Below are 57351 nucleotides of genomic sequence, written 5' to 3'. Positions count from 1 at the left end.
TGCCTGACCACCGGCGAGGCGGTCCGCGAGATCGCCGGTGAGCAGATCTCGCACCGGGCCCGCCTTCGCGGTGCCTGGTCGGGCGATGCCGCCGAGAGCTTCCACGCCTCGATGGCGTCGGTGGAGGAGGCGATCGAGGAGCTGGCCCGCGGGTTGGACGGCACCAAGGAGGTGCTGGTCGACGCGGCCAACGCGGCCGTCGACGCGTTCAACCTGCTGGTCGAGCTGATCCTCGAGTTCCTGCTCTGGTTCCTCACCGAGGTGATCATCGCGGCGGTCGCGGCGGCGCTCAGCGCCGGCATCTCCCTCGCGGCGACGGTCGTCCGGGTGCTGGCCAAGCTGGCCACCACCGTCGGCCGCATGGTCAAGATCGTCGCTCGGTTCGCCGAGATCCTGACGAAGCTGGCCACCAAGATGCAGAAGGTCGCCGAACTGCTGATGAAGTACCGCCGCGCGGTGCTGGAGATCCGCAAGGCGAAGAAGGCGTACCGGGCGTGGAACAAGTCGGGGTGGACGGCCGAGGCCAGGGCGTTCCAGATCGAGAAGTTCAAGACGCTCTTTCCGGGCAAGTTCGTGATCAACCACGTGTCCCCGGTCAACGTCCCCGGCCTCGGCGGGGCACTCCTGGACACCGGCGTCGGGATGCACGACATCTCCGACGGCACAAAGGACCGCAACTACCTGGTGGACGGCACGTACCGCGAGGATCTGGGTCCGTACACCAAGGGCGTGCAGAATGTCTTCGACTCCATCCTGACCTGAGAGGGACCGCCATGACCTTTCCCGGTCTGGACCGCATCGAGGCGCTGGCCCGCAACCTGGACGGCTGGCAACGCGAACTGGCCAGCAAGATGACCGAGCTCGAACAGAGCAGCGCCGAGGGTGTCAGCGACTCCGGCCTGGTCCGGGTCACCGCCGCGGCGGACGGCACGATCGTCTCGTCCGAGATCAACGCGCGGGCGATGCGCCTCGACTCGTTCACCCTGGCCGAGGAGTTCACCGCCGCCGCCAGCCGTGCCCAGGAGGCGGCCGCCGCCCGGGTACGCGAGCTGGTGGGCGAGGTGATCGGTGACGCTCCGGACGCCGCCCGGCCCGCCAGCGACCGCCAGGACCGGTACTGAGCCGATGGCGGACATCAGCTACCAGGAACGACTGACCCAGCTCGTCGACCCGGGGGAGCAGGTGCTCGCCGTCGCGAAGACGGAGGTCGCCCATGGCGTCCTGCCGGCTGATCCGCCGGCAGCGGAGCAGCCGGAAGCCTCCGTCGCCGGTGGTGGCGGCCGTGTCTCCGGGGCACTGCTCAACCTGATCTCGCCGCTGATCTCCTTCCCGGCGGGGGACCGGCTCGTCGACCGGATCACCCACGGGGTGGCCGGCCGGGGCACCCCGGGCTCGTCCGCCTCCACCCTCCAGCACGCCCGGCGGCCCGTACCCCCGGCGACCACGCTCACCGACACGGTCCTCGCCGTCACCGACCGGCGGCTGCTGGTCTGCGCGTCCGGGCCGGTGAAGCTCTGGTCGAGCGCGGCCGATGACCAGCGGGCGGTGGCCGAGACCCGGATCGTCTGGTCGGCGCCCCGGGCGGCGGTGTCCGACGCCCGCGTGGGCTGGCACCGGCTCAACCCGAAGCGCCTCCGGATTGAGTTCACCGACGGCTCCTGGCTGGCCTTCACGGTGCCGCTCGCCGAGTCCGGCCAGCCACTGCGCGAGATCGCCTCAGCTCTGACCGGCCGCTGACCCGGTCAGGAGCGGCGCGGGCAGCGGCTCGTGGTGCAGCACCGCGAGCCGCGACACCGCACGGGTGAGCACCACGTACAACCGGTGCAGCCCGCGCGGCTCGGCCGCGACGATCGCGGCCGGCTCGACCACCACCACGTGGTCGTACTCCAGGCCCTTGACCAGCGTCGCGGGCACCACCGTGACCCGTGCCAGGGTGGCGACGTCGTCGGCGGTCGCGGTCGGGACGCCGACGGCCGCCAGCGCCGCGCGCAGCCCGTCGACCGCGTCGTCCGCCGCGATCACGCCGACCGAGCCGTCGTGCGCGAGCGCCGCCCGCACCTCGGCCACCGTCGCCGCCGTCAGGTCGGTCACGGTACGCACGTCCAGGCCGCCGTCGTGGCGCAGCGACTCGGCCGGCGGTACGTCCACCGCGAGCGCCGGCAGCAGCTGGTTGGCGAACGCGACCACCGCGGCGGGCACCCGGAAGCCGATCGTCAGCGGGACCACCACGGCGTCCGGTTTGCCCAGGTGGAGCAGGGACTCCCGCCAGTCGGTCGCCGCCCACGGCGCGGTGCCCTGGGCGAGGTCCCCGAGGAGGGTGACGGAGCCGTGCTCGCTGCGCCGGGCGATGGCCCGGCACTGCATCGGGGAGAGGTCCTGCGCCTCGTCGACCACCACGTGCCCGAAACCGGAAGGCCGTTCCAGCAGCCCGGCCGCCTCGTCGACCAGCACCGCGTCGGCGGCGGTCCAGCGGGTCGCCTTCGCGGTACGGGCCGGCTTCGCCCACACCAGCAGCGCCTGCTCGGCGTCGCTGAGCAGCCCGTCGGCCGCGGCGGCCAGCCGGGCCGGGTCGGCGAGCAGGCCGTACACCAGCCCTTCGGGGGTGAGCGCCGGCCAGACCGCGTCCAGGAAATCGACCACCGGTCGGCACCGGCCCATCCGGCGCAACCACGCGTCGCCGGGCGACTCCGCCCGACGCGCCTCGGCCTGCCTCTGCAGCAGGCTCACCACCCGAGCCCGGACCCGCTCCCTGCCGGTGCCGTAGGGCAGCCCCTCCCGGCGGGTCTCCTCGACGATCCGGTACAGCGGGTCCACCCCGATCCGCCACCGGAACGACCCGTCCGACACGGTGATCGGCTCCGTCGGCGTACCGATCTGTGCCCGTACCGCGCGTTGCAGCACGCTGGCCATCCGTACGTCGTGCTTGAGCGCGGCCACCGCGGACGGCTCGACCGCCCGCACCGGCACCCGGGAGATCAGCTCCTCCACCGTCGCCTGCTCGACCTCGACCTCACCCAGCGCCGGCAGCACCGCCGCGATGTACGACAGGAACGCCCGGTTCGGCCCGACGATCAGCACACCGGCCCGCCGCAACCGCTCCCGGTGCAGGTACAGCAGGTACGCGGCCCGATGCAGACCGACGGCCGTCTTCCCGGTGCCCGGCGCGCCCTGCACGCAGATCGAGTCGGCCAGGTCCGCCCGGACCAGCTCGTCCTGCTCCGGCTGGATGGTGGCGACGATGTCCCGCATCGGCCCCACGCGCGGCCGCTCGATCTCGGCGGTGAGGATCCGGCTCGTCGTACCCAGCTCCTCGCCCCGGTCCAACCGCTCGTCCTCGAAGCTGGTCAGCACCCCGTTGCTGAACCCGAACCGGCGCCGGACCGCCACCCCCTGCGGATCCCGCGCACTGGCCCGGTAGAACGACCGCGAGACCGGCGCACGCCAGTCCAGCACCAACGGCTCGCCCCGCTCATCGGTGACATGCCGACGACCCACGTGATAGCGCCGCCCGGCGTGATCGCTGCCGCTGCTCGCGCCCACCGCGGTGGTGCCGGCGTCGGTCGCGCCCATGCCGTCGGTCGTGTCCGACCCGGAACTTGTGTCGGCGTTCGAGGCCGGGGTGCCCTCGGTGGTCGTGTTGTCCCCGCCGAAGTCCAGGCGGCCGAAGAAGAGCGGTGTGGTGGGGTCGTCGGCCAGTTCAGCCACCCGACGGGCAAGGGTGCGGCCGAGCGTCTCCGCGGCGTACGCGTCACCGGCCACCTGATCGCCGGTCGCGAAGAGGGCTTCGGCCCGCTCCCGCATCCGTCGCAGTGCCTCCCGCGAGGTGGCCAGGTGTGCGCGCTCGGCGGTCAGATCGGTGTCGAGGTCGGTTTCGAGGTCGAGTGCGTGCATGCTGACGTCCCATCGTTCACATCTGCTGCGCGCTCGCGTGTCCGGGGGCGGATGGCCGGCCGCCCGGCGCGGGGACGTCCGTTCCGGTGCAGCTCACCTCGGCCGTCAAGCGGCCTGCAACCCTACGCTTCCAAGCCCGGCCCTTCCAGGGAATTACCGACGCGACCACCCGATAGAGACGGCGTGGCGGCGAGACGGTGCCGCGTTGAGGCGTGACGGAACGCCGAGAGGTGTGCGCATGGTGCTGCGGTGGCGTGCTTTGGGTGGGCGGGACCGCTGCTTCTCGGTGTCAGCAGCGCCGGTGGTAGAGGTTGCGGCGGGGCGTACGGAGTGGGTCGAGCCAGCGGGGTGGGAGGAAGTCGGGTTGGCCGTCGGCCGCGATGCGGACCGTCCAGTCGCCCTGGTGGAGGAGTCGGTGGTGGTGCCCGCAGAGCAGGACGGCGTTGCCCAGCGCCGTCGCGCCGCCGTCGGCCCAGTGTTGGACGTGGTGACCGTCGCACCATCGGGACGGCCGGTCGCAGCCGGGGAAGGCGCAGCCTCCGTCGCGGAGCACCAGCGCGCGGCGCAGCGGCCCGGTGAAGAGCCGGCGTTGGCGCCCGACGTCCAGGACCTGGCTGTTGCCGCCGAGCACGGCGGGAAGCACGGCGGCGTCGCAGGCGAGCCGGCGGACCGCGCCCGGCGTGAGCTGCGCCCCGGTCTCCAGGGTGCCCGCGCGCATGCCGTTGACCAGCGCGTCCAGCGACACGGTCACCACGAGCTGCGGCCGGTCACCGCCGCTGTCCGGCAGATAGCCGGTCCGCAGCGCCAGCCGACAGATCTCGCCGAGCGCATCCGCTCGACGCTGGCCGGGACTGCGGTCGTCGTGCTCACCGGTCGGCGCGGAGAGCGGCCCGATCGCCTCGCGCAGCAGGCTCGCGGTCTCGATGTCGAGGCTGCCGCTGAGGCGGACCTGCCCGTCCTGCTGCTCGGAGAGGGTGACGTGCCGCCGTGCCTCGGCCCGCTCGGCGGTCCGTTCGAGGGCCGCCAGCTCGGCCTGGTCGGCCAGGTCCGGCGCGACGTGCGTGAGGACGCGCTCCGCGAGCCGGCGCAGGATCGTCGGGTCGAACCGGTCGGCCCAGGAGATGAGCAGCTCGGTGGCCTTGTCGGCCACCGCCGGCCCCGAGTCGGCGGGAAGAGCGGCGATGGTCTCCGCCACCACCCGGCCCTGCTCGACGGTGACGGCGCCGGTGAGCATGGCATCGCGCACCGGCACTGGCGCAGCATCGAAGGTGGCGGCCAGTGCGACCAGTTGGCGGGCGGACCGACCGGGAAGTCGAAGTCGTTCCCGCAGCCAGACCGCGGTGGAGGAGGCGCCACGGGCGACCGCCAGGCCGCGGGCGTCCAGCTCGCGCACCAGCCCGAGCTGGATCGTGGCCAGCCGCTGCGCCACCGTGTGCGTCACGTCGAGTGCCGCCAGCAGCTCGTCGTCGGAGAGCGCCCACGGGGCGGCTTCGACGCAGTCGTCGACGGCACCGCCCGCCTGCGCCAACGCCTCCAACATGAGACCACATTAGAACAGGTGTACGACATTTTCGCCGACTCTGACAGCTGACCGGACGCCTGCCCAGGGGCGAGCGCGGCGGATCGCGGGGGCGATGGCGGGTCGCGCGGATGGCCGGGATCATGGGGTCATGACCGAGGCCCGTCCCGAATCCCGTCGGATGACGATCAGTGACCCGCAGGTGATGCGGGCGCTGGCCCATCCGGCCCGGATCGCGATCATGGAATACCTGAGCAGTCGGGAGGGTGGCGGGACCGCCACCGAGTGCGCGGAGATCGCCGGGCTGTCGCCGAGCGCGACCAGCTACCACCTGCGGGCGCTGGCGAAGTTCGGCCTGATCGAGCAGGCGCCGAGTCGGGGGGACGCGCGCGAGCGGGTGTGGCGCACGTTCAGCTCCAACTGGATGGTCGACGCGGGCCGCGAGGCCGGTCCCGACGCGCGTGCGGCCGAGCAGGCGCTGGTGGAGGCGCACGCGGTTCGGGACATGGAACGGACCAGGGACTGGTTGCGGCGCGCCGGCGAGGAGCCGGCCGAGTGGTACGACGTGGCGCTGTTCAGCGACACGCTGCTGCTGCTGACCGCAGAGGAGATGGCCGGGGTGAACGAGGCGGTGTCGGCGGTGTTGGAGCCCTACCGCCAGCGCAACCGCCGGGCCGATCCGCCGCCGGGGTCGCGAGCCGTCTCGGTGCAGTACCACGTGGTGCCGCTGCCGTAGGGGCTTGTGTCGACCAGTTGTGAAGCATTATTTTCGAAGTATGTCCTTCACAACTGTCGAGTCGCGCTGGCCGGATGTCTGGCTCGCCGCCACCGCGCGGGGCACCACGATATGCGGCGACTTCCTCGCGGCCACCGCGCTCGCGCTGGCCCTGCAGGGTGCCGGCGCCGGTGGGCTCGCCGTGTCGGGGCTGCTGTTGGCCGCCACCCTCCCTCTCGTGTTGCTCGCCCCACTGGCGGGCCGGCTCGCCGACCGGGTGGACAGCCGTACCCTCCTGGTCACCGTCGGGTTGGCGCAGGCAGCGATCTGCGCGCTGCTCGCCCTCGCCGACCATCCGGTCCTGGTGGTCGGGCTCGTCACGCTGCTCGCGTGCGGGCTCGCGGTGACCCAGCCCTGCCTGGCGGCGCTGCTGCCGGCGATGGTCCGCCCCGAGGACCTGCCCCGGGCGAGCGCGATCAGCCAGACGGCTGTCTCCCTCGGCGCGCTCGGCGGGCCGGTGCTGGCCGGGCTGCTGGTGGGGCAGTTCGGCACGCGCGTACCGCTGCTGCTCGACGCCGCGACCTACCTGGCGCTGGTGGTCGCGGGCCTGCTGCTGCGGACCCGTCGCGGTGGTCGGCGGAGTGCCGCCACGACGGCCACCCCGGCCAACCCCGGCGGTACGGCGAAGGGCTGGCGGCTGCGGCGGGACCCGCTGATGCTCGTCATGGTGGTGAGTACCGCGGTGGTGATCGCGGCGATCGGCGGAATCAACGTGATCGAGGTCTTCTTCATCCGGGAGACCCTGAACGGCTCGCCGACGACCTACGGGCTGGTCAGTGCTGCCTGGATGGCCGGGATGCTGCCCGGTGGCTGGCTGGCCGCCCGGCTCGCCAGGCGGCTCACCGACGATGCCGCGCTGGTCCGTGGCGTGCTGGTCACGTTGGCCGGTTGCAGCCTGATGGTGCTGCTCGCCGCGACGGTGCCGACGGCGGCCCTGCTGGTGCCGCTCTGGCTGGTGGGCGGCGCGGCCAACGGCGGCGAGAACGTCTTCGCCAACCTGCTCATCGCTCGTCGGGTGCCGGAGGCGGTGCGCGCCCGGGCGTACGCCAGCTACGGCGCTGCGGTGCAGGGCGGCTCGATGACCGGCTTCCTGCTCGGCGGCGCGCTGCTCGCCGCCGCTCCGCCCCGGCCCCTGATCGCCGGCGCCGGCGTGGCGGGGCTCCTGGTGGTGCTGGTCTTCGTGCCGGTCGTCGCCCGGGCCGTACGGCGGCCGGCCGGCGCGGATGCGGGCTTGGCCACTCCGGGCCGGCCCGCCGAGCCGCGGCCGGAGGCCAGGGATACGGTCGGGTCATGGCTGAGCGCATCGCACGTCCCCGGGTCGGGCACATCCAGTTCCTGAACTGCCTGCCGATCTACTGGGGTCTGATGCGCTCCGGAGCGCTGCTCGACGTCGACCTGCACAAGGATTCGCCGGACCGGTTGAGCGCCTCGCTGGTCGCCGGTGACCTGGACATCGGCCCGATCACCCTCGTGGAGTACCTGAAGCACGCCGACGAGCTGCTTCTCCTGCCGGACCTGGCGGTGGGCAGCGACGGGCCGGTGCTGTCGGTCAACATCGTCTCCACGAAGCCCCTCGGCGAGCTGGACGGCGCCCGGGTGGCGCTCGGCTCGACCTCGCGGACCGGCGTGATGCTGGCCCAGTTGCTGCTCGCCGAGCAGTACGACGTCCACCCCGACTACTTCCGCTGCCCGCCGGACCTGACCCAGATGCTGCTGGAGGCCGAGGCCGGGGTGCTGATCGGGGACGTGGCGCTGCGGGCGTTGTACGAGGCGCCCCAGCGGGGCCTCACGGTCACCGACCTCGGGCAGGCGTGGCGCGAGTGGACCGGGCTGCCGATGGTCTTCGCGGTGTGGGCGGTCCGCCGTGACTTCGCCGCCGCGCATCCGGGGCTGGTCAAGGAGGTGCACGAGGCGTTCCTGCGCTCGCGTGACCTCTGCCTGGCGGAGCTGGACCAGGTCGCCGAGGCGGCGGCCCGGTGGGAGACGTTCGACGCCAAGACGCTGGCCACGTACTTCCGGACCCTGGACTTCTCGCTCGGCGACCGGCAGGTCGCCGGGCTCCGGGAGTTCGCCCGGCGGGCCGCCGCGCTCGGCGAGGTCCCGGAGCTGACGGACGGCGGCCCGGAGTTCTTCGCCGGCTGAGCCGCCGGCCCGGCGCGGTCTACTCCCTGAGCCGGTAGCCGAGGCGGGAGGGCGAGGTCAGGTTCCGGGGCGGAGCAGTGCCTCGGTGATCTTCTCGCAGTTCTTCATGCCGTAGTCGTAGCCCATGTCGATCGGGTACTTGACCATCACGCCCATCGTCCAGGTGTCGCCGATGGCCAGGCAGTTGATGTGCATCTCCTGCTCCCTGGTCCGGTCGATCCACCCGTTCTTGATGGCGATCTGCTTCTGCTCCGCGGCCGGGAAGGCCTTGCGGATGCCGAAGTCACCGGCGCCGCGGACCAGCTTCATCTCGTTGAGCAGCCACTTGGTCCACTTCGGCCCTGCGGCGGTGCCGGTGGCGATGCAGTTGCCCAGCCGGGCGGTGTCCCGGGGGGAGAGCGCCGTCCGGCTCCAGCCCTTGTCGGGGGCGACGCTGCTGTCGGTCAGCTTGCACATCGAGAGCAGACGCCGGATCGAGGCGTCCCGGCCGACCGAGTTGTAGAACTGCTCGGCCCGGGTGTTGTCGCTGTCGCGGATGATGCGCGTGGCGTCGGCGAGCTTCGCGTCGCTCGGCGTCTCGCCGGCGTCGGCGGCGCGACGCAGATAGTCGGCGACGATCCACGATTTGATCATCGAAGCGGTGGTGCTGGTCTCGTTCATGTTCTTGGAGCCGATGATCTTCCCGGTGCGACGGTCGAGCACGCTCCAGGAGTACCAGCCCTCGATGTCCAGGTTGAGGTCCCTGGCCTGGAACGGCAGCGGCTCCAGCGACGGGGTGGGGCTCGGGCTCGGTGCCGGCTGGCGGGCGCTGCGGTCGGTGGGGGTGCCGGTGGACCGGTCACTGGTCGTGCCCGAGTCGCCCCAGCGGGCGGCGGCGGACGACTCGAACGGCGACCCCGGGATCAGCCGCAGGGACACCAGCACCAGCCCGATCAGGATGACCGCGATCGCGATCAGCCGCAGCGGGGATGCCTCACCGCCGCCCCGCCGGTCCGCCCGACGGTTGCCGGCCATCAGAGCTTCCCGGCCGGCTGCTGCGGCACCTTGAGCGCGGCGCCGGGCTGCGGGGTGACGAGTTGGGTGGCCACGCTGGCGCAGACCTGGGCGCCGTAGTCCAGGCTGGACTTGATCGAGTACCGCAGCATCACCGCGAGGCTCCACTTGCCGTTGACGGCGAGGCAGTTGACGTGCCAGTTGCCGTCGTAGTTGAGCGGCGTCCAGCCGTTCTTCATGCTGACCGGGCCCTGGGCGGTGATCGACTTCGGCAGGCCGTTGATGATCCCCCAGCGCCCGCCGCCGTAGGTGGCCTTCTGGTCCTTGGCCGCCGTGGTGCCCCTGACCTTGCTCATCTGATCCAGCACCCATTTGGTCCACTTCGGGCCGGCGGCCTTGCCGTCGGCGATGCAGTCGCCGAGCCGGGCCGCGTCGCGCGGGGACATCCGGGTGAAGCTCCAATAGCCGGTGTACGGCTCGACGTTGCCGCGCTTGGTGTCGGTCAGCCCGCAGATCTTGATCGCCCGCTGGATCACCGCGTCGGGCGTGCTGCTCTTCGAGGGCTTGTACGAGCCGCCCGCGGCGGCGTGCACCTTGTTGGCCGCGCCGTCGTTGCTGTCGATGATGGCGAGCCGGGCCGCCTCCTTCAGCGCGGCCGACGGCTCCTTGTCCTTGAGCTGCCGGAGGTAGTCGGAGACGATCCAGGCCTTGATCATCGACTCGGTGGAGCTGGTCGCGGTCATGTTCGGCGACCCGGAGATCGTGCCCGTCTCCCGGTCCAGCAGGGCCCAGGAGAAGAACTCGCCCTTGAAATTCACCGACACCGGGCCAGCCGCCAGCGTGGGCGGTGGCGGAGGGGTGGGCGAGGGCGCGGCGACACTTCCGGCGCCGCCACCGCCGCCTCCGCTGCTGTCGTCGCCGGCGAGCCGGGCGTACGCGGCGGGAACCAGCAGGACGCCACCGAGCAGAACCGCCACGACGGCGAACACCATGATCACGCGGGATCGCATGAGTTGGGTGAGCTCCAGATGTCAGGGCCGGGGGGACCGGCTTGTTGTCCGGGGCGACCGGTGCGATCGCCGAGGCCGGGGGAGGTGGCCTCTGTGGAGACGGCGATTCTGGGCAGCCGATCGTGTGACCGGCAGAAGTCTACGTCTGGACGGGCCGACCACCAGAGCCCGACACCTGTCGAGGTGCAATAAAGGCGGGATATCGAGACGGTATGCGGCTTCTAGGAGGATTCATCTTTGTGCAGTGAGCCAAGTCATAGTCAGCTCGGTCGCTCTGCGTGAGGGCAACCGCCCAAACCGTGACGGAAGGTGACTCGGGTTTCCTGTTACACCCCCTAGTGCATCGGGGCGCAAGCTGTAACACTTGTCCTCATGTATGGCAACGACTTCTCCGCCCCGGACGACGCAACCGGCGGCGGCCTTCTCGGCGAGGTCGAGGCGGCCGAGGCCGAGCTGCGTGCCGCCGCCGCGCGTCAGCGCCGCGGCGCCCCCGCACCCGACGAGGACCTGGCGACGTACTTCGACGAGGTGGTCGGCGCGGAGCAGAAGATCGAGCCGCGCGACTGGATGCCGGAGGCGTACCGCAAGACGCTGATCCGGCAGATCGCCCAGCACGCCCACTCCGAGATCATCGGCATGCAGCCGGAGGGAAACTGGATCAGCCGGGCGCCGTCGCTCAAGCGCAAGGCGATCCTGCTGGCCAAGGTGCAGGACGAGGCGGGCCACGGCCTCTATCTCTACGCCGCCGCCGAGACCCTCGGCGTCAGCCGCGACGAGCTGGTCCGGCTGTTGCTCGAAGGGCGGCAGAAGTACAGCTCGATCTTCAACTACCCCACGTTGACCTGGGCTGACATGGGTGCCATCGGCTGGCTGGTCGACGGCGCGGCGATCGTCAACCAGGTGCCCCTATGTCGCTGCTCCTACGGCCCGTACGCCCGGGCCATGATCCGGGTCTGCAAGGAGGAGTCGTTCCACCAGCGCCAGGGCTACGAGATCCTGCACACCCTCGCGCACGGCACCCCCGCGCAGCAGGCCATGGCCCAGGACGCGGTGGACCGCTGGTGGTACCCGTCGCTGGCCATGTTCGGCCCGCCGGACGGCAACTCCACGCACTCCGCCCAGTCGATGGCCTGGAAGATCAAGCGCTTCTCGAACGACGATCTGCGGCAGCGCTTCGTGGACATGTGCGTCCAGCAGGCGGAGATCCTCGGGTTGCGCATCCCGGATGACGACCTGCGCTGGAACGAGGAGCGGCAGGCGTACGACTACACCCAGCCGGACTACGACGAGCTGATGCGGGTGATCTCCGGCGACGGGCCGTGCAATCGGGAGCGGATGGCACACCGGCGGGCCGCGTACAACGACGGCGCGTGGGTGCGCGAGGCCGCTGCGGCGTACGCCGCCAAGCGGGCGGAACAGAAGGAGAAGGTAGCGGCGTGAGCGAGTCGACCAGCAGGGAGCAGACGCCACTGTGGGAGGTCTTCGTGCGTGCCCGGCGCGGGCTCTCGCACACCCACGTCGGCAGCCTGCACGCCCCCGACGCCGAGCTGGCCCTGCGCAACGCCCGCGACCTCTACACGCGGCGGCAGGAGGGCGTGTCGATCTGGGTGGTGCCGGCCGGTGCGATCACCGCCTCCAGCCCGGACGAGAAGGACGCCTTCTTCGACCCGGCCGCCGACAAGGTCTACCGCCATCCCACCTTCTACGAGGTGCCGGACGGGGTGGCCCACCTGTGAACGGTCCCCTCGACTTCACCCTCGCCCTCGGCGACGACGCGCTGATCGCCGCGCAACGGCTGGCCGAGTGGACCAGTCGCGCCCCGGAGATGGAAGAGGACATCGCGCTGACCAACATCGCCCTCGACCAGCTCGGCGCGGCCCGTCTTCTGCTGTCGTACGCGGGCGAGATGGAGGGCGCCGGCCGGGACGAGGACGCGTTGGCGTACCTGCGTGACGACCGCGAGTTCCGCAACGTCCTGCTGGTCGAGCTGCCCAACGGCGACTTCGCGGTGACCATGGCGAAGCTGTTCTTCCTGGCGGCGTACCAACTGCCGCTGTACACCGCGCTGGCCGGATGCGCCGACGAGCGGCTGGCCGCGATCGGTGCCAAGGCGCGCAAGGAGTCGGCGTACCACCTGGACCACGGTTCACTGTGGGTGAAGCGGCTCGGCGACGGCACCGAGGAGTCGCACCGCCGGATGCAGGCGGCCGTCGACCAGGTCTGGCCGTACACGCAGGAGCTGTTCGCGGCGGATCCGGCGGCGCCGGTCGACCCGGCCACCCTGCGGTCGGCCTTCGACGAGACCGTCGGCCCGGTGCTGACCGAGGCGACGCTCACCCGACCGGAGAGCGCCTGGGCGCCGGCCGGCGGCCGGGCCGGGGTGCACACCGAGCACCTGTCCTACCTGCTGGCCGAGATGCAGGTCCTGCATCGCGCCCACCCGGGAGCCAGGTGGTGAGCGTGAGGAGTGCAGCGCAGCGGAGCCCCGCAGTCGCGAGCGGAGGCGGCACGGTGAGCGCGAGGAGTGCAGCGCAGCGGAGCCCCGCAGTCGCGAACGACCGAGGAACCGTGAGCGCGCGGGACGCCGTCGCGGCCGTCGTGGACCCGGAGATCCGGGTGATCACCATCGACGAGCTGGGCATCCTCCGCGCGGTCGAGGAGGACCCGGTCAGCGGTCGGGTCACCGTCACCATCACGCCGACGTACACCGGCTGCCCGGCGATGGACGTGATCCGCGCCGACATCCGCCGCGCGCTGGCCGTCGCCGGTCACCCGGACGCCGAGGTCCGCACGGTCTTCAGCCCGGCGTGGAGCACCGACTGGATCAGCGACGGCGGGCGGGCCAAGCTCGCCGCCGCCGGGATCGCTCCGCCGGCCCCGGTGCCCACCGCCGGCGTGGTGCCGCTGACCCTCGCGGTGCGCTGCCCGCTCTGCGGCTCCCCGGAAACCGAGCAGGTCAGCCGCTTCGGCTCCACGGCGTGCAAGGCGCTGTGGCGTTGCCGCTCCTGCGCCGAACCCTTCGACCACCTGAAGGCGCTGTGACAGTCACGATCACCCGTCCGGTCCGCCGCCGGCCGGTCTTCCACCCGCTGCCGGTCGCCGCCGTCGACCGGCTCACCGACGACTCCGTGGCGGTCACCTTCGCCGTGCCCGAGGAGTTGCGGGAGACCTTCGCGTTCCGCGCGGGTCAGCACCTCACCGTGCGACGGGTGGCCGACGACGGCACCGACGTGCGCCGGTCGTACTCCATCTGCTCCACCCCCGACGACCTCGCCCGGGACGGCCGGCTGCGGATCGGGGTGCGGGAGATTCCCGGGGGCGCCTTCTCGGCCTTCGCCTGCGGTGCCCTGCGCGGCGGTGACACCGTCGAGGTGCTGCCGCCGCTGGGCACCTTCACCACGGCCTTCACGCCGGACCGTGCGCGGCACTACGGAGCGGTCGTCGCCGGCTCGGGGATCACCCCGGTGCTCGCGCTGGTCGCGACCGCCCTGGCCGTCGAGCCGGCCAGCACCTTCACCCTGGTGTACGGCAACCGCACGGCGAACACGGTGATGTTCGCCGAGGAGTTGGCCGACCTGAAGGACCGCTATCCGACCCGGCTGCACCTGGTGCACGTGCTCTCCCGCGAGCAGGGCGAGTCACCGCTGCTCTCCGGGCGGATCGATGCCGAGCGGCTGACCCGGTTGCTGGGCACCATCGTGCCGGGGGACGCCATCGAGGAGTGGTTCCTCTGCGGCCCGTACGCCATGGTGCTCGACGTCCGCGACGTGCTGACCGCGCGTGGGCTGCCCGAGGCCGCGGTGCACACCGAGTTGTTCCACGTCGACGCGCCGCCGGAGCCGGTGCGCCGTGCGGTGGACCAGCCGGGTGCCGGGGCCGAGGTCACCATCGTGCTGGACGGCCGGTCGTCGAGCTTCACCATGGGCCGCGACGAGCGGGTGCTGGACGCCGCGCTGAAGGTGCGCGGCGAGCTGCCGTACGCCTGCAAGGGTGGCGTCTGCTCAACCTGCAAGGCGAAGGTCGTCGACGGGGCCGTCACGATGGCCCGCAACTACGCCCTGGAGCCCGACGAGTTGGCCGCGGGCTACGTCCTGACCTGCCAGTCCAGCCCAACCACCGACAAGCTCACGGTCGACTACGACGCCTGACCGCCCGTCCGCGCCGTCCGCCCGTCCGCCCGTCCGCGCCGATCTTGCAGTTTCGGTCGTCGATATGCACGGGTTGCCCCATCTGTCGCGACAGTAAATGCAAGATCGCGGAGAGGTGTGGCGACGACCCCGCTCGGTGCTGGCTCCAGCGCGATCCCGCCGTGTGCGGAGCGAATCACAGCCTTAAGCACCCCTCAGGGAAGGGACGTGTCGTCGGCGTAGGCTCGGGGTGTGACGGTGAGCCGGGAGATCGACGACATCCTGCAGCGCGGCGCGGACGGCGGGCGGATCACGCCCGAGGAGGCCCTGCTGCTCTACACCGAGGCGCCCTTCCACGCGTTGGGCGAGGCGGCGGACGCGGTGCGCCGGCGGCGCTACCCGGACAACGTCGTCACGTACCTGATCGATCGCAACATCAACTACACCAACGTCTGCGTGACGGCGTGCAAGTTCTGCGCCTTCTACCGGGCGCCCAAGCACAAGGAAGGGTGGACCCACCCGACCGAGGAGATCCTGCGTCGCTGCGGCGAGGCGGTCGAGCTTGGCGCGACCCAGGTGATGCTCCAGGGCGGGCACCACCCGGACTACGGCGTCGAGTACTACGAGGAGTTGTTCTCCTCGGTGAAGCAGGCGTACCCCCAGCTGGTCATCCACTCGATCGGGCCGAGCGAGATCCTGCACATGGCCAAGGTCTCCGGGGTGAGCCTGGACGAGGCCATCGCCCGGATCAAGGCCGCCGGCCTGGACTCGATCGCCGGCGCCGGCGCGGAGATGCTGCCCGAGCGGCCGCGCCGCGCCATCGCGCCCCTCAAGGAGTCGGGTGAGCGGTGGCTGGAGGTCATGGAACTGGCCCACCGGCAGGGCATCGAGTCGACCGCCACCATGATGATGGGCACCGGCGAGACGCACGCCGAGCGGATCGAGCACCTGCGCATGATCCGCGACGTGCAGGACCGCACCCGTGGTTTCCGGTCCTTCATCCCGTGGACGTACCAGCCGGAGAACAACCACCTCAAGGGCCGCACCCAGGCGACCACGCTGGAATACCTGCGTCTCGTCGCGGTGGCCCGGCTCTTCTTCGAGACCGTGCCGCACCTGCAGGCGTCCTGGCTGACGACCGGCAAGGACGTCGGGCAGCTCGCCCTGCACATGGGCGTGGACGACCTCGGCTCGATCATGCTGGAGGAGAACGTCATCTCCTCGGCCGGCGCCCGGCACCGCTCCAACCTGCACGAGCTGATCGGCATGATCCGCTCGGCGGACCGCATCCCGGCGCAGCGGGACACTCTCTACCACCGTCTGGCCGTGCACCACACGCCGGCCGACGACCCGACCGACGAGCGGGTGGTCTCGCACTTCTCCTCGATCGCGCTGCCCGGCGGCGGTGCCGGTCGGTCCCTGCCGCTGGTCGAGGTCAACTGAGGCTGGTCAGACCCCGGCCGTTCGGCTGACCGGGGCTCGTGCTCCCGCCCGCATGCCCTCGGCGGTACGGGTGGTCCCGGTCGCCACGACGCCCGAGCTGCCCGGTCAGGGGTGGTGGAGATGATCGCCGGCCGCTAGCGTCCCGCCTCGTATCCGTCGCCACCGTGCGCGGGACCCGCCGACGCGGATCGGCGGAATCGGCGCGACGGTGCTGGTGGCGGGTGGTCTCATTGTCCTGGCCACCGCGCCGCGAGGGCGGTCCTCCATCGACCCGTGAGGGTCGTTCATATAACGCACGGCGGTACGGGCGGGATGGGCGACCATTCCGCCCGTACCGTCTTCCCACCCCCGACCGGACGGATGAAAGCGGCCCCGCGCGCTGGCGCGGGAGATCGACCTCGGATAACGTCCGCTCGTTCCGCAACCACTCTTTCTTCCCTATCCCCCGGGGGACTGATGACAGCGTTCCACCGCTCGGCCCTGGCGCGCGTCGGCGTCGTGGCCCTGCTCGCGGCCGGTGGCCTCGCCACCGTGGCCGCCCCCGCGTACGCCGCCGACGAGGCCGACCTGGCCCTGACGCCGATCAGCTCCGAGTTGGCCAAGGGCGTCAAGGCGGCCAAGGCGAAGCCCTTCAAGTTCACGGTCGACAACACCCGCGGCACGGTCGACGCCAAGGGCGTCACCTACACCGTGGACACCAGCCGGTTGAAGAGGAACAAGGTCGGGGTCCTGGTGCCCGACGGCTGCCAGGTGCAGGGCAAGAAGTTCACCTGCCCGCTCGGCGACCTGCCGGCCGGCACCAGCGAGGACTTCGGCGTCCCGCTCTTCTCCACCGGTGGTCGCGGCGACGCCGGCACGCTGGTGGTCACCATCAACTCGGCCACCTCCGACCCCCAACCTCTCGACAACGAGGTCGAGCACGAGATCACCGTCACCAGGCCCGGCTACGACCTGACCAGCTGGGTGCAGGACGTCAACGCCAACGTCGTGGTGAACGGCGTCAAGGGCGACGACCCCGACCTGCGGCCCGTGCGGCCTGGTGAGACCGTGCCGCTGGACTGGGCGGTCTACAACGACGGCAGCCGCAAGGCCACCGGCCTCTCGTACGTGCTCACGCTCCCGGCGGGCGTCACCTTCGCCACCCTGCCGGACACCTGCGAGCAGCAGACTTTCGGCGGTATCGTCCAGGCGCTCTGCCAGGACGACGGCGCGGTGATCAAGCCAGGCGAGTACTACACGGCGGACATCAAGGTGACGGTCGGCGCGGACGTCACCGAGCCCGTGCTGCGCCTCGGTGAGCTGTTCGCGCAGGGTCTGGACGGCTCGGCGGGTCAGCCCGAGGAGCAGCCGGAGCTGGCCACCAGCGCCCAGCGGAAGTCCTTCACCGAGACCGACGAGGGCGACAACCAGGCGATCTTCGACGTCTTCGTCGACCTGACCGCGCAGCCCTCGCCCACCCCGACGGCCACGCCGAGCCCGAGCGGCTCGACGACGCCGGGCGCGACCACGTCGCCGACCGCCGGTGGTGGCTCCGGCGGCGGACTGCCGGTGACCGGTGTGCAGGCAGGTCTGATCGGCGGCATCGGCGGCATCATCCTGCTCGCGGGCGGAGCGCTGCTGGTGCTCTCCCGCCGGCGCAGGGTCGTCCTGGTCGCACCGGGCGACGAGAAGTCGACCGACTGACGACGACGCGACGCGAGGGCGGGGTGGGCGACCACCCCGCCCTTTCGCGTACGGGGTGCTCCGCGCCACCCAGCCGTCGTCGGCTCGACGGCGGCTGGCAGAGTGAAGGGGTGAGCCGTACCCCGCAGGGCCAGCGCGCCAGTCTGGACAAGCAGCCGCACGAGGTCGCCGCGATGTTCGACGGCGTGGCCGAGCGCTACGACCTGACCAACACGGTGCTCTCCTTCGGCCAGGACCGCTCCTGGCGTCGGTCCACCCGGGCGGCGCTCGGGCTGCGGCCCGGCGAGCGGGTGCTGGACGTCGGCGCGGGCACCGGCGTCTCGACGCGGGAGCTGGCCCAGTCGGGGGCGTACGCGGTCGGTGCCGACCTGTCGCTGGGCATGCTGTACGCCGGCAAGCGGGTCAGGCCCGAGGTGCCGCTGCTGGCGGGAGACGCCCTGCGGCTGCCGTTCGCCGACGCCAGCTTCGACGCGGTGACCATCTCCTTCGCGCTGCGCAACGTCAACGACACCGACGCCGCGCTGCGCGAGCTGGCCCGGGTCACCCGACCCGGTGGACGGTTGGTGGTCTGCGAGTTCAGCACCCCGGTCAACCCGGCGTTCCGGACGGTCTACCTGTCGTACCTGATGCGGTCGCTGCCGGCGGTGGCCCGTTCGGTGTCCAGCAACCCCGAGGCGTACGTCTACCTGGCCGAGTCGATCCGCGCCTGGCCGGACCAGGCGGCGCTGGCCGGGCGGGTCGCGGCGGCGGGCTGGGGCCGGGTGGCCTGGCGCAACCTGACCGGCGGGGTGGTCGCGCTGCACCGGGGGATCCGCGAGTAACGCCGGACCACGGCGCGGGCGCGGAGGATATTCAGATTTCGTGAATATCCGACTTTAGTCCACTTTGCCCCGTACGCTCGTCCGCATGACCGGAGCAGACCCGGCGGACCCGGTGGCCGCCACCGACGACGACGCGGCCGAACTCATCGCGCAGTTGCGCGCGCTGGCCGGTGCCGATCCGGCGGACGTCCGGCAGGTCGTCGCCGAGGTGTTGGGCGCGCTGGATCGGGCGGCCGGGGGCGCGCTGCGCGAGCACCTGCCGGAGACGATCCGGGTCGACGCGGGCCTGGACGCGCCCAGCCCGGCCTGACACCTGGCCGCTGTGGACGGTCATTGGCTGTCACATCGGCGAGTTAGGTACCCCTGATCCTGCGCTGGTATGACGCCGGTCATACACTCGTCCCGTCTGGCTTGTGAAGCATTTCACGAGCGTGCGGGAGGAGGCGCGAATGACCGCGGTGGAGCACGATGCCGACGTCATCGTCGTGGGCGCCGGTCCCGGTGGATCCGCAACGGCTTACCACCTGGCCCGGCACGGCGTTCGGGTGCTGCTGTTGGAGAAGACCGAGTTCCCCCGGGAGAAGGTCTGCGGCGACGGGCTGACCCCGCGCGCGGTGCGCCAGCTCATCCGGATGGGCGTGGACACCTCGCCCGAGGCCGGCTGGCTGCACAACCGCGGCCTGCGGGTGATCGGCGGCGGCGTGCGCCTGGAGCTGGACTGGCCCGACCTGGCCAGCTTCCCCAACTACGGTCTCGTGCGCACCCGACTGGACTTCGACGACCTGCTCGCCCAGCGGGCGGTGGCCGCCGGCGCCAAGTTGCAGACCAGCGTCAACGTGCTGGGCCCGGTGCTCGACGGCGACGGCCGGGTGACCGGCGTCGAGGCCGAGGTGGGCCCGGACAAGACCCCGGCCACCTTCCACGCCCCGCTGGTCGTGGCGGCCGACGGGGTCTCCGGCCGGTTTCCGCTCGCTCTCGGCCTGGCCAAGCGGGAGGACCGGCCGATCGGCGTCGCCGTCCGCCGCTACTACCGCTCGCCCGCCAAGCACGACGACAACTACCTGGAGTCGTGGCTGGAGCTGCGCAGCAAGGACAGCGGCGACAACCTGCTGCCCGGGTACGGCTGGATCTTCGGGCTCGGCGACGGGCGGGTCAACGTCGGTCTCGGCGTGCTCAACTCGTCCTCCGCGTTCGGCAAGACCAACTACCGCCGGCTGCTGACCGACTGGCTGGCGAACACGCCCGCCGACTGGGGCATGACCGACGAGACCAACGCCGACGGCCCGATCCTCGGCGCCGCGCTGCCGATGGGCTTCAACCGCGTGCCGCACTACACCCGCGGCGTCCTGCTGGTCGGTGACTCCGGCGGCATGGTCAACCCCTTCAACGGCGAGGGCATCGCGTACGCCATGGAGTCCGGCGAACTGGCCGCGGAGGTCGCGGTGCAGGCCCTCGCGCGGCCGGCCGGCCCGGAGCGGGAGCGGGCGCTGATGGCGTACCCGAACGAGCTGAAGGCCCGGCTCGGCGGCTACTACCGGCTGGGCGGCATCTTCGTGAAGCTGATCGGCCGTCCCGAGATCATGCGGATCGCCACCAAACACGGCATGCCGCACCCGACGCTGATGCGTTTCGTGCTCAAACTGTTGGCCAACCTGACCGACCCCCGTGGTGGGGACGCGATGGACCGGGTCATCAACGCGATGACGAAAGCAGCGCCAGCCGTATAAGTAGGACGGCATCGGTGCTGGTCACAGCGCCGACACCGACAAAGATCGACCCCCGCCGGCAGCCACCGCGAGGGACGTGAATAGTGTGATTTTCGTCAAGCACCGAGGGCAGGGAAGGACGAGCAGGAGAATACGATGTCGCTCTCGCCTTACGCACCGATCATCGGGCTGTTCGCCCTCGCCGCGGCGTTCTCGCTGTTCTCCGTTGGCGCCGCCCGCTTCGCCGGTCCCCATCGCTACAACAAGGCCAAACTCGAGGCTTACGAGTGCGGCATCGAGCCGAGCCCCCAGCCGGTCGGCGGTGGGCGGTTCCCGATCAAGTTCTACCTGACGGCGATGCTCTTCATCGTCTTCGACATCGAGATCATCTTCCTCTACCCCTGGGCGGTCTCGTTCGACGCCCTGCCGATCTTCGGCTTCGTGGAGATGGTCCTGTTCATCGTCGCGGTCTTCGTCGCGTACGCCTACGTGTGGCGGCGCGGCGGCCTGGACTGGGACTGAGGAAGGAACGTCAGATGGGCATCGAGGAGAAGCTTCCCGCCGGCGTCCTGCTCACCTCGGTGGAGAAGCTGGTCAACTGGTCCCGGAAGTCGTCCGTGTGGGGCGCCACCTTCGGCCTGGCCTGCTGCGCCATCGAGATGATGGCCGCCGGTGGCCCGCACTACGACATGGGTCGCTGGGGCATGGAGGTCTTCCGGGCCTCGCCCCGGCAGGCCGACCTGATGATCGTGGCCGGCCGGGTGAGTCAGAAGATGGCACCGGTGCTGCGCCAGATCTACGACCAGATGGCCGAGCCCCGCTGGGTGCTCTCCATGGGCGTCTGCGCCAGCAGCGGCGGCATGTTCAACAACTACGCGATCGTGCAGGGCGTCGACCACGTGGTGCCGGTCGACATGTACCTGCCCGGCTGCCCGCCCCGGCCCGAGATGCTCATCGACGCGATCCTCAAGCTCCGCGAGAAGATCATGTACGAGCCGCTGGGTCCGAACGGCCGCAAGATGCTGGCGGCCCGTCAGGAGCGCGGCGACATCCCCGTCGTGCCCTACGGCTCGATGCCGTCCTCGTACCGCAACGACAAGGCCCGGCGTGCCGAGTGGACCCAGGCGGTCCGCGAGGGGCGCGAGGAGCAGTTGCGGATCGAGAACTGGATGAACGCGCAGAACCACCTCCACGCGCAGAGGGGCCCCAAGTGAGCGTGCGGAGTACAGCGGAGCGGGGCCCCGCAGTCGGGAACGGAAGGTGGGCACGGTGACCGCACCGAACGACAGGAACAACGACGGCGGTGTGCCGGTACCGGTCACCCCGGCCGGCGCCAGCAGCACCGCCCCCGCCGAGTACCCGCCGGCCAGTCCGGCCGGCCGGGGGATGTTCGGCAACCAGGGCTCCGGCGACGTGTCCGGCTACGGCGGGCTGGTCCGCCAGCGCCAGCCGATCGAGGAGGCCGCCCGGCCGTACGGCGGCTACTTCGACGAGGTCCGCGACGCGCTGGAGGAGGCCTACCCGGCCTTCGGCGACGCGATCGAGAAGGTCGTGGTCGACCGGGGCGAGCTGACCCTGCACGTACGACCGGAGCGGATCGCCGAGGTCTGCCAGGTGATGCGGGACGACCTCGCGCTGCGCTTCGAGCTGTGCTCGTCGGTGTCCGGCGTGGACTACCTCGGTGCCGACGAGCGGCGCCTGCACGTGGTCTACCTGCTCACCTCGATGACCTACCGGCGCCGGGTCCGGCTGGAGGCCGCGGTCTCCGTCGAGAACCCGCACCTGCCCAGCGTGACCGCGGTCTACCCGACCGCGGACTGGCAGGAGCGCGAGGCGTACGACATGTTCGGCATCGTCTTCGACGGCCACCCCAACCTGACCCGGATCCTCATGCCGGACGACTGGGAGGGCCACCCGCAGCGCAAGGACTACCCGCTCGGTGGTGTGCCCGTCGAGTACAAGGGCGCCGAGATCCCGCCGCCGGACCGGAGGAGGTCCTACCAGTGACCACGTCTAACTACGCGACCGAGCGCGAGACCACCGAGGGCAGGGTCTTCACCGTCACCGGTGGGGACTGGGACACGATCGTCTCGGGCACCGACCCGATCCACGACGAGCGGATCGTGGTCAACATGGGTCCGCAGCACCCGTCCACGCACGGGGTGCTGCGGCTGGTCCTGGAGCTGGAGGGCGAGACGGTCCGCGAGGCCCGCTCGGTCATCGGCTACCTGCACACCGGCATCGAGAAGAACCTCGAATACCGCAACTGGGTGCAGGGCTCGACCTTCGTGACCCGGATGGACTACCTCGCTCCGCTGTTCAACGAGACGGCGTACGCGCTGGCGGTCGAGAAGCTGCTCGGCATCACCGACGACATCACCGAGCGGGCCACCACCATCCGCGTGCTGATGATGGAGCTCAACCGGATCTCCTCGCACCTGGTCTGGCTGGCGACCACCGGCATGGAGCTGGGCGCGATCTCGATCATGTTGTACGGCTTCCGCGAGCGGGAGTACATCCTCGACATCTTCGAGACCATCACCGGCCTGCGGATGAACCACGCGTACGTCCGGCCGGGCGGTGTGGCGCAGGACGTGCCGGACGAGGCGATCGTCAAGATCCGCGAGTTCCTGAAGATGATGCCGAAGAAGCTCAAGGAGTACGAGGACCTCCTCTCCGGCCAGCCGATCTGGACCGAGCGCACCAAGAACGTCGCGGTGCTGGACGTGACCGGCTGTGTGGCGCTCGGCATCACCGGTCCGGTGCTCCGCTCCGCCGGCCTCGCGTGGGACCTGCGCAAGACCATGCCGTACTGCGGCTACGAGACGTACGAGTTCGACGTGCCGACCCACCCCGACGGTGACGTGTGGGGCCGCTACCAGGTCCGGCTCGCCGAGATCCGGGAGTCGATGAAGCTGGTCGAGCAGGCGCTGGACCGGCTCCGTCCGGGTCCGGTGATGGTTGCCGACCGCAAGATCGCGTGGCCGGCGCAGCTGGCCATCGGCGTCGACGGCATGGGCAACTCGCTGGAGCACGTCGCGAAGATCATGGGTCAGTCGATGGAGTCGCTGATCCACCACTTCAAGCTGGTCACCGAGGGCTTCCGGGTCCCGCCCGGCCAGGTGTACGTCGGCATCGAGTCGCCCCGTGGCGAGTTGGGCGTGCACGCGGTCTCCGACGGTGGCACCCGGCCGTACCGGGTGCACTACCGGGAGCCGAGCTTCGTCAACCTCCAGGCCCTCCCGGCGATGGCCGAGGGCGGCCTGATCGCCGACGTGATCGCCGGCGGCGCCTCGTTGGACCCGGTGATGGGTGGGTGTGACCGATGACGACGACGTTCACTGACGAGACCCGGGAGCGGGCGCGCGAGATCATCGCCCGTTACCCGGCGGACCGGTCCCGCTCGGCGCTGCTGCCGCTGCTGCACCTGGTCCAGGCCGAAGAGGGGTACGTCTCCCCGGCCGGGGTCGCGTTCTGCGCCGAGGTGCTGGGGCTGAACAAGGCCCAGGTCGGCGCGGTGGCCACCTTCTACACCATGTACAAGCGGAAGCCGACCGGCGACTTCCTGGTCAGCGTCTGCACCAACACCATGTGCAACGTGCTGGGCGGCCAGGAGGTCTACGACACCCTCGCCGAGCACCTCGGCGTCGGGCACGACGAGACCACCGCCGACGGGAAGATCACCCTGGAGCACGCCGAGTGTCTGGCGGCCTGCGACTACGGCCCGGTGATGACCGTCAACTACGACTTCTTCGACGGCGTGGACGCGTCCACCGCCGTCGGGGTGGTCGACGAGCTGCGCGCCGGCGGCCGGCCGATGCCGACCCGGGGCGCCCGGCTCTGCACGCTGAAGGAGATGGCGGTGCAGCTCGCCGGTTTCGCCGACGGGCGTGAGGGCGCGGTCGCCGACGGCGGGCCGGGCGAGCCCACCCTGCGCGGGCTCCGGCTGGCGCAGCAGCACGGGGTCTCGGTGCCGGGCTTCGACCCGAACACTCCGATCCGCAGCAAGGCCGAGGCGGACAAGGCGGCCGCGAAGGCGAAGGCGGCCGAGGCTGCCGCGAAGCCGGTCGAGGCGCCCGCCGCGCAGGTCGGCCCGGTGAAGGGTGGCGACGGAGCGTCCGCTCCGACGGGTACGCCCCGCGTCGGCGAGCCCGCCGCCGCGACGGGCAGCACCGCGCCGGACGTGAAGGCACCGGACGACAAGTCGCCGCAGGTGCGTACCGCCGAGACCCGGCAGCCGGACGCGGCGACCCCCGCGCCGGACGCCCCTGGCACCAAGGTCCCGGCGGAGACCTCGCCGCCGGCCCCGCGCGACGCGCGGGAGGCGGAGGCCGCCGGCGTGGCGGCCAACGAGCCGGCCGGCGACGGCAAGCCCGCCGGTGACTCCACCGGCGCGCAGGAGCGCAACCTCAACGAAGCGTCGGCGAGCGCCGGTGGCGCGAACTCCGCCGGCGCGAGCGAAACGGGGGCACAGAAGTGACCACTCCCCGCCCGGAGACGCTGGCCAAGCTGACGCCGGTGCTGACCAAGCGCTGGCTGTCGCCGGACGCCTGGCGCATCGGCACCTACGAGCAGCTCGACGGCTACGCCGCGCTGCGCAAGGCCCTCAAGGCCCACCCCGACGACCTGATCCAGCTCATCAAGGACTCCGGGCTGCGCGGCCGGGGTGGCGCCGGTTTCCCCACCGGTCTCAAGTGGGGCTTCATCCCGCAGGGCGACGGCAAGCCGCACTACCTGGTGGTCAACGCCGACGAGGGCGAGCCGGGCACCTGCAAGGACCTGCCGCTGATGACCCACGACCCGCACGCGCTGGTCGAGGGCGTGATCATCGCGTCGTACGCGATCCGGGCCAGCCGCGCCTACATCTACATCCGGGGCGAGGCGGTGCACGCCGCGCGCCGGCTGCGCAACGCGGTCCAGGAGGCGTACGACAAGGGCTACCTCGGCCGCAACATCCTGCGCAGCGGCTACGACCTGGAGCTGGTGGTGCACTCCGGCGCCGGGGCGTACATCTGCGGCGAGGAGACGGCGCTGCTGGACTCGCTGGAGGGGTTCCGGGGTCAGCCCCGGCTGCGCCCGCCGTTCCCGGCCACCCACGGCCTGTACGCCAGCCCGACGGTGGTGAACAACGTCGGCACCATCGCCAGCGTGCCGCCGATCGTGCTCGGTGGAGCCGACTGGTGGAAGTCCATGGGCACGGAGAAGTCGTCCGGGCCGATGATCTACTCGCTCTCCGGCCGGATCGTCAACCCCGGCCAGTACGAGTGCTCGATGGGCATCACGCTGCGGGAGCTGCTGGAGCTGGCCGGTGGGATGCAGCCCGGCCACAACCTGCGGTTCTGGACCCCGGGCGGCTCGTCGACCCCGCTGCTCGCCGCCGAGCACCTGGACGTGCCCCTGGACTTCGAGGGGGTGGCGGCGGCCGGCTCGATCCTGGGCACCACGGCCACGCAGATCTTCTCCGACCAGGACTGCCCGGTCTACGCGACGTACCGGTGGCTGGAGTTCTACCACCACGAGTCGTGCGGCAAGTGCACGCCGTGCCGCGAGGGCAACTACTGGATGGTGCGGGTCTACCGTCGGATCCTCGCCGGCCAGGGAACCCACGAGGACCTGGACACCCTGCTGGACACCTGCGACAACATCCTCGGCCGCTCGTTCTGCGGTCTCGGTGACGGCGCGACCAGCTCGGTGACCTCGTCGTTGCAGTACTTCAAGCAGGACTACCTCGACTACATCGAGGGTCGTACCGCACCCAAGCTGTCGGAAAAGACCCTGGTAGGGGCGCACTGATGACCGACGTAGCCAAGCAGACCGAGACCGTCACCCTCACCATCGACGGCGTCGAGGTCACCGCCCCCAAGGGGACGCTGCTGATCCGGGTCGCCGAGCAGATGGGCACCGAGATCCCCCGGTTCTGCGACCACCCGCTGCTGGCTCCGGCCGGCGCGTGCCGGCAGTGCCTGGTCGAGGTGGAGGGGCAGCGCAAGCCGGTGGCCTCCTGCACCCAGGCCGTCGCCGACGGCATGGTCGTCCGCACCCAGATCACCTCGCCGGTGGCCAAGAAGGCGCAGGAGGGGGTGATGGAGCTGCTGCTGCTCAATCACCCGCTGGACTGCCCGATGTGTGACAAGGGCGGCGAGTGCCCGCTGCAGAACCAGGCGATGTCCACCGGCCGCACCGACTCGCGCTTCCACGAGCACAAGCGGGAGTACGAGAAGCCGATGGCGATCAGCAGCCAGGTGCTGCTGGACCGCGAGCGTTGCGTGCTCTGCCAGCGCTGCACCCGGTTCTCGGAGGAGATCGCCGGCGACAAGTTCATCGACCTGATGGGCCGGTCGTCCGCCGAAGAGATCAACATCTACCGGGACGACGCGTACGGCGAGCAGGGCGACGCGGGCGACGTGCCGTTCAACTCCTACTTCTCCGGTAACACCGTGCAGATCTGCCCGGTGGGTGCGCTGACCGGCGCCCAGTACCGGTTCCGGGCCCGCCCGTTCGACCTGGTCTCCAGCCCCAGCGTCTGCGAGCACTGCTCGGCCGGCTGCGGGCAGCGCACCGACTGGCGGCGCGGCAAGGTGCTGCGCCGGCTGGCCGGCGACGAGCCGGCCGTGAACGAGGAGTGGAACTGCGACAAGGGACGCTGGGGCTTCCAGTACACCCGGGCCACCGACCGGCTGACCAACCCGCTGGTCCGCGACGAGCGCACCGGTGAGCTGCGGGAGGCATCCTGGAGCGAGGCGCTCACCGTCGCCGCCGAGGGGCTGCGCGCGGCCCGGGACGGTGGGCAGGGCACGGCGGTGCTCACCGGTGGTCGGCTGACCGTCGAGGACGCCTACGCGTACGCGAAGTTCGCCCGGGTGGCACTGAACACCAACGACATCGACTTCCGGGCCCGGCCGGTCTCCCGCGAGGAGGCCGACTTCCTGGCCAGCTCGGTCGCCGGGGTCACCGACGTCACCTACACCGACGTGGAGAACGCGCCGGCCGTGGTGCTGGTGGGCCTGGAGCCGGAGGAGGAGTGCCCGATCCTCTTCCTGCGGCTGCGCAAGGCGTACCTGAAGAAGACGCTGACGGTGTACGCGCTGGCGCCGTTCGCCACCCGCGGGCTGGAGAAGCTGGGCGCAAAGCTGGCCCGGGTCGTGCCGGGCGAGGAGGCCAGCGTGCTGGCCGAGCACGCCACGGTCTCCGAGGCGCTGAGCGCACCGGGTGCGATCCTGATCGTCGGCGAGCGGCTGGCCAGTGTGCCGGGCGGGCTCTCCGCGGCGGCGGACGTGGCCCGGCGTACCGGCGCGAAGCTGGCCTGGGTGCCGCGACGCGCGGGTGACCGCGGCGCGGTCGACGCCGGCTGCCTGCCCAACCTGCTCCCCGGTGGTCGGCTGGTCAACGAGCCGGCCGCCCGGGCCGAGCTGGGTGAGGCTTGGGACATCCCGGCCGGGGTGATCCCGAGCCAGGCTGGTCGGGACACCGACCAGATCCTGTCGGCCGCGGCCAACGGGCAGCTCGGCGCGCTGGTGGTGGGCGGTGTGGACCCGGCCGACCTGGCCGACCCGCGGCTGGCCGAGGCCGCCCTGGACGCGGTGCCGTTCCTGGTCAGCCTGGAGCTGCGCGGCAGCGCGGTCACCCGGCGGGCCAACGTGGTGCTGCCGATCGCCCCGGTGGTCGAGAAGGCCGGGAGCTTCCTGGACTGGGAGGGCCGGCTGCGCCCGTTCGAGGCGGTTCTGCAGACCGCCGCGATGACCGACGGCCGGGTGCTCGACGCGCTGGCCGCGCTGCTCGACGTGCGGCTCGGCACCGCGGACGTGCCGAGCGTGCGCCGCGAGCTGGGCGCGCTGCCGGCGACGCGCACCCAGCGGCCGGCGCCGCCGTCGGTGGCGCCGGGCACCGTGCCGCACCCGCGCGCCGGGGAGGCCGTGCTGGCCACCTGGCACCAGCTGGTCGACCTGGGCACCCTGACCGACGGCGACGAGAACCTCGCCGGCACCGCCCGCCCGCCGGTGGTCCGGCTGGGCAAGGGCACCGCGGAGGCGCTGGGCGTCGCCGACGGCGACGCGGTCACGGTGGGCACCGACCGGGGGGCGCTCACCCTGCCGGCGGAGATCACCGAGATGCCGGACGGCGTCGTCTGGCTGCCGACCAACTCACCGGGCTCGACCGTGCGACGCAGCCTCGGGGCGACGTCCGGCGCGGTCGTCCGGATCTCCGTCCCCGCACCGGGCGCGGCCGTTCCGGCCGGGCGCGTGGCGGCGGACGAGGCCGGTCTCCCGGGTCCGCTCCTCAACGCTGGGGGTAACCAGTGAGCCCGTCCTACCTGGCCCAGGACCCGACGCTGGCCGATTTCGGCCGGGATCCGTGGTGGCTGGTCCTCATCAAGATTGTCTTCGCGTTCGCCTTCGGTCTGCTGGCCACCCTGCTCGGTGTCTGGTTCGAGCGGCGCGTGGTGGGCTACATGCAGGTGCGGCCCGGCCCCAACCAGGTCGGTCCGTTCGGCCTGCTGCAGACGCTCGCCGACGGTCTGAAGATGGCCTTCAAGGAGGACATCCTGCCGAAGGCGGCCGACAAGGTCGTCTACTTCTTCGCGCCGACCATCTCGGTGATCTGCGCGGTCACCGCGCTGTCGGTGGTGCCGTTCGGCCCGATGGTGAGCATCTTCGGCCACCACACGCCGTTGCAGGTCACCGACGTGCCGGTGGCGGTGCTGGTGCTGCTGGCCTGCTCCTCGATGGGCGTCTACGGCATCGTGCTGGGCGGGTGGGCCTCCGGCTCGACGTACCCGCTGCTCGGCGGCCTGCGGTCGAGCGCCCAGATGATCTCCTACGAGGTCGCCATGGGGCTCTCGATCGTGGCGGTGTTCATGACCGCCGGCACGATGAGCACCAGCGGGATCGTCGCGCAGCAGGGGCACGGCACCGAGCTGACGATCTTCGGCAACTCGATCCCGGCGCCGGGCTGGTACGCGATCCTGCTGCTGCCCAGCTTCATCATCTTCTTCATCTCCACCGTGGGCGAGACCAACCGGGCACCGTTCGACCTGCCCGAGGCCGAGTCCGAGCTGGTCGCCGGCTTCATGACCGAGTACAGCTCGCTGAAGTTCGCGCTCTTCATGCTCAGCGAGTACGTCGCGATGGTGACCATGTCCGCGGTCACCACCACGCTGTTCCTCGGCGGTTGGCGGGCGCCGTGGCCGATCACGATCTGGGAGGGCGCCAACTCCGGTTGGTGGCCGATGCTCTGGTTCTTCGGCAAGGTGATCGCGCTGGTCTTCGTCTTCGTGTGGCTGCGCGGCACGCTGCCCCGGCTGCGCTACGACCAGTTCATGCGCTTCGGCTGGAAGGTGCTGCTGCCGATCAACCTGGTCTGGATCCTGGTCCTGTCGGGCCTGCGCTCCATCGAGGACTGGGACTCGCGCGGCAAGCTGATCGCGGTCGGCATCCCGGCCGGCATCCTGCTGGTCGCCACGCTGTTCTGGCCCAACCGCCGGCCGCAGCCGAAGCCGACCACCCAGGAACAGGTGGACAACCGCCCCTACGGCAGCTTCCCGCTGCCACCGATGGATCTACAGGTACCACCGAGCCCGCGCATCACGCGCGTGGTCGCCGAGCGGGAGCCGGCCAACATCGCCACCGGCTCGGATTCCAGGGAGGTGTGACGTGGGCGCGATCACCGGAACGTTCAAGGGATTCGGGGTCACCTTCTCGCACATGTTCAGGAAGGTCGTCACCACCGACTACCCGTTCAAGCCGCCGGTGTCGGCGCCGCGCTACCACGGGCGGCACATCCTCAACCGGCACCCGGACGGCCTGGAGAAGTGCATCGGCTGTGAGCTGTGCGCGTGGGCCTGCCCGGCGGACGCGATCTACGTCGAGGGTGGCGACAACACCGACGAGCAGCGCTTCTCGCCGGGTGAGCGGTACGCCAGCATCTACCAGATCAACTACGCCCGCTGCATCTTCTGCGGGCTCTGCATCGAGGCCTGTCCGACGCGTTCGCTCACCATGAGCAACGAGTACGAGCTGGCCCGGGACAACCGACAGGACCTGATCTTCACCAAGGAGCAGCTGCTCGCGCCGCTCCTCGAGGGCATGGAGCAGCCGCCGCACCCGATGCGACTGGGCGACAGCGAGAAGGACTACTACGTCGGCGCGCTGGACAACCCGGGCACCTCCGCCGGTGCCGAGACGTCCCCGATGGGCCCCGGCCGCTACCACGTCGAGGAGCACCCCGGTGTGACGTTCCCGGGCGCCGAGCAGGCCGCCCAGCGCGCGGCGGCCGGCAAGGGAGAGGAAGCATGACCACGTCTACGGTGCTGGCCGCGGCGGGCGACGTGTCCGGCGGCGAGGAGATCACCTTCTGGATCCTCGCGCCGCTCGCGCTGATCGGCGCGATCGGGATGGTGGCCGCCCGTAACGCCGTGCATTCGGCGCTCTGGCTGGTGCTCACCATGCTCTGCCTGGGCGTGTTCTACGTGCTCCAGGCCGGGCCGTTCATCGGCATGGTGCAGATCATCGTCTACACCGGCGCGATCATGATGCTCTTCCTGTTCGTGCTGATGCTGGTCGGTCGGGACGCGTCCGATTCCCTGATCGAGACGCTGCGCGGCCAGCGGGTCGCCGCGATCGTGCTCGGGCTGGGCTTCGCCGGCCTGGTCGGCGGCGCGCTCTACCGGGCGATGGACGGAACGACCGCGGTCGGCCTGGAGCAGGCCAACGCGGAGGGCAACGTGCAGGGCATCGCACGGCTGCTCTTCACCAAGTACGTCTTCGCGTTCGAACTGACCTCGGCCCTGCTGATCACCGCGGCGGTCGGAGCCATGGTGCTCGCGCACATCGAGCGGCGTAAGCAGGACAAGGTCGACCAGCCGTCGACCATGCGCGCGCGCTTCGCGCCGGGCAACTACCCCGGCCCCAAGCCCGGCCCCGGTGTCTTCGCGACCTCCTCCTCGGTGGCCACCCCGGCGCGCCTGCCGGACGGACGGCTCACCGAGCGGAGCACGCCGGACATCCTGCCGGTGCGGGAGCTGACCGCCCAGGAGACCTCGCTGAAGGGGACGGACCAGTGACGCCCAACCACTACCTGGTGCTGGCCGCGGTGCTGTTCACCATCGGCGCGTCCGGGGTGCTCATCCGGCGCAACGCGATCGTGCTGTTCATGTGCGTGGAGCTGATGCTCAACGCGGCCAACCTGACCCTGGTCACCTTCAGCCGGATCAACGGCGACCTCAACGGTCAGATCATGGCGTTCTTCGTGATGGTGGTGGCGGCGGCCGAGGTCGTGGTCGGGCTCGCGATCATCATGTCGATCTTCCGGACTCGACGCTCGGCGAGTGTCGACGACGCCAACCTGCTCAAGTACTAAGGGGCAAGCAAGTGGAAGAGACTGTGCACTACGCAGAGGCCACGGGCTTGCTCGGCAGCGTCTGGCTGCTGGTGGCGATCCCGTTGGTCAGCGCGGCCGTCCTGCTGCTGCTCGGCCGGCGTGCCGACCGCTGGGGGCACTGGTTGGGCGTCGCCGCCATCGGTGCCGCGTTCGTGCTGGGCCTGTCCTCCTTCTTCCAGCTTCGCGGCCTGGAGAACAAGTCGGTCGAGTTGAGCCTCTGGGACTTCATCGCCGTCGGTGACCTGCGGGTCGACTTCGGCCTGCTGTTCGACCCGCTGGCCGCGGTCTTCGTACTCCTGATCACCGGGGTGGGCTTCCTGATCCACCTGTACGCGGTGGAGTACATGGCGCACGACGCGGGCCGCCGCCGGTTCTTCGCGTACTTCAACCTGTTCGTCGCGGCCATGCTGCTGCTGGTGCTCGGCAACAACTACGTGATGCTGTACTTCGGCTGGGAGGGCGTCGGTCTGGCGTCGTACCTGCTGATCTCCTTCTGGTACGGGCGGCCCAGCGCGGCCACCGCCGGCAAGAAGGCGTTCCTGATGAACCGGGTCGGCGACGCCGGCCTGGCCATCGGCATCTTCATCATGTTCGCCACGCTGGGCACCACCCAGTACGACGAGGTGTTCAACGGTGTCGGCGCGCTGACCGGCGCCACCGTGCTGGTGCTGGGCCTGCTGCTGCTGCTCGGCGCGGCAGGCAAGTCCGGCCAGTTCCCGCTCCAGGCGTGGCTGCCGGACGCGATGGAGGGCCCGACCCCGGTGTCGGCGCTCATCCACGCCGCCACCATGGTCACGGCGGGCGTCTACCTGATCGCCCGCTCCAACCCGATCTTCTCCGCGAACTCGACGCTCCAGCTCGTGGTGGTCAGCGTCGGCGCGCTCACCCTGCTGATGGGCTGCATCATCGGCGCGGCCAAGGACGACATCAAGCGGGTGCTCGCCTGGTCGACGGTGAGCCAGATCGGCTACATGTTCCTCGGCGTCGGCCTGGGCGGTGGGGCGTACGCGCTGGCCATCGTGCACCTGCTGGCACACGGCTTCTTCAAGGCCAACATGTTCCTGGGCGCCGGCTCGGTCATGCACGGGATGAAGGACCAGGTGGACATCCGCCGCTTCGGCGGGCTGTCGAAGCACATGAAGATCACCTGGTTGACCTTCATGATGGGCTGGCTGGCCATCATCGGCATGTTCCCGTTCTCCGGCTTCTTCTCGAAGGAGCCGATCATCGTGGCCGCCTTCGAGCGGGAGGACTGGACCGCCTGGCTCTTCGGCGGTGCGGCGCTGCTCGGCGCCGGGCTGACCGCGTTCTACATGACGCGGCTGTTCGTGCTCACCTTCCACGGCCCGAAGCGGTGGACCGAGGACATCGAGCACCCGCACGAGTCGCCGGCGTTGATGACCATCCCGCTGGTCCTGCTGGCGGTCGGCTCGGTCGGTGCCGGTTTCCTGCTCTCCACCTCGGTGCCGGACTGGCTGACGGCGACCGCCGGGCTGGGCGGCGAGCACGCCGAGCACGAGGCGGTCCTCTCGCACGCCGTGATCACCGTGCTCTCGCTGCTGGTCACCGTTCTCGGCGCCGGGCTGGCCTGGTTCCTGTTCCGTGCCGGTACGGCCACCGCGCCGCAGCCGGCCGGGGTGCTGGTCACCGCCGCACGGCGCAACCTCTACACCGACGCGGTGAACGAGGCGGTCTTCGAGAAGCCGGGCATCTTCCTCACCCGGGCGTTGGTCTACCTCGACAACCGGGGCGTCGACGGGCTGGTCAACGGGCTCGCCGCCGCGGTCGGCGGTGGCTCGGGCCGGCTCCGGCGGCTGCAGACCGGCTTCGTCCGCTCGTACGCCACCTCGATCCTGGCCGGTGCGCTGCTGGTGATGGCGGCGTTCCTGGCCGTGCAGGCGGGGTGGTTGGCGTGATCGACCTCTTTCCGGCCGCCCCCGCCGGCGGACCACGCAGTGACGACGGAGGTAAGGCCGCATAATGTCCAACTTCCCGTTCCTCTCGGTGCTCACCGTGGCGCCACTGGTGGGCGCCCTGGTGGTGGCCTTCCTGCCGCGCCACCGGCCGGAGCTGGCCAAGCAGGTGGCGTTCGTCTGGTCGCTGCTGGTGCTGGTGCTCTCGGTGGTGATGTGGGTCAGCTTCAAGGCCGGCGGTGACCGGTTCCAGTTCCGCGAGTCGTACTCGTGGATCCCGAACTGGGGCGTCAACTTCACCTTCGCCGCCGACGGCATCGCGCTGGTGATGCTGATGCTGATCGCGGTGCTGGTGCCGCTGGTGATCCTGGCGTCCTGGCACGACGCGGAGTCGTCGAAGCGGTCGGTGCCCGTCTACTTCGCGTTGCTGCTGGTCCTCGAGTGCACGATGATCGGCGTCTTCGCCGCCGCCGACGTCTTCCTGTTCTACGTGTTCTTCGAGGTCATGCTGGTGCCGATGTACTTCCTGATCGGCAGCTACGGCGGCCACCAGCGGCAGTACGCGGCGGTGAAGTTCTTCCTCTACTCGCTCGTCGGCGGCCTGTTCATGCTGGCCGCGGTGATCGGGCTCTGGGTGGTCGGCGGCAAGACCTTCGACTGGCAGGCGCTGTCGCAGGTCGACATCAGCACCGGCACGGAGCGTTGGCTGTTCCTCGGCTTCTTCCTCGCGTTCGCCATCAAGGCGCCGTTCTTCCCGTTCCACACCTGGCTGCCGGACGCCGGTGGCGCCGCCCCCGCGGGCGCCGCGGCGCTGCTGGTCGGCGTACTGGACAAGGTCGGCACGTTCGGCATCCTGCGCTACTGCCTGCCGCTGTTCCCCGAGGCGTCGAAGTGGTTCGCGCCGTGGGCGCTGGCGCTCGGCGTGATCGGCATCGTGTACGCCGCGCTGCTGGCGGTCGGCCAGAACGACCTCAAGCGGCTGGTGTCGTACACCTCGATCGCGCACTTCGGCTTCATCGGGGTGGGCATCTTCGCCTTCACCACCCAGGCCGGCACCGGCGCGGTGCTCTACATGCTCAACCACGGCTTGGCCACCGGCCTGCTCTTCCTGGTGGTGGGCATGCTGATCGCCCGGCGTGGCTCGGCGTTGATCAGTGACTTCGGTGGTGCCGGCAAGTTGGTCCCGGTGCTCGCCGGGGTGCTCTTCTTCGCCGGTCTCGCCTCGCTCGCGCTGCCCGGCACCGCGCCGTTCATCTCCGAGTTCCTGGTGCTGATCGGCACGTTCACGGTGAACAAGCCGGTCGCGGTCATCGCCACGCTCGGCATCATCCTGGCCGCCGCGTACGTGCTGTGGATGGTGCAGCGCACCACCCAGGGCACCCTCAACCCGGCCCTGACCGAGGTCGACGGGATGCGCCGGGACCTCAACCTGCGCGAGAAGGTCGTGGTCGCCCCGCTGATCGCGCTGATCGTGCTGCTCGGCTTCTACCCGAAGCCGGTCACTGACGTGATCAACCCGGCCGTCCAGGCGACCATGGACGACATCGGCAGGACCGACCCCGCCCCGTCGGTGGGCACCGTCCAGGAGGCGGCAAAGTGACCGAGTTGAAACTGCCGTCGCTCGACTACGCGGCACTCGCCCCAATCCTGATCATGCTGGGCACCGCGTTGGTCGGCGTGCTGGTCGAGGCCTTCGTGCCCCGGCGCTCGCGGCACGTCGTGCAGCTGACGCTGGCCCTGCTGGCCGTCCTCGCCGCGCTGACCATGGTGGTCCTCAACGCCGACGACCGGCTCATCACCGCCGGCCAGGCCATCTCGGTGGACGGGCCGACGCTCTTCCTCCAGGGCGCGATCCTGGTGCTGGCCGCGATGGCGCTGCTGCTGATCGGCGACCGTTCGGTGGAGCGGGGCGGCGCGTTCGTCGCGCAGGCCGCGGTGACCGCCGAGTCGGCCGACGACCGGCGGCAGGCCGAGGGGCGCAACGGCCTCACCGAGATCTACCCGCTGACGACGTTCGCGATCGGCGGCATGCTGATCTTCGTGGCGGCGAACGACCTGCTGACCATGTTCATCGCGCTGGAAGTCTTCTCGCTGCCGCTGTACCTGCTCTGCGCGCTGGCCCGTCGCCGGCGGCTGCTGAGTCAGGAGGCGGCGATGAAGTACTTCCTGCTCGGCGCGTACGCCTCGGCGTTCTTCCTGTTCGGGGTGGCCCTGATCTACGGGTTCACGTCCGGGATCCCGGGCCGTGGGGCCGGGGTCGACTTCTCCACGATCAACGCGGCGGTGACCGAGTCGCCGGCCAGCCCGGTGCTGCTCTTCGCCGGCATGGCGCTGCTCGCCATCGGCCTGCTCTTCAAGGCCGCGGCGGCTCCGTTCCACGTCTGGACGCCGGACGTCTACCAGGGCGCACCGACCCCGGTGACCGGCTTCATGGCCGCCTGCACCAAGGTCGCCGCGTTCGGCGCGCTGCTGCGTGTCTTCCACGTGGCGTTCGCCGGTGCCGCCTGGGACTTCACCCCGGTGCTCGGCGCCGTGGCGGTACTGACCATGCTGGTCGGCGCGGTGCTCGCGGTCACCCAGACCGACATCAAGCGGCTGCTCGCGTACTCCTCGATCGCCAACGCCGGCTATTTGCTGGTCGGTGTGCTGTCGCCGAGCCGTGACGGGCTCTCCGGGACGATGTTCTACCTGGTCGCGTACGGATTCTCGGTGCTCGCCGCGTTCGCGGTCGTCACCCTGGTCCGCGACGCCGACGGGGAGGCCACCCACCTGTCCCGCTGGGCCGGGCTGGGTAGGCGCTCGCCGTTCTACGCCGGCCTGTTCACGTTCATCCTGCTGGCCTTCGCCGGCATCCCGCTCACCAGCGGCTTCACCAGCAAGTTCGCGATCTTCGGGCCGGCGCTGGACGGCGGCCAGGCGTGGCTGGTGATCGCCGGTGTGCTGACCAGCATGGTGCTGGCCTTCCCGTACCTGCGGGTCGTGGTGATGATGTGGCTGTCCGAGCCGGGCGAGTCCACCCCGACGGTCACCGTGCCCGGTGGGCTCACCTCCGCCGCTCTGATGATCGGCGTCCTGGCCACCCTGGTGCTGGGTGTCGCCCCGGCGCCGCTGCTCGATCTGGCTACCGGAGCCGCCGACTTCGTGCGGTGACGACAGCTTCGGCGACCCGGGGGCCGGCACGCGTTCGCGTGCCGGCCCCCGCGTGCATATCCCCGACCCGGAGCAGGTAGAACGGGTGTGGCATGGTTGATGGCGTGGTGATTCCGGCTGGCGAGCGTTCAGGTGCCACCGGCCCCGGCGGTCGCCGGGGTCGGGCGAGCACGAGTCAGTTCGGCGCGCTCGGCCTCCATCTCGCCGATCCCCGCGTCGAGGCGTCCGTGCTGGGTCTGCTCGACACGGTCGAGGTCGACCTGCGGGCCAGTGTGGCCAGCGCCGACCCGTTCGTCACCGAGGCCGCCCGGCACCTCGTCGAGGCCGGTGGGAAGCGGTTCCGGCCGCTGCTGGTGGCGCTGGGCGCCCAGTTCGGTGACCCGGCCGCCCCGAACGTGGTCCCGGCGGCCGTGGTGATGGAGCTCACCCACCTGGCCACCCTCTACCACGACGACGTGATGGACGAGGCCGCCGTGCGGCGGGGCGCGCCGAGCGCCAACTCCCGCTGGACCAACTCGGTCGCCATCCTGGTCGGTGACTACCTCTTCGCCCGGGCCGCGGACATTGCGGCCGACCTGGGCCCGGAGGCCGTCCGCCTGCAGGCGCGCACCTTCGCCCGGCTGGTGCACGGTCAGATCGCGGAGACCGTCGGGCCCCGCGCCGGTGACGACCCGGTCGCGCACTACCTGCACGTGATCGCCGAGAAGACCGGCTCCCTGATCGCCACGTCGGCCCGGTTCGGCGGCATGTTCGGTGGGGCCTCCGCCGAGCACGTCGAGGCGCTGGCCGGGTACGGCGAGACCATCGGCGTCGCGTTCCAGCTCTCCGACGACCTGCTGGACATCGCCTCCGAGTCGGTGCAGTCCGGCAAGACGCCCGGCACGGACCTGCGTGAGGGCGTTCCGACGCTGCCGGTGCTCTACGCCCGCGCCGCGGACGACTCCGACGCGGCGTCGGTGCGGCTGCGCGAGATCCTGGCCACCGGCCCGCTGACCGACGACGCGCTGCACGCCGAGGCGCTGGGCCTGCTCCGGGAGAGCCCGGCGCTCAAGCGGGCCCGGGAGACGGTGCGCAGCTACGCCGAGGACGCCCGCGCGCGGCTGGCCCCGCTGCCCACCGGCCCGTCCCGCCGCGCCCTCGAGTCGCTCTGCGACTACATCGCCGACCGCACCAGCTGATCCCCGCCCCGACCCGTGCCGGCGGCGGTGCGGGTCAACAGGCGGCTGCCGACGAGCATGAGGGCGGCGGCGAGCAGCATGGACACCGCCGCCGTGCTCCACATCGTCGGGTAGCCCAGGTGGGCGGCGAGCGGGCCCAGGGTCAGCGGTCCGAGGCAGCCGCCCGCGTACACCCCGGTCTGGGTGATCGAGGTGGCGGCGGCCGGGGCCTGCGGGTGGAGCCGGACCACCGCGAAGTTCATCAGGCCGGGCCAGGCCCAGCCGAGGCCGAAGCCGAGCACCACGCCCGCCACCAGTGGCACCGCGCCGGTCAGGGCGAGCAGACCCAGCCCGGCCGCGCCGACCACCAGCATCGCGGCGATCAGCGCCACGTGGCCGCTGGACCGCCGGTCGGCCAGCCAGCCGGCGCCGACCCGGGCCAGCACGCAGACCGCGCTGCCCAGGGTCAGGGTGAGGCCGGCGAGGCCCGGTGAGAGGCCACGGGCGGCCGCCGAGTCCACCAGGAAGGTGCCGAGGGCGTTGGCCGCGCCCGAGGCCAACGTCGCCGCCGCGCCGACCACCACCAGCGCCGCCGTGGCCCGGCCCGCGCGCCCGGTGCCGGTCCGCCGGGCGCGGCCGGCCTGCTGACGGGGTACGGATGGCAGCGTCGTCAGCGCCGCGCCGGCGGCCACCACGAACGCCCAGCGCCAACCGGCGGTGAGCGCGATGGTGGGCACCGCCGCGCCGGCCAGCAGGGTCGAGACAGGAATGGCCGCCTGCTTGACGCCGAACGACAGCCCCTGGCGGCGGGCGGGGACGTGCTGGGCCAGCGCGGCGTTGCTGGCCAGTTGGCCGAGGGCGTTCGCGCCGGCGCTCAGCGCCAGCAGCCCCACCAGCACCGGGTACGACCGGGCGAGCACTGCCACGGCCAGCATCGACCCGCGGACAGCAGGATGCCGCAGCGGGCCACCACGGCGGGCCCGTACCGCTCGACGAGGCGGCCGGAGGGCACCGAGGCCAGCGCGCTGACCCCGAAGTAGACGGCGACGGCCAGGCCCAGGCCGGCCGGGGAGAAGCCGAGGTCCTCGCCCATCTGCACGGCGAGGCCACCGAGCAGGAAGACGGGCAGTACGCAGGCGATGGTCGTGGCGACGGCGCCGGCGCTGACCCGGACCGGGCGGGTCGGGGCGGGGGTGGAGGCGGTGTTGGTCATCGTCCGGCAAACCTACGCGAGACCCGCTCAGGCCACTCCGTGTGACCGGCGAGGCACAAGGCGTGGATGGTGATCTGGCATCCTCGACCCGAACAGGCATATCGCACCCGGCCTGTATTTCATATGGTGTAAGTCCCCGGCGGCGGAGGTGGTTGTGCGCGACCCCTTGGCAGAACCTTCGGACCTGATCCGCAGCGTGTCCCGAGCGCTGCGGGTCCTGGAGTCGGTCGGTCGCGCCCCGAAGGGCCTGACCGTCAAACAGATCGCCCGGCGGTGCGAGCTGACCGTGGCCACCACGTACCACCTGGTGCGCACACTCGCCTACGAGGGCTACGTGATCCGTCGGGAGGACGGCACGTACATCGTGGGGTTGGAGGTGGCCGACCGCTACCGCGAGCTGGTCACCGCCTTCCGTGGCCCGCCGGCCGTCGGTGAGACCCTGCGCAGGGCCGCCGTCGACACCGGCTACAGCCACTACCTGGGTCGCTTCGTCGGCGGCCAGGTGGCCCTCACAGCGGTCGCGGAGGGGCACCGCTCGCCCTACCTGGAGGACCTGGTCCCCGGCTTCGACGAGGGGGCGCACGCCACCGCGCTCGGCAAGTCGCTGCTCGCCACCCTCACCGCCGAGCAACGCTTCCGCTACCTGCGGGAGTACGGCATGCGCCCGTTCACCACGGCCACGCTGACCAGCACCGAGGCGTTCGAGGCCGACCTGGCCGCCGGCGACCGGCGCGGCATGCAGTTGGAGATGGGGCAGTTCCGCCAGGGGGTCGCCTGCGCGGCGGTGCTCGTCTCGCCGGACAAGGACATGGAACGGCGGGTCGTGCTGGCCTGCGCGCTGCCGGCCAGCGAGATGATGACCTCCGCCCGGGTTGTCCGGGCCAAGCTGCTCACCGTCGCCCGCGCCGTCGCCGACGGCATCGCCGCCGACCACTGACCCCCGCACGACGCCGAGAGGCCCTCTCCCAGGCTGGGAGAGGGCCTCTCGGGGCGGTCCAGCACCGGACCGCCGGAGTGACGTCAGCTGCCCACCGGGCCGCCGTCGGGGCGCCAGGTGACCACCACGCCCGGCTTGGCGTAGTCGCCGTCCGGCCAGTTCGAGGCCGGGTTCTCCACCGAGGCGCCGGTGATCTCACCCGGGTGCTGCACGGCGACGAAGACCGAGCGGTTGTCGCCGGTGATGAACGGGCCGCAGGTCTCGGCGCCGAGCGGAACGGTCAGGAACTGCTTGAGGTGACCCCGCTCCGGGCCTTCCACGGCGGTGGCGAAGAGGCCGTCGTTGCTGCCCAGCGCGTTGCCGTCGGTGGAGATCCACAGGTTTCCGGTGGCGTCGAAGGCGACGTTGTCCGGGCAGGAGATCGGGGAGACCTTGGTCTTGTCGTACCCGGCGAAGAAGGTCGACGGGTCCGTCGGGTCGCCGCAGACGATCGGCAGCGACCAGGCGAAGTTCTCGGCGGTGTTGTCGCCGCGGTCCTCGACCAGCTCCAGGATCTGCCCGTGCTTGTTGGCGGTCCGCGGGTTGGCCTCGTCCGCCTTCGGGTTGCTGCCGACGCCCCGGTTGGTGTTGTTCGTCAGCGCCACGTACACCTTGCCGGTGAGCAGGCTCGGCTCGACGTCCTCCGGGCGGTCCATCTTGGTCGCGCCGACCTTGTCGCCGGCGACCCGGGTGAAGGTGAGCACGTCGGCGGCGGTCATCCCGTCGACGAACGAACGGTTGCCGCTGACCAGCTTGATCCAGCGGCCCCGGCCGTTGAACGCGCCGTCGGTGGGGAGCTTGCCCGAGCCGTCGATCTCGCCGGCGCTGGTCTGTTCCAGCTGCGCGACGTAGAGCGTGCCTGACTCCAGCAGCGTCAGGTTGTGCTTGCGGGCGGCCCAGGAGTTGCCCTTCAGGAACTTCTTGTCCGAGACGAACTTGTAGAGGTAGTCGAACCGCTCGTCGTCGCCCATGTACGCGACCACGTGCCCGTCCCTGGCCACGATGACGTTCGCGCCCTCGTGCTTGAACCGGCCCATCGCGGTGTGCTTGCGCGGGCGGCTCTCCGGGTCGAACGGGTCGATCTCGACGATCCAGCCGAACCGGTGCGCCTCGTTCGGGTGCTTCGCCAGGTCGAAACGCTCGTCCGCCCGCTCCCACTTACGGCTGCCAGTGGGGTAGCGGGACGCGGTGCTGATGCCGTAGCGGTCCATCTTCGGCTTCAGCTCCGCGGGGACGCCGTCGGCGCCGACGAAGTACTGGTTGAAGTTCTCCTCGCCGGAGAGCACCGTGCCCCAGGGGGTCACCCCGCCGGCGCAGTTGTTCAGCGTGCCGACGACCGTGCGGCCCTTCGGGTCGGCGGCGGTCTTCAGCCACGCCGAGCCGGCGGCCGGGCCGGTCAGGTCGAACTTGGTGCTCAGCGCGGTGACCCGGCGGTTGTACGGCCGCCGACCGTTGTCGACCGGCGTCCACTGCCCGGTGCCGGCGACCCGCTCGATCTCCACCACGGACATGCCGTGCGCGGCCATCGCGGTGCGCAGCTGCTCCACCGAGAGCCCGTCCAGGCCGGGGAAGCCTGGGAACATCAGGTCCTCGTTGGTGTACTCGTGGTTGACCACGAGCAGCGCCCGGTTGCCCCGCTTGTCCAGCGGCAGCACGCCCACGAAGTCGTTGTTGTAGCCGAACTGCTTGGACTGTGCCGCCGCGGTCTGCCTGTGCACGTTGAACTCGGGCGCGCCCGGCACCACCGGGTCGCCCCACTTGATCACGACGGCGTGGTCGTACCCGTTCGGCACGACCAGGGTGTCCAGCTTGTTCGGCGGGATCGGCTTGAAGCTCAGCTTGCCGTTGCCGACACCGGTGGTGGGACGCCCGAAGCCGAAGGCCTCCGGGACGTCCGGGAGCTCCGGGGTGGTGGGAGCCGCCATGGCGGGGGCGGCGCCGGCCAGCGCACCGGCCGCAGCGCCACCGAAACCGAGCACCAGCGCGCCGACCGCGCCGGCCCGGACCACGCCGCGCCGCGAGACCTCCGCGTTCACCACGTCCCCGAAGTACGCGTTGTCGGACGTGTTCGGAACCGGGTGGTCGCAGGCGTTTCCACAGCGGTAGAGACAGGTCATGGCGTCGCGGGTGCCGTGGCGGTTGGCACCCAACAGCGGGAGCAGCCGGGGACGGTCGCTCATGGGAGAAGCCTCCTGGGAAGGTCGGTGGCACGGCTGGATCAGGCATCGGCCGGGCGTACCTGCCGGACGCTAGGAGGACGTGGTGAGCGCTCGTCAGCCGCGATGTGAACCAGGCGTGAACAAGTCGCCGGACGCCTATCGATGCGCAACCGGTCTGACCTCGGGCTGAACCGATCGGCGTGACCGCACGTATTCACGAGCGGACGCACCGCCGGACGCGCGCCGGAAGCGAGGAGACCGCCATCAGCGACCATGACGCCCAACTGCTGCGCGCGCTGCATGACGAGCACGCGGAGGCGCTGTACGCACACGCCCTGCGGCTGGTCAACGGTGACCGGCAGCGGGCCGAGGACCTGGTGCAGGAGACGCTGCTGCGGGCCTGGCGACACCCGGAGTCGCTCGACCCGCGACGCGGCTCGGTGCGGGCGTGGCTCTTCACCACCGCCCGCAACCTGGCCATCGACGCCTGGCGACGCCGGTCGACGCGGGTGGGTGAGGTGTTCACCGACGAGCTGCCCGAACCGCCGGAGGTGGTCGACGAGGCCGAGCGCGCCGTGGAGGCGTGGACGGTCGCCGAGGCACTGAACCGGCTCAGCCCCACCCACCGGGAGGTGCTGGTCGAGTGCTTCTACCAGGGGCGCTCGGTGGCAGAGGCGGCGTCCCGGCTGGGCGTGCCACCGGGCACCGTGAAGTCCCGCACCCACTACGCGCTGCGGTCACTACGGTTGGTCCTGGCTGAGATGGGAGTGACGGGATGACCCGGTGCGAGTTCGCGCACGACGACGGCGCGTACGTGCTGGGCGCTCTGGCCCCCGCCGAGCGGGCGGCGTACGAGCGGCACCTCGCCGGCTGTGCGTCCTGCCGGGACGCGGTCGCCGAGATCGCCGTCCTGCCCGGGTTGCTCGGCCGCCTCGACCCGGCGGGGTTGGAGCAGTTCCTGCCACCGCCGACCGCGCCCCGGGTGCCCGCGCTGATCGAGGAGGCCCGCAAGCGCCGGCGCCGCGAGCGTTCCGCGACCCGCCAGCGGTACGCGCTGACCACACTGGCCGCCGCTGCGCTGGCCCTGGTGGTCGGTGTCGGGACGGCCGCGGTGCTGCCCCGCCCGGTCGGCCCGCCCGGCACTCCCGAGGCGCAGGGCACCACGCCCGGGCCGAAGGTGTCGATGGTGGCGATGCGACCGGTGGCCGCCGCCGGGCCGGTGCACGCCGAGATCGGGCTGACCGGCACCGAGTGGGGCACCGAGGTGACCATGCACTGCGGGTATGACGCGCGGACGAGCTACGGCAAGGCGTACCCGTTCCGGCTGGTGGCACGCGGGCCGAACGGTGCCACCGAACAGATCGGCTCCTGGCTGGCGGCGCCCGGGGACGACCTCCGGTTCACCGGAGCGACGCGGTTCACCGACGCGGAACTCGTCAGCGTGGAGCTGCAACGCGCCGACGGCACGCCCCTTCTGACCTTCGCCGTGCCGTAGACCGGCGACGGGATCAGGGCGTGGGGAGTGGGGTGTTGGCGGCGAGGCGGGTGCGGGCGCGGGTGCGCTGGGACTGGCGGACGGCGTCGGCGGTGAAGACGACGAGAGCGAGCCAGACCAGCGCGAAGCCGGCGATTCGGGCCGGTGGCATCGGCTCGTGGAAGATCAGCACACCGCAGCCGAGCTGAAGGATCGGCGCCAGATACTGGATCATGCCGAGACTGGACAGCGGCAGCCGGTTGGCGGCCCCGGCGAAGAGCAGCAGCGGGATCGCCGTGGCCGCACCGGCCAGCACCAGCAGCGCGGTGTGCCCGGCCGAGACCTGCCCGAAGGTCGACTCGGCGCGGCGGGTCAGCCAGGTCAGGTAGCCCAGCGCCGGCACGGCCAGCACCGCCGACTCGACGAACAGCCCCTCCGCGGCGGGCAGCCCCAGCCGCTTCTTCACCAGGCCGTAGCCGGCGAAGCTGAAGGCCAGGGTCAGTGCCAGCCAGGGCAGCCGGCCGTAGTCCACGGTGAGCACCGCGACCGCGGACGCGCCGATGCCCAGCGCCACCCACTGGGCCGGGCGTAGCCGCTCACGCAGCACCGTCACCCCGAGCAGCACCACCACGAGCGGGTTGATGAAGTAGCCGAGCGCCGTCTCCACCACCCGGTCCGAGTTGACCCCGTAGATGTAGGTGCCCCAGTTGACCGCGATCAGCGCGGCGGCGGCGACGATCCCGGCCAGTGCCCAGGGCCGGCGCAGCAGCGCCCGGAGGAAACCGATGTTGCGCAGCGCGGCCAGCAGCAGGGCCACGAAGACCACCGACCAGACGATCCGGTGGGCCAGGATCTCCAGTGGGCCGGCGGGTCGCAGCAGCTTGAGGTAGAGCGGAAAGAAACCCCAGAGCAGGTACGCGCCGAGGCCGTAGAGGTATCCCAGACGGAGTGGCGTCACGGTTACACCGTAAGGGGTCAACTGGCGCTTTGTTCCTTTCCGGTGACCGGCGTCACCGGTGGCCGCCGATCGAGCTGCATCCACCGGTGCGGGACGTCCAACGGCGTGAACCCCACCCGCGCGTACACCTCGTGCGCGTCGTCGGTGGCCAGCAGGATCCGGCGTACGCCCAGCTCGACCAGGTGGTCGCGGACCGCTCCGGCGAGCCAGCCGCCCAACCCGTCACCCCGGGCGGGCCGGTCCACGTACACGTCGCAGAGCCAGGCGAAGGTGGCGCCGTCGGTGACCGCCCGGGCCACCGCCACCTGGCGGCCGTCGCCGGGCCGGTAGACGCCGAACGGCAGCGAGCCGGCGAACGCCCGGGCGACCGTGTCCCGGTCGCGCCCCAGCGCCCAGTACGCGTCGGTGGAGAGCCGGTGGTGCACCCGGTCCAGATCGAGCCGGGCTGGATCGGTGCTCAGCAGGTGGCCGTCGGCGCGGGTCAGCGAGAACACGCCGCGACGCTAGCCGACCCGGTCGGCCCTGGCACCGGCCAATTCCCGGAATCTGGTCGCCGGGCCGCCCGGGGCTCCGGTCGGGGCCCCGGACGGCCCGGGTCGTTGCTGGTCGGTTGGTGGCCGGTCAGTCCCGGTCGAGGACCGCGCCGAGGATCCAGGTCACGATGCTCACGAAGAGGGCACCCAGCACGGCGGCCGGCCAGAAGCCGTCCACCGAGAACCCGAGCCCGGCCTGGTCGGCGATCCAGCTGGTGAGCAGGAACAGCAGACCGTTGACCACGAGGGCGATGAGACCCAGGGTCAGCAGGTAGAAGCCACAACCGACGGTCTTGATGATCGGCTGGAGCACCGCGTTGACCACGCCGAAGATCGCCGCCACCAGGACCAGCGTGGTGACCGTCTCCACGGCCGACCCCGACTCCAGGGTGATGCCGGGAATGAGCAGTGTGGCCAGCCAGAAGGCCAGCGCCGTGGTGGCCAGCCGAATCAGCAGCCCTTTCAGAAAACCCATGGCGGGGATCGTGCCACGGACCGGCCACCGGCGTAACCCGCCAGTTGACGGCTCAGCCGCGCGCCGGGCGTCCGATCAGCTGCGACTCGATCGGGGTGGGGGAGAGCAGCGCCCAGCGCAGCGCCCGCCGGTTCACCACGGCCACCATGTCGTCCCGGATCCGGGTCAGCAACTCGGCCGAGCCGCCCAGCCCCAGCGCGGTGCCCGCCAGCGCGGCCTCTCCCGCGCCCAGCGGCTGCAGCACCGCCAGGTCGGCCCGGCTCAGCGCGTCCACGTCCGCCGGGGTCAGCTCGTCCCGGACCACCAGGGTGGCCCGCCACGGCGGGCCCGGCTCGGCCTCGGCCGGCACCGGCCCGGCGTCGACCACCAGCAGCAGTGGCCGCAGCGCTGTGCCCACCCCGTCGGCGACCGGCCGACCCGGCGGGATCAGCGGGATCGTTCCACCGGGCGCGCCGACGCCCCGGACGAACGGCTCCCAGGCGCGCGGGCGCGCGGTCTGCACCACCACCAGAGCGCCCAGCGCCATCGCGCGCAGCGTCACCAACTGGGCGGCGCGTACCCCGCCCACCAGCAGCAGGCGGGTGGCCTCCGGTCGGAACAGCCGCACGGTGACGGCGCCGCCGTGCCGGTTCGTGCCGACCATCATCCCGGCCTCACCGAGGGTCAGCTCCCAACCGTCCACCGCCGGTCGCGGCTGGGCCCCCGGGGTGGTGAGCGCGAGCGGCAGCGTGCCGGCCAGGCCGTCGAGGTGCGCGCCGTCGAGCCGGCGAACCTCCCCGCCCAGGCCGGTCACCAGCCGGTCCAGCGCCTCGGTGGCCACGGTCAGCTCCGCCGTCGTCCCGGCGGCCAGGCGTACGGTCAGCTCGGTCGGCGCCCCGGTGGCCGCCGGTGGCCCCGCGCAGAGCGACACGGTCGTCGCGGTCGCCGGCAACGCGAGCAGCCGCGCCACCAGCCGCCGTGCACCCGCGCTGTCGGCGTCCGGCCAACGAATCAGCCGGAAGGTGGCCTGGAGCAGTGCCCCGGACCGGAGCACCGGCCATGACTCCCGCACCGGGTGGCCGTCGTGGTGGGCCAGCTCGCCCAGCACGCGCAGCGCCGCGGGTACGCCGAGCGGCCGCGCGGTCAGCGGCCCGAGCCGGCGGACGAGCCGGCGCACCGTGCCGGCGAGCACGCGCCGCAGGTCCTCCTCCGACCAACCGTCCACCCGCAGCACCCGGACCGCCAACACGGCCCGCTCCCGCCCGGCGAGCCGCCCGTCGGTGAGCTGCCGGTACGACGTGCCGACCGTTCCGCCCGCAGCCGGCGCGGGCGCCGGTGTGCCGGCGAGCAGCAGTTGGATCCGCAGTGGCGGCACGTCCGGCCCGGGTGGGGGCAGCAGCGCGGACGGCGCGGGGATCGCCCGGGACGCGTCGCCGAGCAGGTCGCCGGGGTCGCCGAGCTCCAGCAGTGCCACCAGGCCGGTGGTGTCCTCCAGGAGCGCCGCCGGCCCGCCGGGCAACTCCGTCGAGCGGACCACGGCACCCGGGGCGACCAGATCGAGCAGATCGGCCGGGCCGGCCGGCCCCACCAGTGCGCGGCGACGGGTCAGGTGCCCGACGGCGGTGGCCAGCCACTCGAAGAGCCACCGGCTCCGGACCCGGAGCCAGGCGACCGCCACCAGCAGCAGCGCCGCCAGCAGGGCCGCGACGGTGACCAGGGTGCCCCGGCCCAGGGCGGCGAGGACGAGCGCCACCGCGACCTGCCCGGCGACCAGTTGGCCGGCGCGTACCCCTGCGCCCGCCCGCCGGCCCGGCGATGCCCAGCGGGTGCCCGACGGTGGCCGGTGAGGTGTGGAGCGACCCGCCCCGGAGCCCGCGAGCCCTTCCGGGTCGCTCGGCGGCGCGACGACGCCCGACCCGGACCCGATGGGAGCCGCCGGTTGCGCTCCTCCGGTGGTGATCGCCGGCACCGCGCCTCCTCGACCAGTGTGGACCGTGCCGGGCCGCCGGCCGCTCCGGCGGCCCGTCACGCCCCGCGACGTGGCTGCGGCACATCGTAAGCGACCGATGGCCGCCGTGGTTGTCCACAGGAGAGCCGTGCGGGGTAGCAGAACGGCAACCGGGCCGCTACCGTCAGCCACGAAGTTCATCGCTGACCCGCGTCCGCCGGGCTCGACGACCGGGCGACGCGAGCGGTGCGTCCCCAGGATGGGCGCGCCGACGGCCAGCCACGATCGAGGAGATGAGGTGACGTCCGGGTGTCCCAGACCCAGGCAGAAGCCGCGGTCATGCAGCAGACCGCCACGAAGTTCGAGCAGGTGGACCAGTCGTTGCAGTCCATGCTGACCGGCCTGCTGGCCGAGCTGGAGGTGTTGCAGCAGGCCTGGCGCGGCGCCGGCGGGCGGTCCTTCGAGCAGGTCAAGCAGCAGTGGTCGCAGGACCAGGCGGCGCTGCACCGGGCGCTGCGGGAGACCGCCGGGGCGATCCGCACCGCCGGCCGGCAGTACGACGTCTCGGACGACGAGGCGGCCAGCCGGGTGGCCGGCACCAACCGCGGCGGCATCCAACTGCCGCTCTGATCCCGCTCGGAAGGGGAGATCCGATGGACCACGGTGTGCTGGTCGTCAACTTCGCCGCGCTTCAACAGGCTGGCGGGGACATCCAGAAGGCGCTGAACACGCTCGACTCGCAGCTCGGCCAGCTCGAACGGGACGCCGCTCCGCTGGTGGCGAGCTGGACGGGCGAGGCCCGGCAGGCCTACGAGCAGCGCCAGGCGCGGTGGCGGTCCGCCTCGCAGGACCTCCAGGCGATGCTGCGCGACATCAGGCTGGCGGTGAACGACTCCGCCACCGACTATCTGGACACCGAGAAGAAGAACACCGGGCTGTTCCAGTGAGATGAGTGGGCCGGGAGCGCTGACCGTGTCCGGGTCGGCGCCCCGGCCGCGCCCGGTCGAGGAGCGGGCCCACGGCCCGGCGGCGTCAGGTCGGGTCGGCCGGGCGCCAGCGCCGGCGGGCGCCCCGGGGCAGCACCAGGGCGAGCAGCACCAGGGCGACCGCCGTCGTGCCGACCACCGCGCCGACCAGCAGTGCCCGATCACGGGCCGTCGCCCGGCGAGCCTGGTGAGCGACCAGCGCCGGGTCGGCCCGGTCGTCGGCGAGCGCCGTGACGGGCCGTGGACGGCCAGTTCGGACACCGCCGGTCTCGGTGACCGCCCGGTAGGGGTTCAGCACACCGGCGCCGTACCCGCCGCCACGACCCGTACCGGGTGCCGGATCGGCGGTGGCGATGATCCGCTCCACCACCTGGGCGGCGGTCAACTCGGGCCGGTACTGACGCAGGAGTGCCGCGGTGGCGGCCACGAACGGCGCGGCGTAGCTGGTGCCCTCGACCTGGTGGTGGCCCTGACCGGGCGCGGCGGCCAGCACACCGCTGCCCGGTGCGACCAGGTCGACGTACGCGCCGGTCTGCGAGAACGTCGCCCGCCCACCGTCCACCCCGATGGCCCCCACCCCGAGCACCCCGTCGTACGCGGCGGGGAACGGGCGCGGGTCCCCGTTGTCGTGCAGGTTGCCGGCGGCGGCCACCAGCACCACGTTCCGGTCGATCGCGTACCGGACGGCGGAGTGGACCGCCGGGTCGTCGGCGTACAGCACCACGGAGAGGTTCAGCACGTCGGCGTCGTGGTCGACGGCCCAGCGGATGGCCCGGGCGAACTCGCCGGCGCTGACCGTACGCCCCGACTCCCGCCCCTGCACGACCTGCTGCTCGCTCACCCGCACCGGCAGGATCCGGGCATCGGGCGCCAGGCCGTGGAACGCGACGCCCGGTTGGGGTGCCGCCGCGATGATGCTCGCCACACCGGTGCCGTGCCCCGCGCAGTCCCGGCTGCCGTCCCCACCGGGGTCGAGCAGGTCGGTGCCCTCCAGCACCCGCCCGGCCAGTTGGGGGTGCACCCGGTCCACCCCGGAGTCGACCACCGCCACCGTGATCCCGGTGCCGGTGGCCAGCGGCGCGAGCCGGGCGGGGTCGTACCGCTGCTGTGGCCAGGGCAGGGCCGTGACCGGCCGGACGGGGGCGGGTGGGGTCGCGCAGGCCGGTGCCACCCGGAGTGCGACGTCGGCGGCGACGGCCGGTGCTGCCGTGCCGATCAGCAGGGTGGCCGTCAGACCTGCAAGGACCGGGCGCGCAATCGACCGGGACATCGACGGCCTCCGTATCGTGTCGGCTCCGGGACGGGATGTTATCGCCTCACCGGCGCCCCGGCAGACCGCCGCCGGCCAGCCATTGTGATCTTGGTACCACCTTGTAGGTTGTACGCGATACCTGTGGCCTGTTCTCGGAAGGAGAGGTGGCCGTGACCGAATGGGAGCCGGCCACGGAGGCCGAGGTGGCGATGCGGGACGCGCTGCGCGCCAACGACCAGGAGCTCTACTTCCGGCTCCTGTCCCGCACCGATCTGCTGTTGCCGGTCTCCCCGCCGGCCCCGCCCGGTCAGGCACCGTCGGGCTGGGGCACCTGGACCACCGGCGGCCGTACCCACCTGCTGGCGTTCACCTCCGCCGCCGCGCTGCGGGCCTGCCTCGGCGATCACCCCGGCAGCAACCGCCGCGTCCCCTTCACCGACCTCGCGGTCGGCTGGCCCAACCAGGAATGGTGGCTCGCGGTCAACCCCGGGTTGCCCGTCGAGGGCTACCTGCCGCCGTGGTTCGTCTCCCAGCTCTCGCGGGGCGACGTTCGGCTGCCCGGCCGCGCCATGGGTGCCCGCGCCCGCCTGGAGCGGGCCGAGACCCTGGCCCGCACCCGGCCCGGTGCGTCCGGTCGGGACGTCACGACCGGCACGGGTTCGGCTCCCGCCACCGGACCGTCGTCCGGGTTCGACCCGGCGGCGACCGTGCCCGGGCCACCCCCGCGGACGCGGGGCGCGGCGCCCCGGACGGGCGGTCCGACGGCACCGGGCACGTCGCCCCGGACGCCCGCTCCGGGTGAGCTGTCGCGCCGATCTGGCGAGGACCTGCCCGCCGCCGGCCAGCGGCACCCGACCGCCCCGCCCCGCCCCGGCCGGCCGGGCGACCCGGTGCCCGGCGCGGCACGGCCCGCCGCATCCCGGTTCACACCGCTGACGCCCCCCGACCGTCCCGGTGTCGCCCCCGCCGATCGGGCCGGCTCGGGCTGGCCGCCCGCGAGTCGACCGGGCGACGGCCCGGCCGCCGACAACGGCGGCGCCGAGAGCGGCCGACGCTCCTTCTTCGAACCGGCGTCCGGCCGGGACCGTACGCCCGGCCCGACGTCGGCCGGTGGCCGGTCCGGTGACCGGGCGGCGCCGCCGTCCCGGTTCGGGCGCGGCAGCCAGCCCTTCCCGCGCCGCCGCCCGGCCGACGGTCCGGTCGGCGACAACGCGTCCCGGGCCTTCCCGATGCCGGATCCGGACGCCACCCGCCCGCTGCGGCCACCGGCCAACGACCTGGGTGCGTCCCGCGGTGTACGACCACCGGCGCCGGACGACGAACCCACCCAGCCGCTGCCGCCCCGCCGGCCCGAACCGCTGGCCGAGGAGCCCACCCGTGCCTTCCGGGTGCCCGGTGGGCCCACCGGCGAGCCACCGCTGACCCGGCTCGGGCCGGGCGACCTCGCGGCGGACGAGACCCAGGCGATCCCCCACGGTCGACCGGGCGTTGGCCGGTTCGAGCCGGTGGAGGAGCTGCCGCCGTCCATCGCCGAGCCGGTCTCCGGCCCGCCCGCGCCGCGCCGCGGCTTCACGCCCATCGTCATCGAGGGCACCATCATCGAGTCCCGCGACCTCACCGACCGGGCCGACGCCGGCGATCTGGCCGACGCGGGTGAGTTCGGTCCGGCGGCGTTCGACGCGCCGTCGTCCGGTGCCGGTCTGTTCGGCCCGGCGGCGTTCGACCCCCGCTCGTCCGGCCCCGCTCGGTTCGGTCCGCCTCAGTCCGGCCCGGCGGAGTCCGGGTCAATTCCGGCCCGTCCGGAGGAGTCGGGGTCGGGCCCGTTCGTTCCTGCGGAGGCCGGGCCGGGGCCGTTCGTTCCGGCGGAGGCCGGTGTGAGCGGCGGGTTGACGGACGGTGGCCGCCCGGCGGTGCGCCTCGACGACCGAGTGGTTGGCCCGGACGGTGGAGATCCCGCCACCGACAACAGCACAGAGCGCGCGATCCCCGACGACGCCGGGCAGCACGCGCCGCCGCCGGTCGAGTTCCTGCCGGCCAACACCGTCGAGGAGGACCTGCTCAACGCGGCCGGTGCCGGCAGCACGGACACGTTCCTGTCCACGCTCCTGCTGGCCCGGGTCCTGCTGCCGGCCGCCCCGGAGTCGGTGCCGGGCAGCCGCCCCGGCGACCCGGGCTTCGTCTGGCGCACCGCGCAGTTGGACGACGAGACGTACGTGGTGGTCTACACCTCCCCGGAGCGCCTCGCCGACCACGCCGGAGGCGACGTCGACACGGTGGGGGTGAAGTTCGCCCAACTCATCCGCCGCTGGCCGGACGAGGACTGGTCGTTCGCCGTCAACCCGGGTACTCCGGTCGGCGCCAAGCTGCCCGGCGAGCAGATCGTCGCGTTGGCCAACTGGGCCGCCGAGGTCGGGCTCGGCGACGACCTGGAGGTGGACCCGGAGGAGCCGCCGGCCGTCGCGGAGCCCGCCGCCCGCCCCCGGTACGCCCCGGCGGCGGTCGACCCGGCCCGACCGACCGTGATGCAGAAGGCGATCGCGCCCAGCCAACTCGCATACTACCTGGAGCGGGGGTACGACCGGGTCTCCGGTTTCGTGCACCGGGCCGGGGAGTTGGCCCACCTGACCACGCCGGCCCAGTTGCACGACGCGCTCGGCCTCAGCTACCCGGGTTCGCCGTTCTCCCGTGACGCCGAGGAGATCTACGTGCTGCGTTGGCCGGCGCACCGCCCGAGCCTCTACCGGATCCCGTACGGCGGTCAGAACGAGCCGGCGATGCGGGCCATGGAGGGTTGGGTCATCGAACGCCCACCGTTCCGGGGCAACGGCTTCGCGCCGGGCGAGAGCAGCGACGTGGTGGCGGAGTTCAAGGTGGACAGCGCGCGGTTGCCGCATGGCGCGCAGCTCTGGCGGATCGGCGTGGACGGCACCGAGCGGGTCGTCGCGGTGCTCGACACGGACACGGTGTCGTGGCGACGGGTCGGTGAGGCGTGATGCGGGACGGCTACGTGGCCCGTTGGCAGGGTCGGGAGTACCAGGCCAGCCCGGACGGCGATGACATCCGGCTGTACCAGCCCGAGCCCGCTGAGGGGTTCGAGGAGGTCCGCGCCGGCCGGTACGTGCGGGTGCTGCCGGCGAGCGAGGTCGAGGACCTGGCGTACGTGCGGACCACCTGCACCTGGCAGGGGCAGCCGTTCATCGTGCTCGGTGAGCACGACGCCTGGCTGCGGGTGGAGTACACCGGCGGCCGCTGGCCGGTCGCCGAGGCCATGCGGCTGGAGGTGTTCGACTTCGGCGTCTACCAGGGTTGGGCGCCGGCCGCCGAGGTCACCGACCTGCGGGAGCAGCGGGTCTGACCGTTCAGGACTTGGCCCACCGCAGGATCTCGCCGAGCACCAGCTCAGGGGCCTCCAGGTGCGGGAAGTGCCCCACCCCGTCGAGCAGCCGCCACTCGTAGGGGGCGACGACGTACCGGCCGGAGCCCAGTGCGGTACGCGGCAGGGCGGCGACGTCCAGCGCGCCGTGCAACTGGAGGGTCGGGGTGACCAGCGGCTTCTGCATCAGCCGGACGAACCGGTAGCCGTGCAGCCGCAGCACCGAGCGGAACGCCCACCGGTACCCCTCCAGCGCGCAGAACGCTGCCTGCGGGATGCGCATCGCCTCCCGGCACCGCTCGGCGTACGCCTCGAAGGCCGGCCCGGCCACCCAGCGGGGCCCGCCCCAGCGGCGCAGGATCTCCGCCACGGACGCGGCGCCGTCCCGGGTCAGCACGTGCTCGTAGCGGGGAAGCTGGAACTTCAGCGCCGGGGTGGAGGCGGCGAACTGCCCGCGCGGGTCGGCGAAGATGGCGGCGCGCAGCCGCAGCGGGTGTGGTGCTCCCAGCACCACCAGCCGGCGGACCAGGGACGGGTGGAACGAGGCCACCGTCCAGGCGACCATGCCGCCGACGCCGCTGCCCACGAGCGTCGCCGACCGCTCTCCGAGTGCGCGGATCAACCCGGCGATGTCCGCGGCGAGCGTGTAGCCGTCGTAGCCCCGGGGTGGCTTGTCGCTGGCGCCGTAGCCGCGCAGGTCGACGGCGACCGCGCGGAAGCCGGCGTCGGCGACCGCCGGCAGCATCTCGTGCCACGCCCACCAGTGCTCGGGGAAGCCGTGCAGGAAGAGCACCATCGGCCCGGTGCCGGCCTCGACCACGTGGAACCGGGTGCCGTTGGCGCCGACGAAGCGGTGCGTCCACGGCCCCTCGGTGAGGACGCAGGACTCGTCGACGGCCGCGCCGCGCTGGTCGGTCATGCGCCCAGCCTAGGACCCCCGCCGCGGAATGCGGCCCGGGCCGTCGCCGGCCTCGCTGTTCGGCCCGGGTGGCGGGAGGCTCACAGCGGCACGATGCTCATCGGTTTGCCCGGTCCGCAGGCGATGCGAGCCTGCAGGGGCGCGAGCCGCAGCGTGACGAAACTCCCGGCCCGCAGCTCGCCGGCGTCCGGACCGTGCAGCGCGTACTCGGTGCCGTCCTCGGCGACCATCCCGTAGCAGGGGCCGGTGCCGCCCCGGGTGACGGTGCCGCTGACGAGGTTGCTCTGCCGCAGGTCGGTGGGCGGGCTCGGTTTGACGACGGGTGGCCGCATCGTCGGCAGCTCGGTGGCGGACAGCGGAGGCCGGGCTCGCGATTCCGTGACCGCCGGTGCCGGCGGGTTGCTCGGGGCGAGCGAGGGCGTCGAGGTCAGGCTCGGCGTGGGCGGGGTGGTGGTGGGGGCGGGTCGGTCCTCGGGCGGCGTGCCGGCGTCGTCGGTGCTGGCGCAGGCGACCATCGTCAGCAGCGGGAGGAGCAGGAGCAGGCCGCGGGGGGTTGTGAGCACGCTTCTTGGACGCCGGCCGGGGCACCGCGGTTCCGGTGGAAGCGGAGGTCAGGGGTGGTCGGCCCGCTGCGAGGCTCGGCCGCGAGGGCGGCACCGGAAACGGCAACGGCGCCCGGGGAGTCCCGGGCGCCGCTGCCGTTACTGCGGCAGGAACTAGGAGATGCGGACCTTCATCGAGGTGCCGTCCTGCTCCAGAACCTTGACCTTGACACCGGTTGCGGGGAGCTTGACGCCGTGGTTCGGCAGATCCTCGTAGAAGTACTTCTTGGTGTCGTCGAACAGCGGCTCCGCGGCCTGGCCACGGATGTACTGCGGCTGGCTGTTCAGGTGCAGGGTGAACGAGTCCGCCTTGTTCAGGCTGAACGGAGCGTCGTACACCTGGACCCGGGCCCGCCACGGTGCGCCGGTGAGGTTGTAGATCGGGCGCGGGTGCGCGTCGATGTACAGGTTGCGGCCCTCACCCGGGTGACCACCCGGGTTGGTGGGCGACGCCGGCGCGGTGTTGTTGTCGTTCCAGCGGGTGTTCCAGTACGAGATGAGCAGGCCTTCCTGGTACGCGTAGTGGTCCACGTAGTCGGGACGGGTGTTCGCGTAGCCGAAGAAGTACGGGCCGGTCTTCAGGTACTTGTCGTACGAGACGTACGACCGGTTGCCCGCGATGTAGTAGTTGTCGAACAGGCGGGTGTAGGTCGCCCCGACGATCTCCCAGCCGTCCAGAGCCCAGCCGGCGTCGGTCTCGGCGCCGTCACTGAGCACCGTCTGGCCGTCGGCCGTCACGGTGATCGCGTCGCCGAAGAAGCCGCCCTCGGAGACGCCACCGTCGGTGACGTAGTGCAGGCGGATCTGGGCGACCTTGCCAGCGAGCGAGTTGAGCGGGATGTTGATGTCCGCCCACGCGCCGTTGCTGGTGCCGTCGAGGGCCGGTCGGCCGGCGCCGTCGACGCCGATCGGCTGGCCGTTGACGGTGCCGTCCAGGTCGGCCCAGGTCTGGCCACCGTCGGTCGACGCCTCGAAGTACAGGTAGTCGTACCCCTCCTCGATGGCGTACTTGCCCTTGAGGGACATGGCGGCGGACGACTTGCCGGTGAGGTCGAACGTCCTCGTCATCGTCTGGTCGAGGTCGTCGTCGTTACCCGAGAAGTACTGCTTCGCGCCTGCGAACGGTGCACCGTAGTTGAAGGTGTACTCGCGCTGGGGCAGCACCACCACCGCGGCCTGCGCCTTGGCGGAGTTGTACTCCTGCGGCCCGAGGTCCAGCGTGCGCTTCTGGCCAGCCACGATCACCTCGTAGTCGAGCCAGCCGAGCTGGAGCTTGTTCCACGCACCCAGGTCACCACCGCGGTCGCCGATGCCGGCGTCGTTCTTGGCGCCGAGCCGGCTCTGGGCCATGAGGGTCCAGTGCTCGTTGTTGTTGTCCGCGGGTCCGTAGTCGTCCGGCAGGCCCAGGTCGTGGCCGTACTCGTGGTAGAAGACGCTGCGGCCGCCGTTTTCCGGCTGGATCGTGTAGTCGCGGATCCAGACGCCGGTGTTGCCGATCTGGGTGCCACCGATCGGGAAGTTCGGTGGGCCCACCGGCGAGCTGTTGAACGCCGACCAGCGGTGGCTCCAGATGGCGTCCTCACCCTGGTGCGGGTCACCGTCGGCCTGGTCGCCGCCGGAGTGGACGATCTGGAAGTGGTCGATGTAGCCGTCCGACTCGTTGAAGTCGCCGTCACCGTCGAAGTCGAACCGGTCCCACTGGTCGTAGGACCGCATCTCCTCGGCGATCTGCGCGTCCGTCCGGCCCTTGGCCTTCTGGTCGGCGACCCACTGGTTGGCGGCGTCGCGGATCAGGGCCCAGGTGTTCGAGCAGACGTTGTCGCCGCAGACGGCAGGGTCGCCGGTCGGGTCGTTGTCGGCCTTCGGGTCGTCGGAGCGACCGTAGCGGGCCTCGTTGTACTGCACCTTGACCCAGTCGGTGACCAGGCCGTTCACGGTGTAACGGCCGGAGGACTGGGCCTCGTAGTACTGCTTGAGCGACTCGTCGCCCGGGTTGGTGCCGAAGTACAGCTGGCGGAAGTGCTCCGGGCTGAAGTCCGGCTGCCAGATGGTGGAGTTGTCCACGGCCCGGTTGGGCTGCGGAATCTGGTTGTGCAGCGGCCCCTCGAAGGTGGTCGGCCCGGCGATGTCCGGGTTCATGTCCTTGTCCGGGTAGGACGGGTGCCGCTGGTCGCCGAACTCGGCCAGGATCACGAAGATCTTGTCGGTGCGCTCACGCTTGAGCTCGACGTACTGGTCCCTGGTCTCCTGGCCGCCGCTGAAGGTGCGGGCGTTGGTGCCCGTCCCGTTCGTCTCGCCGACCTTGACGACCGTGCTGCCGTTGCGCTCGATCGGCTTGCTGCGCCCACTGAGCACGTCGCTGAGACCCTGCTGACGCAGCTCGCGGCGCTTGTCCTCGAGCTTGTCAGGGAGTTCGTCCTTCAGGGACTGCGGTTCGGCGGCCGTCGGAGCTGCTGCCGGCAGTTTGGGCTGAGGCGCCGCCGAGGCGGACGGGCCGAAAGCCAGGCCTGTCGCCGTCAGTGAGAGCCCGAGCAGACCCACTGCGACTTTGCGCACGTGGTACCTCCGGTGTGAGGGAAACCGGCCCAACGGGGGTACGGGCCGGTGACAGATCGATCCCACTAGTGGGACCAATGGTGAACATAGACACTGGCGGGACGGGTGGGAAGATGCGCGCGTCGATTTGTTGCAAGATTTTGTTGGGAATGCTTTCCGCCGTCACACCCCTGCCCTTCATCTGCGACGCTGACCAGGCTGGATCGGTCAGCAGCGTTTGACAGTGACAGATTTCGATCAAT

General features: G+C 71.8%; 51 protein-coding genes and 1 pseudogene (1 of these 52 only partly in view). 38 read left to right on the top strand and 14 right to left on the bottom strand.

Annotated elements, in window-relative coordinates:
- The 3 genes in view from ACTWLT_RS25785 to ACTWLT_RS25775 are tightly spaced (at most 11 nt apart) and all read left to right on the top strand, a layout consistent with a single transcriptional unit that may run on beyond the window.
- Nucleotides 1-762 carry the 3' portion of a WXG100 family type VII secretion target gene (locus tag ACTWLT_RS25785; protein ID WP_445320572.1) on the top strand. Its footprint begins 165 nt before the window's first position, so only the last 762 of its 927 coding nucleotides appear in the window; its start codon lies off the left edge, out of view; it ends in the stop codon at nt 760-762.
- Nucleotides 763-773: 11 nt separating this feature from the next.
- Nucleotides 774-1121: a YbaB/EbfC family nucleoid-associated protein gene (locus ACTWLT_RS25780; protein ID WP_445320571.1), complete on the top strand. Its 348-nt coding sequence runs from the start codon at nt 774-776 to the stop codon at nt 1119-1121.
- Between the two features lie 4 nt (nt 1122-1125).
- Nucleotides 1126-1737 carry a hypothetical protein gene (locus ACTWLT_RS25775; RefSeq protein WP_445320570.1) on the top strand — a complete coding sequence of 204 codons (612 nt, stop codon included), beginning with the start codon at nt 1126-1128 and terminating at the stop codon, nt 1735-1737.
- Here the strand turns inward: ACTWLT_RS25775 and ACTWLT_RS25770 are convergent.
- Both ACTWLT_RS25770 and ACTWLT_RS25765 read right to left on the bottom strand, forming a co-directional pair.
- Nucleotides 1717-3891, bottom strand: a complete 2175-nt coding sequence (locus tag ACTWLT_RS25770; RefSeq protein ID WP_445320569.1) for a HelD family protein — start codon at nt 3889-3891, stop codon at nt 1717-1719. The two genes, ACTWLT_RS25775 and ACTWLT_RS25770, sit on opposite strands and share 21 nt — an antisense overlap.
- Before the next feature lie 289 nt (nt 3892-4180).
- Entirely contained in the window at nt 4181-5431 is a 1251-nt protein-coding gene (locus ACTWLT_RS25765) for an HNH endonuclease signature motif containing protein (RefSeq protein ID WP_445320568.1), read from the bottom strand.
- Between the two features lie 130 nt (nt 5432-5561).
- Here ACTWLT_RS25765 and ACTWLT_RS25760 point away from each other — a divergent pair, with 130 nt between their 5' ends.
- From ACTWLT_RS25760 to ACTWLT_RS25750, 3 genes are read left to right on the top strand one after another with little or no spacing between them, the layout of a single operon-like run.
- A complete protein-coding gene (locus ACTWLT_RS25760; protein WP_445320567.1) occupies nt 5562-6146 on the top strand; it encodes a helix-turn-helix domain-containing protein in 585 nt (194 codons plus the stop codon).
- 40 nt (nt 6147-6186) lie between these two features.
- On the top strand, nt 6187-7524 hold the full coding sequence (locus ACTWLT_RS25755; RefSeq protein ID WP_445320566.1) for an MFS transporter: 1338 nt from the start codon (nt 6187-6189) through the stop codon (nt 7522-7524).
- The gene (locus ACTWLT_RS25750) at nt 7476-8327 is read left to right on the top strand and encodes a menaquinone biosynthetic enzyme MqnA/MqnD family protein (protein ID WP_445320565.1); all 852 of its coding nucleotides are present in this window, start codon (nt 7476-7478) and stop codon (nt 8325-8327) included. The genes ACTWLT_RS25755 and ACTWLT_RS25750 overlap by 49 nt, the downstream gene beginning before the upstream one ends.
- A 57-nt stretch (nt 8328-8384) precedes the next feature.
- Here ACTWLT_RS25750 and ACTWLT_RS25745 read toward each other — a convergent pair whose 3' ends face one another.
- A complete protein-coding gene (locus ACTWLT_RS25745) occupies nt 8385-9341 on the bottom strand; it encodes a serine hydrolase (protein WP_445320564.1) in 957 nt (318 codons plus the stop codon).
- Nucleotides 9341-10330, bottom strand: a complete 990-nt coding sequence (locus ACTWLT_RS25740) for a serine hydrolase (protein ID WP_252416210.1) — start codon at nt 10328-10330, stop codon at nt 9341-9343. The genes ACTWLT_RS25745 and ACTWLT_RS25740 overlap by 1 nt, the downstream gene beginning before the upstream one ends.
- Nucleotides 10331-10702: 372 nt before the next feature.
- Here ACTWLT_RS25740 and paaA point away from each other — a divergent pair, with 372 nt between their 5' ends.
- The 25 genes from paaA to ACTWLT_RS25615 all read left to right on the top strand — a co-directional run bounded on the left by paaA (nt 10703) and on the right by ACTWLT_RS25615 (nt 37727).
- Complete coding sequence (gene paaA / locus ACTWLT_RS25735; protein ID WP_445320563.1) at nt 10703-11770, top strand: 1,2-phenylacetyl-CoA epoxidase subunit PaaA; 1068 nt, start codon at nt 10703-10705, stop codon at nt 11768-11770.
- Nucleotides 11767-12066, top strand: a complete 300-nt coding sequence (gene paaB / locus ACTWLT_RS25730) for a 1,2-phenylacetyl-CoA epoxidase subunit PaaB (protein WP_252416208.1) — start codon at nt 11767-11769, stop codon at nt 12064-12066. The genes paaA and paaB overlap by 4 nt, the downstream gene beginning before the upstream one ends.
- Nucleotides 12063-12788, top strand: coding sequence for a 1,2-phenylacetyl-CoA epoxidase subunit PaaC (paaC, locus tag ACTWLT_RS25725; protein ID WP_445320562.1), 726 nt, complete (start codon nt 12063-12065; stop codon nt 12786-12788). Before paaB ends, paaC begins: the two co-directional genes overlap by 4 nt.
- A 110-nt stretch (nt 12789-12898) precedes the next feature.
- Nucleotides 12899-13372, top strand: coding sequence for a 1,2-phenylacetyl-CoA epoxidase subunit PaaD (paaD, locus tag ACTWLT_RS25720; RefSeq protein ID WP_445320561.1), 474 nt, complete (start codon nt 12899-12901; stop codon nt 13370-13372).
- The gene (paaE, locus tag ACTWLT_RS25715; protein WP_445320560.1) at nt 13369-14478 is read left to right on the top strand and encodes a 1,2-phenylacetyl-CoA epoxidase subunit PaaE; all 1110 of its coding nucleotides are present in this window, start codon (nt 13369-13371) and stop codon (nt 14476-14478) included. The genes paaD and paaE overlap by 4 nt, the downstream gene beginning before the upstream one ends.
- 231 nt (nt 14479-14709) lie before the next feature.
- The gene (gene mqnC, locus ACTWLT_RS25710) at nt 14710-15900 is read left to right on the top strand and encodes a cyclic dehypoxanthinyl futalosine synthase (protein WP_445320559.1); all 1191 of its coding nucleotides are present in this window, start codon (nt 14710-14712) and stop codon (nt 15898-15900) included.
- A 456-nt stretch (nt 15901-16356) separates the two neighbouring features.
- Entirely contained in the window at nt 16357-17583 is a 1227-nt protein-coding gene (locus ACTWLT_RS25705; RefSeq protein ID WP_445320558.1) for an LPXTG cell wall anchor domain-containing protein, read from the top strand.
- 110 nt (nt 17584-17693) lie between these two features.
- Nucleotides 17694-18404: a demethylmenaquinone methyltransferase gene (locus ACTWLT_RS25700; RefSeq protein WP_308209399.1), complete on the top strand. Its 711-nt coding sequence runs from the start codon at nt 17694-17696 to the stop codon at nt 18402-18404.
- Nucleotides 18405-18489: 85 nt separating this feature from the next.
- On the top strand, nt 18490-18714 hold the full coding sequence (locus ACTWLT_RS25695) for a hypothetical protein (protein ID WP_252416201.1): 225 nt from the start codon (nt 18490-18492) through the stop codon (nt 18712-18714).
- Between the two features lie 139 nt (nt 18715-18853).
- Nucleotides 18854-20131 carry a geranylgeranyl reductase family protein gene (locus ACTWLT_RS25690; RefSeq protein WP_252416200.1) on the top strand — a complete coding sequence of 426 codons (1278 nt, stop codon included), beginning with the start codon at nt 18854-18856 and terminating at the stop codon, nt 20129-20131.
- Between the two features lie 135 nt (nt 20132-20266).
- The gene (locus ACTWLT_RS25685) at nt 20267-20632 is read left to right on the top strand and encodes an NADH-quinone oxidoreductase subunit A (RefSeq protein ID WP_121655464.1); all 366 of its coding nucleotides are present in this window, start codon (nt 20267-20269) and stop codon (nt 20630-20632) included.
- A 14-nt stretch (nt 20633-20646) separates the two neighbouring features.
- A complete protein-coding gene (locus tag ACTWLT_RS25680; protein WP_252416199.1) occupies nt 20647-21324 on the top strand; it encodes a NuoB/complex I 20 kDa subunit family protein in 678 nt (225 codons plus the stop codon).
- Between the two features lie 55 nt (nt 21325-21379).
- Nucleotides 21380-22117 (top strand): NADH-quinone oxidoreductase subunit C, encoded by a 738-nt coding sequence (locus tag ACTWLT_RS25675; RefSeq protein WP_252416198.1) that lies wholly within the window; start codon nt 21380-21382, stop codon nt 22115-22117.
- Nucleotides 22114-23439, top strand: a complete 1326-nt coding sequence (locus ACTWLT_RS25670; protein WP_445320557.1) for an NADH-quinone oxidoreductase subunit D — start codon at nt 22114-22116, stop codon at nt 23437-23439. The genes ACTWLT_RS25675 and ACTWLT_RS25670 overlap by 4 nt, the downstream gene beginning before the upstream one ends.
- On the top strand, nt 23436-24590 hold the full coding sequence (gene nuoE / locus ACTWLT_RS25665) for an NADH-quinone oxidoreductase subunit NuoE (RefSeq protein WP_445320556.1): 1155 nt from the start codon (nt 23436-23438) through the stop codon (nt 24588-24590). The genes ACTWLT_RS25670 and nuoE overlap by 4 nt, the downstream gene beginning before the upstream one ends.
- Complete coding sequence (gene nuoF, locus ACTWLT_RS25660; RefSeq protein ID WP_445320555.1) at nt 24587-25903, top strand: NADH-quinone oxidoreductase subunit NuoF; 1317 nt, start codon at nt 24587-24589, stop codon at nt 25901-25903. The genes nuoE and nuoF overlap by 4 nt, the downstream gene beginning before the upstream one ends.
- Nucleotides 25903-28410: an NADH-quinone oxidoreductase subunit G gene (locus ACTWLT_RS25655; RefSeq protein WP_445320554.1), complete on the top strand. Its 2508-nt coding sequence runs from the start codon at nt 25903-25905 to the stop codon at nt 28408-28410. Before nuoF ends, ACTWLT_RS25655 begins: the two co-directional genes overlap by 1 nt.
- A complete protein-coding gene (nuoH, locus tag ACTWLT_RS25650) occupies nt 28407-29759 on the top strand; it encodes an NADH-quinone oxidoreductase subunit NuoH (RefSeq protein ID WP_252416193.1) in 1353 nt (450 codons plus the stop codon). Before ACTWLT_RS25655 ends, nuoH begins: the two co-directional genes overlap by 4 nt.
- A 1-nt stretch (nt 29760) precedes the next feature.
- On the top strand, nt 29761-30402 hold the full coding sequence (nuoI, locus tag ACTWLT_RS25645) for an NADH-quinone oxidoreductase subunit NuoI (protein ID WP_252416192.1): 642 nt from the start codon (nt 29761-29763) through the stop codon (nt 30400-30402).
- Nucleotides 30399-31169, top strand: coding sequence for an NADH-quinone oxidoreductase subunit J (locus ACTWLT_RS25640; protein WP_252416191.1), 771 nt, complete (start codon nt 30399-30401; stop codon nt 31167-31169). The genes nuoI and ACTWLT_RS25640 overlap by 4 nt, the downstream gene beginning before the upstream one ends.
- Nucleotides 31166-31465, top strand: coding sequence for an NADH-quinone oxidoreductase subunit NuoK (nuoK, locus tag ACTWLT_RS25635; RefSeq protein WP_007454601.1), 300 nt, complete (start codon nt 31166-31168; stop codon nt 31463-31465). Before ACTWLT_RS25640 ends, nuoK begins: the two co-directional genes overlap by 4 nt.
- A gap of 11 nt (nt 31466-31476) precedes the next feature.
- Nucleotides 31477-33402, top strand: coding sequence for an NADH-quinone oxidoreductase subunit L (gene nuoL, locus ACTWLT_RS25630; protein ID WP_252416190.1), 1926 nt, complete (start codon nt 31477-31479; stop codon nt 33400-33402).
- A gap of 64 nt (nt 33403-33466) precedes the next feature.
- Nucleotides 33467-34999, top strand: a complete 1533-nt coding sequence (locus ACTWLT_RS25625; RefSeq protein ID WP_445320553.1) for an NADH-quinone oxidoreductase subunit M — start codon at nt 33467-33469, stop codon at nt 34997-34999.
- A complete protein-coding gene (nuoN, locus tag ACTWLT_RS25620; RefSeq protein WP_445320552.1) occupies nt 34996-36549 on the top strand; it encodes an NADH-quinone oxidoreductase subunit NuoN in 1554 nt (517 codons plus the stop codon). The genes ACTWLT_RS25625 and nuoN overlap by 4 nt, the downstream gene beginning before the upstream one ends.
- A 92-nt stretch (nt 36550-36641) precedes the next feature.
- On the top strand, nt 36642-37727 hold the full coding sequence (locus tag ACTWLT_RS25615; RefSeq protein WP_252416187.1) for a polyprenyl synthetase family protein: 1086 nt from the start codon (nt 36642-36644) through the stop codon (nt 37725-37727).
- Here ACTWLT_RS25615 and ACTWLT_RS25610 read toward each other — a convergent pair.
- Nucleotides 37703-38919: pseudogene (locus ACTWLT_RS25610) on the bottom strand (MFS transporter). The gene ACTWLT_RS25615 and the pseudogene ACTWLT_RS25610 sit on opposite strands and share 25 nt — an antisense overlap.
- Before the next feature lie 154 nt (nt 38920-39073).
- Between ACTWLT_RS25610 and ACTWLT_RS25605 the strand changes: the two are divergent.
- Nucleotides 39074-39856, top strand: coding sequence for an IclR family transcriptional regulator (locus tag ACTWLT_RS25605; RefSeq protein WP_252416185.1), 783 nt, complete (start codon nt 39074-39076; stop codon nt 39854-39856).
- A gap of 83 nt (nt 39857-39939) precedes the next feature.
- Here the strand turns inward: ACTWLT_RS25605 and ACTWLT_RS25600 are convergent, their stop codons facing one another.
- On the bottom strand, nt 39940-42075 hold the full coding sequence (locus ACTWLT_RS25600; RefSeq protein ID WP_445320551.1) for a PhoX family protein: 2136 nt from the start codon (nt 42073-42075) through the stop codon (nt 39940-39942).
- Nucleotides 42076-42317: 242 nt separating this feature from the next.
- Between ACTWLT_RS25600 and ACTWLT_RS25595 the strand changes: the two genes are divergently transcribed.
- Both ACTWLT_RS25595 and ACTWLT_RS25590 read left to right on the top strand, forming a co-directional pair.
- Nucleotides 42318-42833: a sigma-70 family RNA polymerase sigma factor gene (locus tag ACTWLT_RS25595; protein ID WP_266249813.1), complete on the top strand. Its 516-nt coding sequence runs from the start codon at nt 42318-42320 to the stop codon at nt 42831-42833.
- Nucleotides 42830-43549, top strand: coding sequence for an anti-sigma factor family protein (locus tag ACTWLT_RS25590; RefSeq protein WP_445320550.1), 720 nt, complete (start codon nt 42830-42832; stop codon nt 43547-43549). The genes ACTWLT_RS25595 and ACTWLT_RS25590 overlap by 4 nt, the downstream gene beginning before the upstream one ends.
- A 13-nt stretch (nt 43550-43562) precedes the next feature.
- Here the strand turns inward: ACTWLT_RS25590 and rarD are convergent, their stop codons facing one another.
- The 4 genes from rarD to eccE form a co-directional block, all read right to left on the bottom strand.
- Nucleotides 43563-44486 carry an EamA family transporter RarD gene (gene rarD, locus ACTWLT_RS25585; protein WP_445320549.1) on the bottom strand — a complete coding sequence of 308 codons (924 nt, stop codon included), beginning with the start codon at nt 44484-44486 and terminating at the stop codon, nt 43563-43565.
- A gap of 17 nt (nt 44487-44503) precedes the next feature.
- Nucleotides 44504-44980, bottom strand: coding sequence for a GNAT family N-acetyltransferase (locus ACTWLT_RS25580; RefSeq protein ID WP_445320548.1), 477 nt, complete (start codon nt 44978-44980; stop codon nt 44504-44506).
- Between the two features lie 127 nt (nt 44981-45107).
- The gene (locus ACTWLT_RS25575) at nt 45108-45494 is read right to left on the bottom strand and encodes a phage holin family protein (RefSeq protein ID WP_252416180.1); all 387 of its coding nucleotides are present in this window, start codon (nt 45492-45494) and stop codon (nt 45108-45110) included.
- Nucleotides 45495-45546: 52 nt separating this feature from the next.
- Nucleotides 45547-47442: a type VII secretion protein EccE gene (gene eccE / locus ACTWLT_RS25570; protein ID WP_445320547.1), complete on the bottom strand. Its 1896-nt coding sequence runs from the start codon at nt 47440-47442 to the stop codon at nt 45547-45549.
- Between the two features lie 288 nt (nt 47443-47730).
- Here eccE and ACTWLT_RS25565 point away from each other — a divergent pair, with 288 nt between their 5' ends.
- Both ACTWLT_RS25565 and ACTWLT_RS25560 read left to right on the top strand, forming a co-directional pair.
- Complete coding sequence (locus ACTWLT_RS25565; protein WP_445320546.1) at nt 47731-48051, top strand: WXG100 family type VII secretion target; 321 nt, start codon at nt 47731-47733, stop codon at nt 48049-48051.
- 23 nt (nt 48052-48074) lie between these two features.
- Entirely contained in the window at nt 48075-48368 is a 294-nt protein-coding gene (locus ACTWLT_RS25560) for a WXG100 family type VII secretion target (protein WP_252416178.1), read from the top strand.
- 85 nt (nt 48369-48453) lie between these two features.
- On the opposite strand, the gene mycP is transcribed toward ACTWLT_RS25560, so the two are convergent.
- Nucleotides 48454-49677, bottom strand: a complete 1224-nt coding sequence (gene mycP / locus ACTWLT_RS25555) for a type VII secretion-associated serine protease mycosin (protein ID WP_445320545.1) — start codon at nt 49675-49677, stop codon at nt 48454-48456.
- A 152-nt stretch (nt 49678-49829) separates the two neighbouring features.
- Here mycP and ACTWLT_RS25550 point away from each other — a divergent pair, with 152 nt between their 5' ends.
- Entirely contained in the window at nt 49830-52652 is a 2823-nt protein-coding gene (locus ACTWLT_RS25550; RefSeq protein WP_445320544.1) for an SseB family protein, read from the top strand.
- Nucleotides 52649-53014 carry a UCP033725 family protein gene (locus tag ACTWLT_RS25545; protein WP_252416175.1) on the top strand — a complete coding sequence of 122 codons (366 nt, stop codon included), beginning with the start codon at nt 52649-52651 and terminating at the stop codon, nt 53012-53014. Before ACTWLT_RS25550 ends, ACTWLT_RS25545 begins: the two co-directional genes overlap by 4 nt.
- A gap of 4 nt (nt 53015-53018) precedes the next feature.
- Here ACTWLT_RS25545 and ACTWLT_RS25540 read toward each other — a convergent pair whose 3' ends face one another.
- The 3 genes from ACTWLT_RS25540 to ACTWLT_RS25530 all read right to left on the bottom strand — a co-directional run bounded on the left by ACTWLT_RS25540 (nt 53019) and on the right by ACTWLT_RS25530 (nt 57094).
- A complete protein-coding gene (locus ACTWLT_RS25540) occupies nt 53019-53951 on the bottom strand; it encodes an alpha/beta fold hydrolase (protein ID WP_445320543.1) in 933 nt (310 codons plus the stop codon).
- A gap of 80 nt (nt 53952-54031) precedes the next feature.
- On the bottom strand, nt 54032-54514 hold the full coding sequence (locus ACTWLT_RS25535; RefSeq protein ID WP_445320542.1) for a hypothetical protein: 483 nt from the start codon (nt 54512-54514) through the stop codon (nt 54032-54034).
- Nucleotides 54515-54667: 153 nt separating this feature from the next.
- Nucleotides 54668-57094, bottom strand: coding sequence for an immune inhibitor A domain-containing protein (locus tag ACTWLT_RS25530; protein ID WP_445320598.1), 2427 nt, complete (start codon nt 57092-57094; stop codon nt 54668-54670).
- Nucleotides 57095-57351: the final 257 nt, after the last annotated feature.

Source organism: Micromonospora yongxingensis, assembly GCF_052601155.1.
The sequence above is the reverse complement of the archived record's forward strand: the minus strand, read 5'-3'. Positions and strand labels throughout refer to the sequence as shown.

Bases quoted from the DNA above. Each gene is read 5' to 3' on its own strand.
- ACTWLT_RS25680 (WP_252416199.1), top strand. From the start codon at position 20,647: ATGGGCATCGAGGAGAAGCTTCCCGCCGGCGTCCTGCTCACCTCGGTG.
- mycP (WP_445320545.1), bottom strand. From the start codon at position 49,677: ATGTCCCGGTCGATTGCGCGCCCGGTCCTTGCAGGTCTGACGGCCACC.
- ACTWLT_RS25770 (WP_445320569.1), bottom strand. From the start codon at position 3,891: ATGCACGCACTCGACCTCGAAACCGACCTCGACACCGATCTGACCGCC.
- ACTWLT_RS25590 (WP_445320550.1), top strand. From the start codon at position 42,830: ATGACCCGGTGCGAGTTCGCGCACGACGACGGCGCGTACGTGCTGGGC.
- nuoE (WP_445320556.1), top strand. From the start codon at position 23,436: ATGACGACGACGTTCACTGACGAGACCCGGGAGCGGGCGCGCGAGATC.
- ACTWLT_RS25690 (WP_252416200.1), top strand. From the start codon at position 18,854: ATGACCGCGGTGGAGCACGATGCCGACGTCATCGTCGTGGGCGCCGGT.
- ACTWLT_RS25560 (WP_252416178.1), top strand. From the start codon at position 48,075: ATGGACCACGGTGTGCTGGTCGTCAACTTCGCCGCGCTTCAACAGGCT.
- ACTWLT_RS25625 (WP_445320553.1), top strand. From the start codon at position 33,467: ATGTCCAACTTCCCGTTCCTCTCGGTGCTCACCGTGGCGCCACTGGTG.
- ACTWLT_RS25655 (WP_445320554.1), top strand. From the start codon at position 25,903: ATGACCGACGTAGCCAAGCAGACCGAGACCGTCACCCTCACCATCGAC.
- ACTWLT_RS25775 (WP_445320570.1), top strand. From the start codon at position 1,126: ATGGCGGACATCAGCTACCAGGAACGACTGACCCAGCTCGTCGACCCG.
- ACTWLT_RS25740 (WP_252416210.1), bottom strand. From the start codon at position 10,330: ATGCGATCCCGCGTGATCATGGTGTTCGCCGTCGTGGCGGTTCTGCTC.
- ACTWLT_RS25540 (WP_445320543.1), bottom strand. From the start codon at position 53,951: ATGACCGACCAGCGCGGCGCGGCCGTCGACGAGTCCTGCGTCCTCACC.
- paaA (WP_445320563.1), top strand. From the start codon at position 10,703: ATGTATGGCAACGACTTCTCCGCCCCGGACGACGCAACCGGCGGCGGC.
- ACTWLT_RS25600 (WP_445320551.1), bottom strand. From the start codon at position 42,075: ATGAGCGACCGTCCCCGGCTGCTCCCGCTGTTGGGTGCCAACCGCCAC.
- ACTWLT_RS25695 (WP_252416201.1), top strand. From the start codon at position 18,490: ATGACCGGAGCAGACCCGGCGGACCCGGTGGCCGCCACCGACGACGAC.
- ACTWLT_RS25755 (WP_445320566.1), top strand. From the start codon at position 6,187: ATGTCCTTCACAACTGTCGAGTCGCGCTGGCCGGATGTCTGGCTCGCC.
- ACTWLT_RS25640 (WP_252416191.1), top strand. From the start codon at position 30,399: ATGACCACGTCTACGGTGCTGGCCGCGGCGGGCGACGTGTCCGGCGGC.
- ACTWLT_RS25780 (WP_445320571.1), top strand. From the start codon at position 774: ATGACCTTTCCCGGTCTGGACCGCATCGAGGCGCTGGCCCGCAACCTG.
- ACTWLT_RS25575 (WP_252416180.1), bottom strand. From the start codon at position 45,494: ATGGGTTTTCTGAAAGGGCTGCTGATTCGGCTGGCCACCACGGCGCTG.
- ACTWLT_RS25685 (WP_121655464.1), top strand. From the start codon at position 20,267: ATGTCGCTCTCGCCTTACGCACCGATCATCGGGCTGTTCGCCCTCGCC.
- ACTWLT_RS25760 (WP_445320567.1), top strand. From the start codon at position 5,562: ATGACCGAGGCCCGTCCCGAATCCCGTCGGATGACGATCAGTGACCCG.
- ACTWLT_RS25705 (WP_445320558.1), top strand. From the start codon at position 16,357: ATGACAGCGTTCCACCGCTCGGCCCTGGCGCGCGTCGGCGTCGTGGCC.
- ACTWLT_RS25615 (WP_252416187.1), top strand. From the start codon at position 36,642: ATGGTTGATGGCGTGGTGATTCCGGCTGGCGAGCGTTCAGGTGCCACC.
- ACTWLT_RS25745 (WP_445320564.1), bottom strand. From the start codon at position 9,341: ATGGCCGGCAACCGTCGGGCGGACCGGCGGGGCGGCGGTGAGGCATCC.
- ACTWLT_RS25750 (WP_445320565.1), top strand. From the start codon at position 7,476: ATGGCTGAGCGCATCGCACGTCCCCGGGTCGGGCACATCCAGTTCCTG.
- ACTWLT_RS25765 (WP_445320568.1), bottom strand. From the start codon at position 5,431: ATGTTGGAGGCGTTGGCGCAGGCGGGCGGTGCCGTCGACGACTGCGTC.